49 protein-coding genes (1 of these 49 only partly in view) are annotated in these 56,829 nt (G+C 62.3%); 29 read left to right on the top strand and 20 right to left on the bottom strand.

The window, feature by feature from the left end:
- On the top strand, positions 1-431 hold a 431-nt coding region (locus tag AC07W0_RS14595; RefSeq protein WP_256580845.1), incomplete at its 5' end, for a hypothetical protein.
- Between the two features lie 14 nt (positions 432-445).
- Here the strand turns inward: AC07W0_RS14595 and AC07W0_RS14600 are convergent.
- From AC07W0_RS14600 to tpx, 7 genes are all read right to left on the bottom strand, one after another.
- Positions 446-1,192, bottom strand: a complete 747-nt coding sequence (locus tag AC07W0_RS14600; protein WP_046383198.1) for an SDR family oxidoreductase — start codon at positions 1,190-1,192, stop codon at positions 446-448.
- Between the two features lie 54 nt (positions 1,193-1,246).
- Entirely contained in the window at positions 1,247-3,343 is a 2,097-nt protein-coding gene (locus tag AC07W0_RS14605; RefSeq protein ID WP_017848440.1) for a putative bifunctional diguanylate cyclase/phosphodiesterase, read from the bottom strand.
- Positions 3,344-3,495: 152 nt separating this feature from the next.
- Positions 3,496-4,965, bottom strand: a complete 1,470-nt coding sequence (locus tag AC07W0_RS14610; protein ID WP_017848439.1) for an efflux transporter outer membrane subunit — start codon at positions 4,963-4,965, stop codon at positions 3,496-3,498.
- Positions 4,962-8,069, bottom strand: a complete 3,108-nt coding sequence (locus tag AC07W0_RS14615) for an efflux RND transporter permease subunit (RefSeq protein ID WP_102618159.1) — start codon at positions 8,067-8,069, stop codon at positions 4,962-4,964. Before AC07W0_RS14615 ends, AC07W0_RS14610 begins: the two co-directional genes overlap by 4 nt.
- On the bottom strand, positions 8,066-11,167 hold the full coding sequence (locus AC07W0_RS14620) for an MdtB/MuxB family multidrug efflux RND transporter permease subunit (RefSeq protein WP_102618160.1): 3,102 nt from the start codon (positions 11,165-11,167) through the stop codon (positions 8,066-8,068). The genes AC07W0_RS14615 and AC07W0_RS14620 overlap by 4 nt, the downstream gene beginning before the upstream one ends.
- On the bottom strand, positions 11,164-12,462 hold the full coding sequence (locus AC07W0_RS14625; protein ID WP_026140210.1) for an MdtA/MuxA family multidrug efflux RND transporter periplasmic adaptor subunit: 1,299 nt from the start codon (positions 12,460-12,462) through the stop codon (positions 11,164-11,166). Before AC07W0_RS14625 ends, AC07W0_RS14620 begins: the two co-directional genes overlap by 4 nt.
- Positions 12,463-12,694: 232 nt before the next feature.
- Positions 12,695-13,195: a thiol peroxidase gene (tpx, locus tag AC07W0_RS14630; RefSeq protein ID WP_017848435.1), complete on the bottom strand. Its 501-nt coding sequence runs from the start codon at positions 13,193-13,195 to the stop codon at positions 12,695-12,697.
- A 170-nt stretch (positions 13,196-13,365) separates the two neighbouring features.
- On the opposite strand from tpx, the gene AC07W0_RS14635 reads away from it, so the two are divergent.
- Positions 13,366-14,655 (top strand): glycosyltransferase, encoded by a 1,290-nt coding sequence (locus tag AC07W0_RS14635; protein WP_102618161.1) that lies wholly within the window; start codon positions 13,366-13,368, stop codon positions 14,653-14,655.
- A gap of 76 nt (positions 14,656-14,731) precedes the next feature.
- On the opposite strand, the gene AC07W0_RS14640 is transcribed toward AC07W0_RS14635, so the two are convergent.
- Positions 14,732-15,244, bottom strand: a complete 513-nt coding sequence (locus tag AC07W0_RS14640; RefSeq protein WP_046385261.1) for a GNAT family N-acetyltransferase — start codon at positions 15,242-15,244, stop codon at positions 14,732-14,734.
- A gap of 245 nt (positions 15,245-15,489) precedes the next feature.
- Here AC07W0_RS14640 and AC07W0_RS14645 point away from each other — a divergent pair, with 245 nt between their 5' ends.
- From AC07W0_RS14645 to AC07W0_RS14680, 8 genes are all read left to right on the top strand, one after another.
- Positions 15,490-16,395: an AraC family transcriptional regulator gene (locus tag AC07W0_RS14645; protein WP_017848432.1), complete on the top strand. Its 906-nt coding sequence runs from the start codon at positions 15,490-15,492 to the stop codon at positions 16,393-16,395.
- Positions 16,396-16,573: 178 nt separating this feature from the next.
- Positions 16,574-17,896, top strand: coding sequence for an ABC transporter substrate-binding protein (locus AC07W0_RS14650; RefSeq protein WP_102618162.1), 1,323 nt, complete (start codon positions 16,574-16,576; stop codon positions 17,894-17,896).
- Between the two features lie 134 nt (positions 17,897-18,030).
- A complete protein-coding gene (locus AC07W0_RS14655; RefSeq protein WP_046385260.1) occupies positions 18,031-18,921 on the top strand; it encodes a carbohydrate ABC transporter permease in 891 nt (296 codons plus the stop codon).
- 10 nt (positions 18,922-18,931) lie between these two features.
- Positions 18,932-19,762 (top strand): carbohydrate ABC transporter permease, encoded by an 831-nt coding sequence (locus tag AC07W0_RS14660; protein ID WP_017848429.1) that lies wholly within the window; start codon positions 18,932-18,934, stop codon positions 19,760-19,762.
- 46 nt (positions 19,763-19,808) lie between these two features.
- Complete coding sequence (locus AC07W0_RS14665; protein WP_046483657.1) at positions 19,809-20,912, top strand: ABC transporter ATP-binding protein; 1,104 nt, start codon at positions 19,809-19,811, stop codon at positions 20,910-20,912.
- Between the two features lie 16 nt (positions 20,913-20,928).
- Positions 20,929-22,410: a mannitol dehydrogenase family protein gene (locus tag AC07W0_RS14670; protein ID WP_102618163.1), complete on the top strand. Its 1,482-nt coding sequence runs from the start codon at positions 20,929-20,931 to the stop codon at positions 22,408-22,410.
- 137 nt (positions 22,411-22,547) lie between these two features.
- On the top strand, positions 22,548-24,029 hold the full coding sequence (gene xylB / locus AC07W0_RS14675) for a xylulokinase (protein ID WP_046383189.1): 1,482 nt from the start codon (positions 22,548-22,550) through the stop codon (positions 24,027-24,029).
- 12 nt (positions 24,030-24,041) lie between these two features.
- Positions 24,042-24,980 carry a carbohydrate kinase family protein gene (locus tag AC07W0_RS14680; RefSeq protein WP_102618164.1) on the top strand — a complete coding sequence of 313 codons (939 nt, stop codon included), beginning with the start codon at positions 24,042-24,044 and terminating at the stop codon, positions 24,978-24,980.
- A gap of 105 nt (positions 24,981-25,085) precedes the next feature.
- On the opposite strand, the gene AC07W0_RS14685 is transcribed toward AC07W0_RS14680, so the two are convergent.
- Together AC07W0_RS14685 and ilvA are read right to left on the bottom strand one after the other, a co-directional pair.
- Positions 25,086-25,355, bottom strand: a complete 270-nt coding sequence (locus tag AC07W0_RS14685; protein WP_017848424.1) for a DUF1652 domain-containing protein — start codon at positions 25,353-25,355, stop codon at positions 25,086-25,088.
- A gap of 245 nt (positions 25,356-25,600) precedes the next feature.
- Positions 25,601-26,623: a threonine ammonia-lyase, biosynthetic gene (gene ilvA, locus AC07W0_RS14690; protein ID WP_102618165.1), complete on the bottom strand. Its 1,023-nt coding sequence runs from the start codon at positions 26,621-26,623 to the stop codon at positions 25,601-25,603.
- Positions 26,624-26,895: 272 nt separating this feature from the next.
- On the opposite strand from ilvA, the gene AC07W0_RS14695 reads away from it, so the two are divergent.
- Together AC07W0_RS14695 and map are read left to right on the top strand one after the other, a co-directional pair.
- Positions 26,896-27,096, top strand: coding sequence for a ParD-like family protein (locus AC07W0_RS14695; protein WP_003190946.1), 201 nt, complete (start codon positions 26,896-26,898; stop codon positions 27,094-27,096).
- Entirely contained in the window at positions 27,096-27,851 is a 756-nt protein-coding gene (gene map, locus AC07W0_RS14700; RefSeq protein WP_017848422.1) for a type I methionyl aminopeptidase, read from the top strand. The genes AC07W0_RS14695 and map overlap by 1 nt, the downstream gene beginning before the upstream one ends.
- Before the next feature lie 24 nt (positions 27,852-27,875).
- On the opposite strand, the gene AC07W0_RS14705 is transcribed toward map, so the two are convergent.
- Both AC07W0_RS14705 and AC07W0_RS14710 read right to left on the bottom strand, forming a co-directional pair.
- The gene (locus AC07W0_RS14705) at positions 27,876-28,814 is read right to left on the bottom strand and encodes a magnesium transporter CorA family protein (RefSeq protein ID WP_017848421.1); all 939 of its coding nucleotides are present in this window, start codon (positions 28,812-28,814) and stop codon (positions 27,876-27,878) included.
- A gap of 6 nt (positions 28,815-28,820) precedes the next feature.
- On the bottom strand, positions 28,821-30,407 hold the full coding sequence (locus tag AC07W0_RS14710) for a RimK family ATP-grasp domain-containing protein (RefSeq protein WP_102618166.1): 1,587 nt from the start codon (positions 30,405-30,407) through the stop codon (positions 28,821-28,823).
- Between the two features lie 94 nt (positions 30,408-30,501).
- On the opposite strand from AC07W0_RS14710, the gene AC07W0_RS14715 reads away from it, so the two are divergent.
- On the top strand, positions 30,502-31,602 hold the full coding sequence (locus tag AC07W0_RS14715; RefSeq protein ID WP_102618167.1) for a GNAT family N-acetyltransferase/peptidase C39 family protein: 1,101 nt from the start codon (positions 30,502-30,504) through the stop codon (positions 31,600-31,602).
- Positions 31,603-31,640: 38 nt separating this feature from the next.
- Here AC07W0_RS14715 and AC07W0_RS14720 read toward each other — a convergent pair whose 3' ends face one another.
- The 4 genes from AC07W0_RS14720 to AC07W0_RS14735 form a co-directional block, all read right to left on the bottom strand.
- Positions 31,641-32,426: a sulfite exporter TauE/SafE family protein gene (locus AC07W0_RS14720; RefSeq protein WP_017848418.1), complete on the bottom strand. Its 786-nt coding sequence runs from the start codon at positions 32,424-32,426 to the stop codon at positions 31,641-31,643.
- A gap of 91 nt (positions 32,427-32,517) precedes the next feature.
- A complete protein-coding gene (locus AC07W0_RS14725; protein WP_102618168.1) occupies positions 32,518-33,288 on the bottom strand; it encodes a class I SAM-dependent methyltransferase in 771 nt (256 codons plus the stop codon).
- A 58-nt stretch (positions 33,289-33,346) separates the two neighbouring features.
- Positions 33,347-34,651 (bottom strand): ATP-binding protein, encoded by a 1,305-nt coding sequence (locus tag AC07W0_RS14730; RefSeq protein ID WP_017848416.1) that lies wholly within the window; start codon positions 34,649-34,651, stop codon positions 33,347-33,349.
- A 3-nt stretch (positions 34,652-34,654) separates the two neighbouring features.
- Complete coding sequence (locus AC07W0_RS14735; RefSeq protein ID WP_017848415.1) at positions 34,655-35,356, bottom strand: response regulator; 702 nt, start codon at positions 35,354-35,356, stop codon at positions 34,655-34,657.
- A 225-nt stretch (positions 35,357-35,581) separates the two neighbouring features.
- Between AC07W0_RS14735 and AC07W0_RS14740 the strand changes: the two genes are divergently transcribed.
- The 10 genes from AC07W0_RS14740 to AC07W0_RS14785 all read left to right on the top strand — a co-directional run bounded on the left by AC07W0_RS14740 (position 35,582) and on the right by AC07W0_RS14785 (position 47,341).
- Entirely contained in the window at positions 35,582-36,739 is a 1,158-nt protein-coding gene (locus AC07W0_RS14740) for an efflux RND transporter periplasmic adaptor subunit (RefSeq protein ID WP_046483679.1), read from the top strand.
- A gap of 12 nt (positions 36,740-36,751) precedes the next feature.
- On the top strand, positions 36,752-39,841 hold the full coding sequence (locus AC07W0_RS14745; RefSeq protein WP_102618169.1) for a multidrug efflux RND transporter permease subunit: 3,090 nt from the start codon (positions 36,752-36,754) through the stop codon (positions 39,839-39,841).
- Positions 39,842-39,893: 52 nt separating this feature from the next.
- Positions 39,894-40,535 carry a DUF1345 domain-containing protein gene (locus tag AC07W0_RS14750; protein ID WP_017848412.1) on the top strand — a complete coding sequence of 214 codons (642 nt, stop codon included), beginning with the start codon at positions 39,894-39,896 and terminating at the stop codon, positions 40,533-40,535.
- A gap of 75 nt (positions 40,536-40,610) precedes the next feature.
- On the top strand, positions 40,611-41,450 hold the full coding sequence (locus tag AC07W0_RS14755) for an AraC family transcriptional regulator (RefSeq protein ID WP_017848411.1): 840 nt from the start codon (positions 40,611-40,613) through the stop codon (positions 41,448-41,450).
- A gap of 54 nt (positions 41,451-41,504) precedes the next feature.
- Positions 41,505-42,104, top strand: coding sequence for a LysE family translocator (locus tag AC07W0_RS14760; protein ID WP_017848410.1), 600 nt, complete (start codon positions 41,505-41,507; stop codon positions 42,102-42,104).
- A gap of 109 nt (positions 42,105-42,213) precedes the next feature.
- Positions 42,214-43,230, top strand: a complete 1,017-nt coding sequence (locus tag AC07W0_RS14765; protein WP_102618181.1) for a LacI family DNA-binding transcriptional regulator — start codon at positions 42,214-42,216, stop codon at positions 43,228-43,230.
- 76 nt (positions 43,231-43,306) lie between these two features.
- The gene (locus AC07W0_RS14770; protein ID WP_102618170.1) at positions 43,307-44,089 is read left to right on the top strand and encodes a sugar phosphate isomerase/epimerase family protein; all 783 of its coding nucleotides are present in this window, start codon (positions 43,307-43,309) and stop codon (positions 44,087-44,089) included.
- On the top strand, positions 44,082-45,023 hold the full coding sequence (locus AC07W0_RS14775) for a sugar kinase (protein ID WP_046483689.1): 942 nt from the start codon (positions 44,082-44,084) through the stop codon (positions 45,021-45,023). The genes AC07W0_RS14770 and AC07W0_RS14775 overlap by 8 nt, the downstream gene beginning before the upstream one ends.
- A gap of 45 nt (positions 45,024-45,068) precedes the next feature.
- Entirely contained in the window at positions 45,069-46,364 is a 1,296-nt protein-coding gene (locus tag AC07W0_RS14780) for an MFS transporter (protein ID WP_102618171.1), read from the top strand.
- The gene (locus AC07W0_RS14785) at positions 46,364-47,341 is read left to right on the top strand and encodes an NAD(P)-dependent oxidoreductase (RefSeq protein ID WP_046383170.1); all 978 of its coding nucleotides are present in this window, start codon (positions 46,364-46,366) and stop codon (positions 47,339-47,341) included. Before AC07W0_RS14780 ends, AC07W0_RS14785 begins: the two co-directional genes overlap by 1 nt.
- Before the next feature lie 136 nt (positions 47,342-47,477).
- On the opposite strand, the gene AC07W0_RS14790 is transcribed toward AC07W0_RS14785, so the two are convergent.
- Complete coding sequence (locus AC07W0_RS14790) at positions 47,478-49,103, bottom strand: methyl-accepting chemotaxis protein (protein WP_102618172.1); 1,626 nt, start codon at positions 49,101-49,103, stop codon at positions 47,478-47,480.
- Between the two features lie 234 nt (positions 49,104-49,337).
- Here AC07W0_RS14790 and AC07W0_RS14795 point away from each other — a divergent pair, with 234 nt between their 5' ends.
- Genes AC07W0_RS14795 through AC07W0_RS14805 form a run of 3 tightly spaced genes read left to right on the top strand, consistent with a single transcriptional unit; the run spans position 49,338 to position 51,797 of the window.
- Positions 49,338-50,765, top strand: coding sequence for a nucleobase:cation symporter-2 family protein (locus tag AC07W0_RS14795; RefSeq protein WP_046383168.1), 1,428 nt, complete (start codon positions 49,338-49,340; stop codon positions 50,763-50,765).
- Positions 50,766-50,777: 12 nt separating this feature from the next.
- Complete coding sequence (locus AC07W0_RS14800; protein ID WP_017848402.1) at positions 50,778-51,239, top strand: LEA/WHy family protein; 462 nt, start codon at positions 50,778-50,780, stop codon at positions 51,237-51,239.
- Between the two features lie 6 nt (positions 51,240-51,245).
- Entirely contained in the window at positions 51,246-51,797 is a 552-nt protein-coding gene (locus AC07W0_RS14805; RefSeq protein ID WP_102618173.1) for a GNAT family N-acetyltransferase, read from the top strand.
- A gap of 46 nt (positions 51,798-51,843) precedes the next feature.
- Here the strand turns inward: AC07W0_RS14805 and AC07W0_RS14810 are convergent, their stop codons facing one another.
- On the bottom strand, positions 51,844-52,770 hold the full coding sequence (locus AC07W0_RS14810; protein ID WP_026140204.1) for a carbon-nitrogen hydrolase family protein: 927 nt from the start codon (positions 52,768-52,770) through the stop codon (positions 51,844-51,846).
- 83 nt (positions 52,771-52,853) lie between these two features.
- Here AC07W0_RS14810 and AC07W0_RS14815 point away from each other — a divergent pair, with 83 nt between their 5' ends.
- Positions 52,854-53,783 carry a LysR family transcriptional regulator gene (locus AC07W0_RS14815; RefSeq protein WP_079443641.1) on the top strand — a complete coding sequence of 310 codons (930 nt, stop codon included), beginning with the start codon at positions 52,854-52,856 and terminating at the stop codon, positions 53,781-53,783.
- Here the strand turns inward: AC07W0_RS14815 and AC07W0_RS14820 are convergent.
- Positions 53,755-54,009, bottom strand: a complete 255-nt coding sequence (locus AC07W0_RS14820; protein WP_017848398.1) for a hypothetical protein — start codon at positions 54,007-54,009, stop codon at positions 53,755-53,757. The two genes, AC07W0_RS14815 and AC07W0_RS14820, sit on opposite strands and share 29 nt — an antisense overlap.
- Positions 54,010-54,171: 162 nt before the next feature.
- On the opposite strand from AC07W0_RS14820, the gene AC07W0_RS14825 reads away from it, so the two are divergent.
- Positions 54,172-54,492 carry an ElaB/YgaM/YqjD family protein gene (locus AC07W0_RS14825; RefSeq protein WP_017848397.1) on the top strand — a complete coding sequence of 107 codons (321 nt, stop codon included), beginning with the start codon at positions 54,172-54,174 and terminating at the stop codon, positions 54,490-54,492.
- 60 nt (positions 54,493-54,552) lie between these two features.
- Here AC07W0_RS14825 and AC07W0_RS14830 read toward each other — a convergent pair whose 3' ends face one another.
- Positions 54,553-55,587: an Ldh family oxidoreductase gene (locus AC07W0_RS14830; protein ID WP_017848396.1), complete on the bottom strand. Its 1,035-nt coding sequence runs from the start codon at positions 55,585-55,587 to the stop codon at positions 54,553-54,555.
- Positions 55,588-55,854: 267 nt separating this feature from the next.
- Here AC07W0_RS14830 and AC07W0_RS14835 point away from each other — a divergent pair, with 267 nt between their 5' ends.
- Positions 55,855-56,829 carry the 5' portion of a FecR family protein gene (locus tag AC07W0_RS14835; protein WP_102618174.1) on the top strand. 15 nt of this gene lie beyond the right edge of the window, so only the first 975 of its 990 coding nucleotides appear in the window; the start codon lies at positions 55,855-55,857; the stop codon falls past the right edge of the window.

The raw sequence follows: 56,829 nt of genomic DNA on the forward strand, positions 1-56,829 counted from the left end.
TGCCCATCCCGCCCAACTACATGCGTGCCGTCGAACAAAAGCAGGTTCGCGAGATGTACGCTCCGCTGGACCGACCGGCCGGCGACCTGCGTTCGGCACAGCAGATCATCGACCAGAGCCCGGTCATGAGGCACTTCCTGCAAGGCCGCGACAGTTACGCGATCGCTGATGATCTTAAGCAGCAGGTCGGTGACTGGACCCCATCCAACGCAGACCCGGATGCGCGTGCTGACGCGGCTTACAACCTGGAAAAAGTGCTGCAGTTTCTCGACAACCTTGACGACCGCACCTTGAATGGCAGCCATGCCCGCAACGGGCGTATCGATGGGTTCTTCAACGACGGCTACAGCACCCTGGATAACTCCGAAGCCAGCCGGCTCAAGGCGTTTTCCTTTAAAGGCTATGAAGTGCTGCGCCATCTGCCGGCTTGATGGCCGGGCGGGGCTTAACGACCGCCGCCCAGGTCGACGAACGTCCCGGTGGCATAGGACGCCTTGTCCGACAACAACCAGACAATCGCCTCCGCCACCTCGTCCGGCCGGCCGCCACGGGCCATGGGAATCCCGGACTCCAGCTTGCTGACCCGGTCCGGATCACCGCTCAGGGCATGGAAGTCGGTGTAGATATAGCCGGGGCGCACCGCGTTGACACGAATGCCCTCGCCCGCCACTTCCTTCGACAGCCCGATGGTAAAGCTGTCCAGCGCGCCCTTGGAGGCGGCGTAGTCGACATATTCACCCGGCGAACCGAGGCGCGCCGCCACCGACGACACATTGACGATGCTGCCGCCCTGCCCACCATGCCGGGGCGACATACGCAGCACCGCGTGCTTGGCGCACAGAATCGGGCCGAGCACGTTGGTCTTCATGATCTTCAGGATGCGGAACTCGGACATTTCATCAACACGGGATTTATGCCCCACGGTGCCGGCATTGTTGACCAGTGCCGTCACCCGCCCCAGCTCGTTGTCAACACGATGGAACAGCGCGATCACCTCATCCTCGATGCTCACATCGGCGCGCACCGCAATGGCCTGGGCGCCCAGCGCACGGACCTGGTCGAGCACGCGATGAGCGGCCTCTTCGTCCGACTGGAAGTTGATGCAAATGCGATAGCCCTGGCGAGCCGCCAGCAATGCCGTCGCGGCGCCAATCCCACGACCGCCCCCGGTGATGATGAGGACTTTGTCCATGCCTACGCTCTCCTGAATCAACCAAATGTTTAGAGTTGGCCCCAAGAATACCCGTCAAGCACGCTGCTTGTCAGGCGCCAGCGCTGCTTGTGCCCGCAGGATGTCGGCCATGAAGCCATCCGCCGGTAACGGATGCCCGAGCAAGTAGCCCTGCAACGCGTTGCACCCCAGGCGTGTGAGGAAGCTCTGCTGGACATCGGTTTCCACCCCTTCGGCGACAATCCGCAACCCAAGGGCCTGGCCCAGGGCGACGATGGCCGAGACGATGGCGGCGTCGTCGCCGTCGTGTTCCAGGTCTCGCACAAAGCCACGGTCGATCTTCAGTTCGTTGGCCGGCAGGCGCTTGAGGTACATCAGGCTGGAATAGCCGGTGCCGAAGTCATCAATGGACAGATCGACCCCCATTTCCGACAGCTGCTGCAACACCGTCATGCTTGCATCGGCATCGCTCATGGCGGTGGTTTCGGTAATCTCCAGCGTCAGGCTGTTGGCCGGCAACTGGTGGCGATCCAACGCGGCGGCGACACTCTTGACCAAGCCGGCGTGGCAAAACTGCAACGCCGACAGGTTCACCGCGATTCGCCAGCCTTCATAACCCTGGGCGTACCACACGCGCATCTGACGGCAGGCTTCGTCGAGCACCCACTCGCCAATCGGAATGATCAGCCCGGTCTTTTCCGCCAGCTCGATAAAGGCCGCCGGCAGCAACAAGCCCTCTTGCGGATGCTCCCAGCGCAGCAAGGCTTCGGCGCCTATCGGGGCACCGCTGACAGCGTCGAACTTGGGCTGGTAGTACAAGCGGAACTGCTGCTGCTCGACTGCGTTGCGCAAGTCCTGCAACAATTGCAGTTGCTTGCGCGCGTTAGAGTTCATCGACACATCGAAGAAGCTGTAGCCATTCTTGCCCATGCCCTTGGCGTGGTACATCGCGGCGTCGGCGTTCATCAGCAGTTCCTGGGGCGTACTGCCGTTGCCCGGGAACATCGCGATACCGACGCTGGCTGAAATTTTCAGCACGTGTTCGGCCACCTGGAACGCGCGATTGATCAGCACCACCTGGCGTTCGGCAAGGCCCAGGGCATCATTGGGCTGCGTCAGTTGCACCAACAGCACAAACTCATCACCGCCGATGCGCGCCAGGGTGTCCTGGCTGCGCAGATCTTCACGCAGGCGCTGGCTGACTTCGCGCAACAACTGGTCGCCCATGTGATGGCCGAAGGCATCGTTGACCGGCTTGAAGCCGTCCAGATCGATAAACATCAGGGCCAGGCAACCGCCCTGCTCTTTCACCGCCTGCATGGCTTGCTGAATCCGGTCGGCGAGCAGGGTGCGATTGGGCAGGCCGGTCAGGGTGTCGTGCAGGGCCAGGTGGGTCAGTTCCTGATTGGCCAACGTCAGCGAGTCGGCCAGCACCGCGGTACGCGCCTCCAGGCGCGCGTCGAGCAACGACGTGAGCAGCGCGATAACCAGCACGGCCAGGCTGGTGACCAACACCAGGTTATCCAGGCCCTTGCCGCTCAAGCCGGTCAGCGCGGCGCCGCAGAAACTGTCGTCGGCAAAACGCGCCGCCGCCATGCCGGTGTAGTGCATGCCGACGATGGCCACGCCCATCACCACGGCGGCGCCACCGCGCGCCAGACGCACATAAGGCGTGTTGCGCCGCAGATTGAAGGCGATCCACAGTGCCGCGCCAGACGCCGCCACCGCGATCAGCAACGAGGCGCCAAACAACGCGGGGTCGTAATCGATGCCCGGCAGCATCCGCATCGCGGCCATGCCGGTGTAATGCATGCTGCTGATGCCGGCGCCCATGACCAGCGCGCCAAACCCCAGTTGCCACATAGGCAGGCGCTGCTGGCTGACCAGCCACAAGGCAAAGCCGCAGGACAACACCGCGATCAACAGCGACAACGCGGTAATGTCCAGGTCAAAACCCAGGGCAAACGGCAGCCTGAGCGCCAACATGCCGATAAAGTGCATGGACCACACGCCCACGCCCATGGCCAATGCCCCGCCCAGCATCCACAAGTAGATGGCGCGACCCTTGGCCGTGGCGATGCGACCGGAGAGGTCGAGCGCGGTGTAGGAAGCAAGCACCGCGACGAACAGGGAGATCACGACCAGAGAGGGAGAATAACTACCGATGAGCATGGAACTTCTCGAGAGCGACGGGTTGTAAACACCCGCCCCGGGTGGCAAAGCCGCGGATTGTAGCGAGAATAATTATTGAACAGGTGATTAATTATCATAGGGCCAACATCGGCAATTTGACGTCAATCGGCCCATTCAAAAAGGCCCGGACTTCACTCCTTTTCCGCCACTTGAGTCTGCCCATCCCAACCACCGCCCAACGCGGCGATCAGTTGCACACTGGCCACCAATCGCGTCTGCAGCAAGGTCAGCACGGTGCGTTCGTTACTCAGCGCCGTTGCCTGCACGGTGACCACATCCAGGTAAGCGATCAGCCCCGCTTTGTATTGGTTCTGGGTCAGGCGCAGCGATTCGCGAGCGGCCTCCAGGGCTTCGTTGCTGACCACGGCTTCGTCTTCCAGCACCTTGAGCTGGACCATGTAGTTTTCCACTTCGCGAAAACCATCCAGCACGGTCTGGCGATACTTGGCCACGGTCTCGTCGTAACTGGCCACGGTGCGGTCGACTTCCGCCGAGCGCTGGCCGCCGTCGAACAGGGTCATCGCCAGTTTCGGCCCGACCGACCAGAAGCGGTTCGGCAGGCTGATCCAGTCTGAATAGGTGCTGCTGGAATAACCGCCAGCCAGGCTCAGGCTCAGGTCCGGGTAATAGGCGGCCTTGGCCACGCCGATATTGGCGTTGGCGGCGATCACCGAGCGTTCGGCCGAGGCGATGTCCGGGCGCCGTTCGAGCAATTGCGACGGCAGGCTCACCGGAATCTGCGGCAAGGCCGGAATGTCCTTGCTCACGGCCAGGTTGAAGTTGGCCGGCGCCTCGCCGATCAACACGGCGATGGCGTTTTCCAGCTGGGCACGCTGCCAGATCAGGTCGATCAGGCTGGCCTGGGTGGACTTGAGCTGGGTTTGCGCCTGGGCCACGGCTTCCTTGCCGGAGACGCCGGCGCGGTATTGGTTTTCGGTCATTTGCAGGGAGCGCTGGTAGGTGTCCAGCGTGGCCTGCAGCAGCCGGGTCTGCTCATCCATGACGCGCAGTTGCAGGTAGCTTTGCACCAACTCCGACTGCTGGCTCAAGCGCATCGCGGCCAGGTCCGCCGAGCTGGCTTCGGCGCTGGCCTCTTTGGCTTCCAGGCCCCGGCGCAACTTGCCCCAGACATCGGCTTCCCAGCTCACGCCCAACTGCGCGTTGAGGGTGTCGCGGATGCCGCTGCTGGAACTGCTGAGGCTGGCGTTGCTGCTGCCGGTGCCCTGGCTGGCGCGGGTTTTCCCGACGCTCAGGTCCACCGTCGGGTAAAACGCCCCACGGGAACTGCGCACCAGCGCCTGGGCCTGGCGGAAGCGCGCTTCGGCCTGGGCGACGGTCTGGTTGGCATTGTTCAGCCGGACCACGAGGTCATTGAGCTGACGGTCGCCGTACAGCTCCCACCAGGCGCCACGGGCCAGCGCATCGCTCGGCGTGGCCTGGCGCCAGCCCTGGGCTTGCTTGAACTGCGCCGGCTCGATGACCTCCGGACGCGTGTAGTCGGGGCCGACGGCGCAAGCGCTGAGCAACACCCCGCAGAGCACCAGGCTGGCGACGCGGGAACCACGGGGCATGGCCAATGTGGCGAAAATTGAATCGGTCATAGCGCAGTGTCCAGGGCAGCATCGGTACGCACGCCGCGCCAAGCGTTGAAACGATGGCGCGCGCGGTCGAGATAAAGGTAAACCACCGGGGTGGTGTAAAGGGTCAGGATCTGGCTGAAGACCAGCCCGCCGATAATGGTCAGGCCCAGGGGCTGGCGCATTTCCGCACCTTCGGCCCTGCCGAGCAACAACGGCAAGGCACCGAGAATCGCCGCCAGCGTGGTCATCAGGATCGGCCGCAGACGCAACAGGCAGGCGCTGCGAATCGAATCCAGCGGGCTCAGGCCATCATTGCGCTCCAGTTGCAGCGCCAGGTCGATCATCAGGATCGCGTTTTTCTTCACCACCCCGATCAACAGGAACAAGCCGAGCAAGGAGATCAGGCTGAACTCGCCGCCCAGCAGGTAGATGGAGAGCAAGGCTCCGACGCCGGCCGACGGCAAGGTCGAGAGGATCGTCAGCGGGTGGATATAACTTTCATACAGAATACCCAACACCAGGTACACCGCCACCAGCGCGCCGAGGATCATGAACGGCTGGCCCTTCTGGGTCGCCGCAAAGGCATCGGCGGTGCCGGCCATCTTGGCGATGACGTCCTCCGGCAAGCCCACCTTGGCAATCGCCCGCTCGATGGCCGCAGTGCCCTGCTCCACCGTCACGCCGGGGGCTATGTCGAAGGCGATGTTTTCCGAGGCGAACTGGCCTTCGTGACTGACCCGGTCGTCCGCCAGGCTGTTCTCATAATGGGCAATGGTCGACAACGGCACCCGCGCGCCCGTGGAGGTGATCACCTGCATCTGGTTCAGGGTGATCGGGTCCTGGGCGTATTTCGGGTTGACCTCCATCACCACCTGATACTGGTTGAGGCTGTCATAGATCGTGGAGATCTGCCGCTGGCTGTAGGCGTTGTTCAGCACCGCGGTGACCATGTTCATGTCGATACCCAGGCGCTTGGCCTGGTCGCGGTCGACGACCAGCGTCACCTGGGCCGCGCCCCGGCCTTCGCGGGCGTCGATGGCGGTGAGTTCGGGTAACGCACGCAGTGCGGCCACGACCTTCGGGTACCACAGGCGCAGTGCAGACAGATCACCGCTTTGCAGGATGTAGGAATACTGCGCACTGGTCTGGTCACGCCCGCCACCGAATTGCAGGTCCTGGTCAGCCATCAGGAACAGCCGCCCGCCCGGCACCAGGGGCACGTTCTTGCGCAGACGCTCGATCACCGCCTGGGCGGAGACCTTGCGCTCGCTGATGGGTTTGAGTCGAACCAGCATCACCGCGTTGTTGGTGCCGCTGTTGCCGCCGATGAAGCCGGCCACGCTGAGCACCGCAGGGTCTTGCAACACGGCCTTGCGGAAAATCTCCATCTTCGGCTGCATCACGCTGAACGACAGCCCATCGTCGCCGCGCACAAAGCCGATCAATTGCCCGGTGTCCTGCTGGGGCATGAAGGTTTTCGGCACCACCACATACAGCGCGATATTCACCCCCACCGTGATCAACAGGCTGAGCAAGGTCAGGCGCCGATGGCGCAGCACCCAGTCCAGGCTGGTGGCGTAGGCCGAGACCATGCGGTCGTTGACCTTCTGGCTCCAACGCTGCAAACCGGTCAGTTGGCCTTTGATATGAGGCTTGAGCCAACGCGCGCAGAGCATCGGCGTGAGGGTCAGCGAGACCACCAGCGACACGATGATCGCCGCCGACAAGGTGATGGAGAACTCGCGGAACAGGCTGGTGACGATCCCGCCCATGAACAGGATGGACAGGAACACCGCCACCAGCGACACGTTCATCGACAGCAAGGTAAAGCCGACTTCCTTGGCCCCCAGGTACGCCGCCTTCATCGGCGGCACGCCCTCGTCGATATGCCGGGAAATGTTCTCCAGCACCACGATGGCATCGTCCACCACCAGGCCGGTGGCGAGGATCAGCGCCATCAGCGAGAAGTTGTTCAGCGAGAAACCGAACAGGTACATCACCGCGAAGGTGCCGACCAGCGACACCGGCACCGCCAGGGTTGGAATCAGCGACGCACGGAAGTTACCGAGGAACAGGTAGACCACCAGGATCACCAGCCCTACGGCAATCAGCAAGGTCATCTCGGCCTCGTGCAGGGTGGCGGTGATCACCGGCGAGCGATCCATCGCCAGGCTCAGCTTGACGCTGGACGGCAGCACCGCCTGCAATGCCGGCAACTGCGCCTTGATCTGCCGGACGGTCTCGATGATGTTGGCACCGGACTGGCGGTTGATCACCAGCAGCACCGCCGAATCGTTGTTGAAGAAGCCGCTGTTGTAGCGGTCTTCCACACCGTCGCTGATCTTCGCCACATCGCCCAGGCGCAGGGCCGCGCCGTTCTGGTAGCGGATCAGCAGCGGTTCATAGTCCTTGGCTTTTTCCAACTGGTCGTTGGCCTGGATCTGCCAGTTGCGCTCGGCGTCTTCCAGGGAGCCCTTGGGCCGACGCTGGTTGGCGTTGGCGATGGTGTTGCGCACATCGTCGAGGGCCACGCCGTACTGGTCGAGGGCCTTGGGTTCGAGTTCGATCCGCACCGCCGGCAGGGAACTGCCGCCGATCTGCACTTCACCCACGCCCGGCACCTGGGACAGGCTTTGCGACAGGATGGTCGACGCCAGGTCGTACAGCTGGCCCTTCTGCAATACGTCCGAGGTCAGCGACAGCACCATGATCGGCGCCTGCGACGGGTTGATCTTCTTGTAGGTCGGCATGCTGCGCATGCCGCTGGGCAGCAGGTTGCGCGAAGCATTGATCGCCGCCTGCACTTCGCGCGCCGCGCCGTTGATATCACGGTTGGAATCGAACGCCAGGATCACCCGCGTCGAACCCTGGCTCGACGAACTGCTCATGGTGGTAATGCCGGCAATCGCGCCGAACGAGCGCTCCAGCGGCGTGGCCACGGTGGACGCCATCACCTCGGGGCTGGCGCCGGGCAGGCTGGCCGACACCACGATCACCGGGAAGTCGATCTGCGGCAGCGGCGACACCGGCAGCAAATTGAAGCTGACACCGCCCAGCAACATGATCGCCAGGCTCAACAGCATGGTCGCGACCGGGCGGCGAATGAAAGGTCCGGACAGGTTCATGACTCAACCGGCTCCAGGCGTTGCGGCTCTTTGCGCCAGCGCCGCCCCAGGCGATCGAAGTACAGGTAGATCACCGGCGTGGTGAACAGGGTCAATACCTGGCTCACCAGCAAACCGCCGACCATCACCAGGCCCAGGGGTTGACGCAGCTCAGCACCGGAACCGGTGGCCAGCATCAACGGCACCGCGCCGAACAGCGCGGCCAGGGTGGTCATCAGGATCGGCCGGAAGCGCAACAGCGCCGCCTGGTAGATCGCGGTCTGCGGGTCAAGGCCCTGGTTGCGTTCGGCGTCGAGGGCGAAGTCGATCATCATGATCGCGTTCTTCTTGACGATACCGATCAGCAAAATGATGCCAATGATCGCGATCATGCCCAGGTCATTGCCGCTGAGCAGCAACGCCAGCAACGCCCCCACCGCCGCCGAAGGCAGGGTCGAGAGGATGGTGACCGGGTGGATGTAGCTCTCGTAGAGCACGCCGAGCACGATGTACATGGTGACCACCGCCGCCAGGATCAGCAGCAAGGTGCTCGACAGCGAGGCTTCGAACGCCTGGGCCGCGCCCTGGAACTGGGTCTGCACGCCCACCGGCATGCCGATGTCTTTCTGGGTCTGGTTGATCAACTCCACGCCCTTGCCCAGTGCGACGCCAGGGGCCAGGTTGAACGACATCATCACCGCCGGGAACTGACCGATATGGGCAATCGCCAACTGCGCCTGGCGCTGTTCCACATGGGCCAGGCTCGACAGCCGCACCTGGCCGCCGTCGGTGGTCTTGACGTGGATCTGATTCAGCGCATCCGGCCCCAGGGTCTCGCCCGACTGGGCCTGCAACACCACGCGGTATTGGCTGGCCTGGGTGTAGATGGTGGAAATCTGCCGCTGACCGAAGGCGTCGTACAGCGCATCGGTGATGGTCGACACGTTGACGCCCAGACGCGAGGCCGCATCGCGGTCGATCACCAGGTACACCTGCAGGCCCTTGTCCTGCAGGTCGCTGGCGACGTCGGTGAGCTGCGGCAATTGGCTCAAGGCATGGACCAGCTTTTCGCTCCACAACGCCAGCAGTTCGGCATCGGGTGACGACATGCTGAACTGGTACTGGGTGCGGCTGACGCGGTCTTCGATGGTCAGGTCCTGCACCGGCTGCATGTACAGGCGGATGCCCACCAGTTTGTCGATTTGCGGCTGCAGGCGGGTGATCACCTGGGCCGCGCTCAAGTTCCGCTGCCCATGGGCCTTGAGGTTGATCAGCAAGCGACCGCTGTTGAGGGTGGCGTTGTCGCCATCCACACCGATGTAGGACGACAGGCTTTCCACCGCCGGGTCGGCCAGGATGATCTTCGCCAGCTCCTGCTGGCGCTGGCTCATGGCCGCGAAGGAAATCGACTGCGGCGCCTCGGAAATGCCCTGGATCACCCCGGTGTCCTGCACCGGGAAAAAGCCCTTGGGCACCACCAGGTACAGCACCACGGTGAGGCCCAGGGTGGCGATGGCCACCAGCAACGTCAGCGGCTGGTGCTTGAGCACCCACTGCAACTTGCGCCCGTAGGCCGCGATCAACCAATCGATCCAGGCGCCGCTGGCCTTGTAGAAACGGCTCTGTTCTGCTTCCTCGGGCTCACGCTTGAGCAGGCGCGCGCACATCATCGGCGTCAGGGTCAGGGACACCACCAGGGAAATCAGGATCGCCACCGCCAGGGTGATGGCGAACTCGCGGAACAGGCGCCCGACCACATCGCCCATGAACAGCAACGGAATCAATACGGCGATCAGCGACAGGGTCAGGGAAATCAGGGTGAAGCCGATCTGTTTGGCGCCCTTGAGCGCGGCGGCCAGCGGGGTTTCACCTTCCTCGATATAACGCGAGATGTTCTCCAGCATCACGATCGCATCGTCGACCACGAAGCCGGTGGCGATGGTCAGGGCCATCAGCGTCAGGTTGTTGATCGAGAAACCCGCCAGGTACATCACGCCAAAGGTGCCCACCAGTGACAGTGGCACGGCGATCGACGGGATGATCGTCGCGCTGACGCGGCGCAGGAACAGGAAGGTCACCATCACCACCAGGGCAATCGCGATCAGCAATTCGTGCTGCACGTCGGTGACCGAGGCGCGGATGGTCTGGGTACGGTCGGTCAGCACCGTCACATCCAGGCCGGCCGGCAGGTTATCGGTGATGCTCGGCAGCAGGGCCTTGATACGGTCGACTACCTCGATCACGTTGGCGCCGGGTTGGCGCTGGATATTCAGCAGCACGGCCTGGTTTTCGTTGGCCCAGGCGGCGAGGCGTTCGTTTTCGGCGCCGTCGACGATCTGCGCGACGTCCTTCAGACGCAGCGGCGCGCCATTTTTGTAGGCCAGGATCAATTCGGCGTATTGCTGCGGCGACACCAGTTGGTCGTTGGCGTCGAGCATCGACACGCGGGTCGGCCCGTCGAAGTTGCCCTTGGGCTGGTTGACGTTGGACGCGGTAATCAGCGTGCGTACATCCGACAGGTTCAAGCCGTTGGCCGCCAGGGCCTCGGGGTTGACCTTGATACGCACGGCCTGGCGCTGGCCACCGGCAATGCTGACCATGCCGACACCGCTGATCTGCGCGATCTTTTGCGCCATGCGTGTGTCGACCAGGTCATTGAGCTTGGGCAGCAGCATGGTCTTGGAGGTAATCGCCAAGGTCAGCACCGGGGTATCCGCCGGGTTGACCTTGTTGTACACCGGCGGTGCCGGCAAGTCCTTGGGCAGCAGGTTGGTCGCGGCGTTGATCGCGGCCTGCACCTGTTGCTCGGCGACATCCATATTGATATCGAGGTTGAAGCGCAGGGTCAGCACCGAGGCCCCGCCGGAGCTGGTGGAGGCCATCTGGGTCAAGCCGGGCATTTGTCCGAACTGGCGCTCCAGGGGCGCGGTGACTGCGCTGGTCATCACATCCGGGCTGGCGCCGGGGTACAGGGTCATCACCCGGATGGTCGGGTAGTCCACCTGGGGCAAGGCCGAGACCGGCAACAAGCGGTACGAGATGATCCCTGCCAGGACAATCGCCAGCATGCTCAGCGTGGTAGCGACCGGACGAAGGATAAACAGCCGCGACAGGTTCATGAACCGACCTTTTGCGCCTTGCCGGCGTCAGCGCCGGTCTCCCCTTTGGCCGCGGGCTTGCCTTGCAGGTGCTCGGTCGGCGTGGTCGGGACTTGACTGCTGTCGTTGACCACTTCGACTTCACTGCCGTCCTTCAGGCGGTCGGTGCCTTCCAGCACCACGCGGTCGCCGGCGACCAGGCCTTGCTTGATCACGGTGTTGTCGCCGTCGCTATCGCCGACCACCAGGGGCTGAACCTTGACCTTCTTGTCGCCGTCGAGCTTGTAGACAAAGGTGCCGGCGTTGCCGAACTGGATGGCGGCGGACGGTGCCAGCACAACGTTGTGCAGGGTGTCGGCGAGCAGATGCACGTTGACGAACTGATTGGGGAACAGCGCCTGGTCTTTGTTATCGAAGCGCGCCTTGAACTTCAAGGTGCCGGTGGTGACGTCGATCTGGTTATCCAGGCTCTGCAGCACGCCGGTGGCTTGGCGCTTGGCGTCGCCGCGGTCCCAGGCTTCCACCGGCAGCTTGTTGCCGGCGTGGTAACGGGCGAGCACGGTTTCCAGGCTGTTCTCCGGCAGAGTGAAGGCCACGCTGATCGGCTGGGTCTGAGTGATCACCGCCAGCGCCGTGGTGTCGTTGGCGGCCACCAGGTTACCGACGTCAAGCTGACGCAGGCCGACGCGCCCGGTGATCGGCGCGCGGATCTTGGTGAATTCGAGGTTGAGCTTGGCGTCGTCGACCGCGCCCTGGTTGGTCTTGACCGTGCCTTGGTATTGCAGGACCAGCGCTTCGGCGGTGTCCAGGGTTTGCTTGGCGATACTGTCCTGGGCATACAAGCCGCGATAACGCTCGACATCGACCTGGGCGTTTTTCAACTGGGCCTGGCTCTGCATCAGCGTGCCCTGGGCCTGGAGCAAGGCGTTCTGGTAACTGCGCGGGTCGATTTCCGCCAGCAGGTCGCCGGCCTTGACCATCTGCCCTTCTTCAAAGGCGATCTTCACCAACTCGCCGCCCACCCGGCTGCGTACATTAATAGTGTTGAGCGCGGTGACCGTCCCCAATGCCTTGTAGTACACCGGGAACTCCCCCAGCACCGCCGGCGCCACGCGCACCGGCACCGGACCGGTGGAGCCGCCGAAACCAGGGCGCGCCATGCCCGTTTTACCGGTGCGGCCAGCTGGCGCTTCTGGATGGGGCGCGCCGGTGGGCCAGAATTTCCAGCACAGGCCGGCGATAACCAGCAGCACGAGCAGGCCGAACAGCCAGCGACGGGAGTTGCGGGGGGAGGATTGCATGGAGTGATCAACCATTGGGCGCGAGGGCTTCTTCTTTGGGAGGCTGAAAGATAAGCACTGGGGCGCGTTAAGAAAAGCGCCTTTACCGGCTATTTACCTTGGGCTTACAACTTTTAACTTTTGAGCTTAGTCCACCGGCTATTTCGCTAAACATCTGACCAGCAAATAAAAACGGCCTGGACTAGGCCAGGCCGCAATTATGTACCGCGCAGTGTTACTGCATAACGACAGTAATGCGCAGAAACAGTTACTTCAAAACAGCCAGGGCTGCTTCGTAGTTTGGCTCTTGGCCGATTTCAGGGACCAGTTCGCTGTGCAGTACATTGTCGTTTTCATCCAGCACAACGACGGCACGGGCGGTCAGAGCCCGAAGCGGGCCGTCAGCAATCGAAACGCCGTAGTCAACGGCGAAATCAGCGTTGCGGAAGTCCGACAGGCTCTGCACGTTGTCCAGGCCTTCGGTGCCGCAAAAACGCTTCTGGGCAAACGGCAGGTCAGAGGAGATGCACAGCACCACGGTGTTGGCCACTTTGTCGGCCTGGGCGTTGAACGTGCGTACCGACGTGGCACAGGTCGGGGTGTCGACGCTTGGGAAGATGTTCAGCACTTTGCGCTTGCCGGCGAAGGTGGCCAGGGTCACGTCCGACAGATCGCCGGCGGTCAGGGTGAAGTCTGGCGCCTTGGAGCCGGTTTGCGGCAGTTCGCCTTCAACTTGGACGGGGTTACCACGAAGGGTGACTTGAGCCATGAACGGAATCCTTATGCTGGGTTTGGTTAAACGAATTCGAGAGGCGGAAGTTAACCACAAAGTGCCGTGGCGACCTACCGCCAGACACAAATTGTCATGTCTCGCCGGGCACGCGGGCGGTTGTGGTTTAATTGCGCGGTTTTCGTCCCCGCTCAAGGAATCTGTTGTTGATGAATCAGCCCGCCACCAAAGTCCTGGTCATTGGTTATGTCTGGCCGGAACCGCGCTCCTCGGCCGCCGGCGGGCATATGATGCAGATTCTCGAAACTTTTCTTACACAAGGATGGGATATTACCTTCAGCAGCCCGGCGACCATCGGCGAGCACAAAGCCGACCTGCCGGCACTCGGTATCACCGAGTGCGCCATCGAACTCAATAACAGCAGTTTCGACGACTTTATCCGCGAACTGGCCCCGGACATCGTGCTGTTCGACCGCTTCATGATGGAAGAACAGTTCGGCTGGCGCGTCGAGAAGCACTGCCCCGCGGCCTTGCGGGTGCTGGAAACCTCCGACCTGCAAAGCCTGCGCGACGCACGCCAGCAGCGGCTCAAGGACGACCTCAAGGCGCAACCGGGCAACGATGACTTCAGCGCCTTGTTCGCACCGGGCCTGGAAGACGAGTTCCAGCGCATGGCCGACACCGACCTGGCCAAGCGCGAGATCGCGGCCATCTATCGCTGCGACATCAGCCTGATGATCTCCGACGTGGAAATCCGTCTGCTCACCGAGCACTTCAAGGTGCCCGCCGCCCTGCTCCACTGGTGCCCATTGATGCTCGAGCCGCCAACCGAAGCATTCGCCCCCTTTGACGAGCGCGCGCACTTCCTCAGCATCGGCAACTTCCGTCACGCGCCGAACTGGGATGCCGTGCTCTGGATGAAGAACAGTGTGTGGCCGTTGATCCGCCAGCAACTACCAGGTGCCCAGTTGCATATCTATGGTGCCTACACCCCGCCCAAGGCGACGGCCCTGCACAACGCGGCCCAGGGGTTTCATGTGATGAACTGGGCCGAGGATGCCCTGCAAGTGATGACAGCGGCGCGCATCTGCCTGGCGCCGTTGCGCTTCGGTGCTGGCATCAAGGGCAAGCTGGCGGATGCCATACTCTGCGGCACGCCGAATATCACCACACCGGTCGGCGCCGAAGCCATGGGCGACGAGCAGCCGTGGCCGGGGGCAATCGCCCACAGCGCCACGGCGTTGGCCGATGCCGCCGTGAGCCTTTACCAGGACCGCGAACGCTGGACCCAGGCCCAGGAACACGGGCGCCAACTCCTGGCCCGCCGGTATGACCAAAACATCCACGGCCCCGCGTTGGTGGAATGCCTGGAGCAGTGCCGCAACGACCTCGCCGCCCATCGCCGAAATAATTTCACCGGTAGCATGCTGCGCCACCATGCCCACAAAAGTACGCAATACATGTCGCAGTGGATCGAGGCAAAAAACCGTAACCTTTAGCGCATCGGGAAGCGTGAATATCGTAACTTCGACGTGCCGCCGCTGCGCGGCACGTCACTCGGGGCATCCCTAAACCTTAACGTCCCCAAACATACCTCACCTCATCCAGCGACACGCCACCACGGACCAGCGTGCGACGGCTGCCAGGCTCTTCTCTTCCGCCGAGCCCCTGATAAAAGCGAACAGCTCTTTCGTTTGCCGATAAAACCCATAAGGTAATATTTTTATAACCTTGATCAAACAAACGGTTTAAACCTGACTCCCACAATTTGGCACCGATTCCTTTACCCCAATACTCTGCCAAAATATAGATAGCCATGACCTCTCCCGACTCCGCTGCGGGCTTGTCTTCATCACGGCAACGGCCCACTGAAATCCAACCGACAACGTTTCCATCCACCTCTGAAACTAAAACGTCAGAGTCTTTGCTTTCGATTGCCTGAGCCCAATAAGCCTCCCTTTTTGGCAATGTCGCAGTCAGCGAGGCCAAAAAATCAGCCGGCATCAGATTCGCATAAGCGTGTTGCCAGCTACTGACATGAACATCAGCAATGCTCTTCGCGTCCTTGGGCAGTGCATCACGAATCATAACCAACTCCTTGTTCGTGTTCTGTTTCAGATAAAACGCTTCTTTGCTCCTAGCGACCATGCCCTCTCGATTAGCACGACGCCTGCTCGTAAACGCTTTTGTTAATAGCACAGGCCAGTGAAATATATTAAGTCGCCGATAACCCAAAACGGCCTTCAGGGATGCTCCAACCAACTTGCCGCTGGCAGCGACAGCACACAAGGGGGCATTATTGCGGAGCGCAACCACAATAAAGCGACGGCAGCATGACCCGAGCAACGCGAATCACCGACCCTTCCTACGAGCTGATGGACGATCACAACGGTCTGTCCATCATCTATCGCCAGCACGGTTTCCCTTGCCCGTTGGTGCGCTGGCATTTCCATAAGGAATACGAGCTGCACCTGATCGTCGCCAGTTCCGGCAAGGTGTTCATCGGCGACTACATCGGCAACTTCTACCCGGAAAGCCTGTTCCTTACCGGCCCCAACCTGCCTCACAACTGGATCAGCCAGGTCGAGGAAGACGAAGTGGTGCCCAAGCGCGACATGCTGGTGAATTTCACCGATGAGCTGCTTGAGAACGGCAGTCACATTTTTACTGAGCTCAAGACCCTCGCGCCGCTACTGGAGCGGGCGCAGTCCGGCATCGAGTTTCGCTGCAAGAAGACCATCGCCCAGGCCATGACACTCATGCAACGCATCGAGGACGCCCAGGGCATGGCGCGCCTGGGGCACTTCTTTATCCTGCTGGACGTGTTGAGCGCGTGTGAGGACTACCAACTGCTGTCCGGCGTGACCACGCCGCAACTGGCCGACGAACACAGCATCGACCGCACCAACCGGGCGGTGGACTACATCTTTGCGCATTACGCACGGGAGTTGTCACTGGAGGAAGTGGCGGATTACCTGGGGATGAAACCGACGTATTTCTCGCGGGTGTTCAAGCAGGCCACCGGGCGCACGTTTATCGAATTCGTCAATCGCCTGCGCATCAGCAAGTCCTGCGAACTGCTGGCCGATGGCGACAAAGCCGTCACCGATGTGTGCTTCGAGTCGGGGTTCAACAACATTTCCAACTTCAATCGCCGCTTCCAGCAACTTAAAGGCATGACCCCTTCCCACTACCGGCGCCTGGCGGTGCAGCGGCTCACCGAACAGAACCTGGCTTAATCGATTCGGCTTTTGGTGAGCGAGTACAAAAAAGTATCAGTCCCAGTGCGCCCAAGGATTTGTCACACCCCCCATTTGAGGGCTGTAATCAACGCACACTCTTCCTGGCTCCGCGTGGGAAGACACAACAACAATAACTGTCCTTCTGCAGCCCCTGGGCGCAGAAAAGGAGTGCGCGATGAAGTTCACAGTAAAAACACTGCTTGCCTGTTCTTGCATGACGGCATGCATGACCCTCAGCGCCGTCAGCCTTGGCGCGCAAACCCTGACCATTGCCACCGTCAACAACAGCGACATGATCCGCATGCAAAAGCTCTCGAAGACCTTCGAGGCCGAGCACCCGGACATCAAGTTGAATTGGGTGGTGCTCGAAGAAAACGTCCTGCGCCAACGCCTGACCACCGACATCGCCACCCAGGGCGGGCAGTTCGACGTGTTGACCATCGGCATGTACGAAGCCGCACTCTGGGGCGCCAAGGGCTGGCTGGAACCGATGAAGGACCTGCCGGCGTCCTACGACCTCGACGATGTGTTCCCTTCCGTGCGTGACGGTTTGTCCGTCAAGGGTTCGCTGTACGCCCTACCGTTCTATGCCGAAAGTTCGATCACCTATTACCGCACCGACCTGTTCAAAGACGCGGGGCTGAGCATGCCCGAGCACCCGACTTGGACGCAGATCGGTGAATACGCGGCAAAGCTCACCGACAGAAACAAAGAACAATACGGCCTGTGCCTGCGCGGCAAAGCCGGTTGGGGTGAAAACATGGCGCTGATCACCACCCTGGCCAACGGCTATGGCGCGCGCTGGTTCGACGAAAAATGGCAGCCTGAATTCAATGGCCCAGAATGGAAGGACGCGCTGAACTTCTACGTCGACAACATGAAGAAATCCGGCCCGCCGGGCGCTTCGAGCAACGGTTTCAACGAAAACCTCGCGCTGTTCAACAGCGGCAAGTGCGCGATCTGGGTCGACGCCAGCGTGGCCGGCTCGTTCGTCACCGACAAGACCCAAAGCAAGGTGGCAGACCACGTCGGCTTCACCTTCGCCCCCCACGAGAAGACCGACAAAGGCACCTCGTGGCTGTACTCCTGGAGCCTGGCGATCCCGACCAGCTCCAAAGCCAAGGACGCCGCCAAGCTGTTCACCAGTTGGGCGACTTCCAAGGAATACGGCGCCCTGGTTGCCAAGACCGACGGCATCGCCAACGTCCCACCAGGGACGCGCAAGTCGACCTACAGCGACGCGTACATGCAGGCCGCGCCGTTCGCCAAGGTCACCCTGGAATCGCTGAAAGTCGCCAACCCGACCCAACCGACGCTCAAGCCGGTGCCGTATATCGGTATCCAACTGGTGACCATTCCTGAGTTCCAGGCGATCGGTACCCAGGTCGGCAAGTTCTTCTCGGGTGCGCTGACCGGTCAGCAAACCGTGGATCAAGCCTTGAGCGCCGCGCAGACCACCACCGAGCGTGAAATGAAGCGGGCCGGTTATCCCAAGTAACCCCCGATTCTGTAGGAGCGAGCTTGCTCGCGAAGGTATTTCAGGCGCATGTCGGCGTCGGATGTACCTTTTTCGCGAGCAAGCTCGCTCCTACAGGAGTTTTGCGCACCTGCCTCTAATCGGTCTTGATCACCATGAATACAACACGCAAAAGCCGCCTGGCCAACCCCGGCTGGTTTCTCGTCAGCCCCTCGGTAGCCTTGCTGCTACTGTGGATGATCGTGCCGCTGGGCATGACCCTGTACTTTTCGCTGATCCGCTACAACCTGCTCTACCCCGGCGAAAACCAGTTCGTGGGGCTGGAGAACTTCACCTACTTCATCACCGATTCGGGCTTCCTGCCCGGCGCCACCAATACCCTGTTGCTGGTGGGCAGCGTGTTGCTGATCAGCGTGGTGTTCGGCGTATTGATCAGCGCCCTGCTGGAGGCCAGTGAGTTCTTCGGCCGCGGCCTGGTGCGGGTGTTGTTGATCTCGCCGTTCTTCATCATGCCCACCGTCGGTGCGCTGATCTGGAAGAACCTGATTTTCCACCCGGTGTCGGGGATTCTCGCCGCCGTGTGGAAGCTGTTCGGCGCGCAGCCGGTGGATTGGCTGGCGCATTACCCACTGCTGTCGATCATCATCATCGTCTCGTGGCAATGGCTACCCTTCGCGATCCTGCTGCTGATGACCGCCATGCAGTCCCTCGACCAGGAACAAAAGGAAGCCGCACGCCTGGACGGTGCCGGCGCCATCGCGATCTTCTGGCACCTGACCCTGCCCCACCTGGCGCGCCCGATTGCCGTGGTGGTGATGATCGAAACGATCTTCCTGCTCTCGGTGTTCGCCGAAATCTTCACCACCACCAACGGCGGCCCCGGCTACGCCTCGACCAACCTCGCCTACCTGATCTACAACCAGGCGCTGGTGCAGTTCGATGTGGGCATGGCCTCGGCCGGCGGCTTGATTGCGGTGGTCATCGCCAACATCGCGGCGATCATCCTGGTGCGGATGATCGGCAAAAACCTGACTGACAAGCCTTGAGGGCCGCGCCATGACGCTTCAACAATCCCGCCGCCTGCAAAGCCTGCTGCTCGGCACCCTGGCCTGGGCCATCGCGATCCTGATCTTCTTCCCGATCTTCTGGATGGTGCTGACCAGCTTCAAGACCGAGATCGATGCGTTCGCCACGCCGCCGCAGTTCATCTTCACGCCGACGCTGGAGAACTACCTGCACATCAACGAACGCAGCAATTACTTCAGCTACGCGTGGAACTCGGTGCTGATTTCGTTCAGCGCCACCGCCTTGTGCCTGCTGATCTCGGTGCCTGCGGCCTACTCCATGGCGTTCTACGAGACCCAACGCACCAAGGGCACCCTGCTATGGATGCTGTCGACCAAGATGCTGCCACCGGTGGGCGTATTGATGCCGATCTACCTGCTGGCCAAGAGCTTTGGCCTGCTGGATACGCGTATCGCGCTGATCATCATCTACACCCTGATCAACCTGCCGATCGTGGTGTGGATGGTTTACACCTACTTCAAGGACATCCCCAAAGACATCCTCGAAGCCGCCCGCCTGGACGGCGCCACCCTGTGGCAGGAGATGGTCCGCGTGCTGCTGCCGATCGCCAAGGGCGGGCTGGCGTCCACGGTGCTGCTGTCGCTGATCCTGTGCTGGAACGAGGCGTTCTGGTCGCTGAACCTGACCTCGTCGAATGCCGCGCCGCTGACCGCGCTGATCGCCTCCTACTCCAGTCCCGAAGGCTTGTTCTGGGCCAAATTGTCGGCCGTGTCGACCCTGGCCTGCGCGCCGATCCTGATTTTTGGCTGGATCAGCCAGAAACAGCTGGTGCGCGGGTTGTCCTTCGGCGCCGTGAAATAACGGCTTCTCTCTAACAAAAACGAATTCAGAAGCGGAGGCCCATCCCATGGCCAACCTGAAAATCAAGAATCTGCAAAAAGGCTTCGAAGGCTTTTCCATCATCAAGGGCATCGACCTGGAAGTGAACGACAAGGAGTTCGTGGTCTTCGTCGGCCCGTCGGGTTGCGGTAAATCCACGCTGCTGCGGCTGATCGCCGGCCTGGAAGAAGTCAGCGAAGGCACCATCGAGCTCGATGGCCGCGACATCACCGAAGTCACCCCGGCCAAGCGCGACCTGGCGATGGTGTTCCAGACCTACGCGCTGTACCCGCACATGAGCGTGCGCAAGAACATGTCGTTTGCCCTCGACCTGGCCGGCGTCGACAAAAAGCTGGTGGAGAGCAAAGTCAGCGAAGCGGCGCGCATCCTCGAACTGGGCCCACTGCTGGAGCGCAAGCCCAAGCAGCTGTCCGGCGGCCAACGCCAGCGCGTGGCGATCGGCCGGGCGATTGTGCGCAACCCGAAGATTTTCCTGTTCGACGAACCGCTGTCCAACCTCGACGCCGCGCTGCGTGTGCAGATGCGCCTGGAACTGGCGCGCCTGCATAAAGAGCTGCAAGCAACCATGATCTATGTGACCCACGACCAGGTCGAAGCCATGACCCTGGCCGACAAAGTGGTGGTGCTCAACAGCGGCCGCATCGAGCAGGTCGGTTCGCCACTGGAGCTGTATCACCAGCCGGCCAACCTGTTTGTCGCGGGCTTTCTCGGCACGCCGAAAATGGGCTTCCTCAAGGGCAAGGTCACGCGGCTCGAGGGCCAGGGCTGCGACGTGCAACTGGACGCCGGCAGCCTGATCAGCCTGCCGCTGAGCAGCGCCACCTTGAGCGTGGGCAGCGCGGTGACCCTGGGCATTCGCCCGGAACACCTGGAGATTGCCGCACCGGGCCAGGCCGGCCTGACCGTCACCGCCGACGTCGGCGAGCGCCTGGGCAGCGACACCTTCTGCCACGTCATCACCGCCAACGGCGAGCCGCTGACCATGCGGATTCGCGGCGACATGGCGAGCCAGTATGGCGAGACGCTGCACCTGCACCTGGACCCGGCGCACTGCCATCTGTTCGACACCGACGGCGTGGCCGTCACCCGCCCACTGCGCGCCGCCGCCTGATTTCGCGAGAGTTATGATGAAACTGAATAAACACAACCTCACCCAATTGGCGCCGGAAGTGAAAATCCCGACTTACGCCATTGCCGATACCCGCCAGGGCATCGCCCATATCGGCGTCGGCGGTTTCCACCGCGCGCATCAGGCGTATTACACCGATGCGCTGATGAATACCGGCGAGGGTCTGGACTGGAGCATTTGCGGCATCGGCCTGCGCAGCGAGGACCGCAAGGCCCGCGACGACCTGGCCGGCCAGGACTACCTGTTCACCCTGTATGAACTGGGCGACAGCGACGACACCGAAGTGCGCGTGATCGGCTCGATCAGCGACATGCTGCTGGCCGAGGACGGCGCCCAGGGGCTGATCGACAAACTGGCCAGCCCGCACATCCGCATCGTCTCACTGACCATCACCGAAGGCGGCTACTGCATCGACGACAGCAATGGCGAGTTCATGGCCCACCTGCCGCAGATCCAGCACGACCTGGCACACCCGAAGGCGCCGAAAACCGTGTTCGGCTTTATCTGCGCCGCGCTGACCCAACGTCGCGCCGCCGGCACGCCGGCGTTTACCGTGATGTCCTGCGATAACCTGCCGCACAACGGCGCCGTCACGCGCAAGGCCCTGCTGGCCTTCGCCGCCCTGCACGACGCCGAACTGCATGACTGGATCCAGGCCAACGTGACGTTCCCCAACGCCATGGTCGACCGCATCACGCCGATGACCAGTACCGCGCATCGCCTGCAATTGCACGATGAGCACGGCATCGACGATGCCTGGCCGGTGGTGTGCGAGCCGTTTGTGCAATGGGTGCTGGAAGACCGCTTCGTCAACGGCCGCCCGGCCTGGGAAAAGGTCGGCGTGCAGTTCACCGACGACGTGACGCCCTATGAGGAAATGAAGATCGGCCTGCTCAACGGCAGCCACCTGGCCCTGACTTACCTGGGGTTTCTCAAGGGGTATCGGTTCGTTCACGAGACCATGAATGACCCGTTGTTCGTCGCGTACATGCGCGCCTACATGGACCTGGACGTCACGCCGAACCTGGCGCCGGTGCCGGGCATCGACCTCACGCAGTACAAGCAGACCCTGGTCGATCGCTTCTCCAACCAGGCGATTGCCGACCAGTTGGAGCGCGTGTGTTCCGATGGCTCGTCGAAGTTTCCCAAGTTCACCGTGCCGACGATCAACCGCCTGATTGCCGATGGGCGCGAGACCGAGCGCGCAGCGTTGGTGGTGGCCGCGTGGGCGCTGTACCTCAAGGGTGTCGACGAGACTGGCGCGGCCTACAAAATTCCCGACCCGCGCGCCGAGTTTTGCCAGGGCCTGGTGAGTGACGATGCGCGAATCAGTCAGCGCCTGCTCGGCGTGGAGGAGATTTTCGGCACAGCTATTCCCAAGTCGGCTGAGTTTGTGGCAGCGTTCGAGCGGTGCTATGCGAGCCTGCGCGACAACGGCGTCACAAAAACACTGCAGCAACTCCTGAAGAAACCAGCTTAAACCTGTGGGAGGGGGCTTGCCCCCGATAGCGGTGGGTCAGTAAAGAACATTTACACTGAAACACCGCCATCAGGGGCAAGCCCCCTCCCACATTTGACGCGCATTTACAATCCAACAACAATGCTGAGCAAACCCTCATGACCCAGCAAAACCTGTTCCTCGGCATCGACTGCGGCACCCAAGGCACCAAAGCCATCGTCCTCGACGCCTCCAGCGGCAAGGTGCTGGGCCTGGGCGCCGCGGCACACACACTGATCAGCGGCGCCAACGGCCGGCGCGAGCAGCACACCCAGGAGTGGCTGGACGCCTTTACCGAAGCCACCCACCGCGCCCTGCAACAGGCCGGCGTGGACGGCCAGGATATCCTCGGCATCGGCGTGTCCGGCCAGCAACACGGCCTGGTGTTGCTCGATGACAGCGGCCAGGTGCTGCGCCCGGCCAAGCTGTGGTGCGACACCGAAACCGCCGCCGAAAACGAGCGCCTGTTGCAATACCTGGGGGGCGAAAGCGCTTCGCTGGAGCGTCTCGGCGTCGCGATCGCGCCGGGCTACACCGTGTCCAAACTGCTGTGGACCCGCGAGCAGCACCCCGAGGTGTTCGCGCGCATCGCGCATATCCTGCTGCCCCACGACTACCTCAACTACTGGCTCACCGGCCGCGCCGTCGCGGAATACGGCGATGCCTCGGGCACCGGCTACTTCAACGTGCGCAGCCGTACCTGGGACGTGGCGCTGCTCCAGCACATCGACCCCAGCGGCCGCCTGCAGGCAGCCTTGCCGACGCTGATCGAAGCCGACCAAGCCGTCGGCACGATCCTGCCGGCCATCGCCGAACGCCTGGGCATCAACCCCGACGCCATCGTGTCCAGCGGCGGCGGCGACAACATGATGGGCGCCATCGGCACCGGCAACATCGCCCCCGGCGTGATCACCATGAGCCTGGGTTCATCGGGCACCGTGTATGCCTTCGCCGACCAGCCCAACGTCAGCCCCCAGGCGTCGGTCGCGACCTTCTGTTCCTCCAGCGGCGGCTGGTTGCCGTTGATCTGCACGATGAACCTGACCAACGCCACCGGGGTGATTCGCGAACTGTTCGACCTCGACCTCGACGCCTTCAACGCCCTGGTCGAGCAGGCGCCGATCGGTGCCGACGGCGTGAGCATGCTGCCGTTCCTCAATGGCGAACGCGTGCCCGCCCTGCCCCACGCCACCGGCAGCCTGCATGGCTTGACCATGACCAACCTGACCCGCGCCAACCTGTGTCGCGCGGTGGTCGAGGGCACCACCTTCGGCTTGCGTTACGGCCTTGATCTGTTGCGCCAGACCGGCCTGCACAGCCAGAGCATCCGCCTGATCGGCGGCGGCTCGAAAAGCCCGGTGTGGCGGCAGATGGTTGCCGATATCATGCACACCGAAGTGATCTGCACCGAACAAAGCGAAGCGGCGGCCCTGGGCGCGGCGATCCAGGCGGCGTGGAGCCAGTCCGGCGAGTCCCTGGCCAGCCTGTGCGAAAAATGCGTGAGCGTCGACCCGGCCAGCCGGACCCTGCCGGTGGCCGACAATGTCAGCGCCTATCAACACGCCTACGAGCGCTATCAGCAACACGTGGCAACCCTTTAAGAGCGAACGACTATGTATCTGGTGTGCGGTGAAGCGCTGTTTGATTTTTTCAGCGAGGACGATCCCAGCGGGCAAGCCTCCAAACTCAATTACAAGGCGATTGCCGGTGGTTCGCCGTTCAACGTCGCTGTCGGTTTACGCCGGCTCGGCATCGAGGCCGCGCTGTTCGGCGGCGTGTCCACCGACTTCCTCGGGCAGCGCTTGTTGCAGGTGCTCAGGGACGAAGGCGTCAACCCGCAGTTCCTGGTGGAATTCGCCGCGCCGACCACCCTGGCGATGGTCGCCGTGGGCGCCGATGGCTCGCCGCAATACAGCTTTCGCGGCGAAGGCTGCGCCGACCGCCAATTGACGCGCGCACACCTGCCAACCCTGGGCGATGAGGTTCGCGGGCTGCATGTAGGTTCGTTCTCCCTGGTGGTGCAACCGATTGGCGACACCCTGCTGGCCCTGGTCCAGCGCGAAAGCGGCAAGCGCTTGATCAGCCTCGACCCCAACGTGCGGCTCAACCCGCAACCGGATATCCAGCTGTGGCGCGAGCGCGTGACCGAACTGGTCAAGTACGCCGACCTGATCAAGGTCAGCGACGAAGACCTGCACCTGCTCTACCCCGACCAATCGCCGGAAAGCGTGCTTGAGGGCTGGTTGCAACACCGCTGCCAGTTGGTCTTCCTCACTCGCGGCGGTAACGGCGCCAGCGTGTTCAGCCGCCAGCACGGGCACTGGTCGCAACCGGCGGTGAAGGTGGTGATGGCCGATACCGTGGGTGCCGGGGACACCTTCCAGGCGGCGTTGATTGCGTGGCTGACCGAGCAGCAACTGGATTCGGTAGAGGGCCTGCAGCAACTGACCCGCGCCCAGATCGACGCGATGCTGGGCTTTGCGATCCGTGCGGCCGCCATGACCTGCGGCAAAACGGGCCCGGACCTGCCCTATCGGCAACAGTTGGGGTGAACAAACGATCACAGGCTGCGGCGTTCAGCACGGATTGACGGGTAGCAACAGCATCGGGCCTGGTATTTACCAGGCCCGCAGATCGGTGAAAGCAACGCTCGCTATCTAGTAGTGGCCGCGCCCTGCTGCTCTTTGCAGTGCAGGCCCCTGCGATTGCTTGAGGTCTTCGCGCAACCCGGTGATCAGGTTGCAAATGGCTCGACTGCTGTCGAGTTTGTCAGCATTGATGCCTTTGACTTCCAGATCCACCCGGTCACGGTCGCGATCGTCATAGACCTTGATCGTCAACGAGGCATCTTCAGCTTTGGTGCATTCACACCGTTTAGGCAGGAAACTTCCTTCAATGATACTGCGAAGTTCTAATTCCGAAAGCATGGTCAACCTCTCCTTTCTTGAGACGGCCAATCGATTGTTATAAGTCTTGCAGGCACTTACCCGCCACGTCCTGCCAACCCTGGAAGACGTTTACAATCAATAAGCCTACTCGGCAAAATCCGTTCTCGTTGTAACCTTTCCTCATAAGCAGTACCCAGTCTTGTATAACTTTGTTCAACTCAAATTCACTCGACGAACATCATCGCCGAACAGCTTCGATTAAACGTTTAACCCTGGGCTTTGCGTTAACTGGCACTGTGTGCTGCGGCTCTTTCAGCAACATGTCGCAAACTATCAAAGTTGATATTGGCCCCTGAGTTGACCGCCACCAGCGTCTGCCCGCGCACGCGGTGTTGCCCCACATAGCGGCGAATGCCCGCCACGGCCAAGGCGCCGGACGGCTCGACGATGGAACGCGTATCGTCGTAGATCAGCTTGATGGCACTGCACAGTTCATCGTTGCTGACCGTGATGACGTCATCCACCCAATCCCGGCAGATCTCAAAGCCATAGGCGCCGATCTGTGCCACCGCCGTGCCATCGGCAAACCCGTCCACACTGGGCAGCACCACGCGCTCACCGGCGCGCAAGGCTGCCAACAGACAACTCGAGCCTTCGGCTTCGACGCCAACGATGCGTACCTCGGGCCGCAGGTATTTGACGTAGGCGGCGATCCCGGCGATCAGGCCGCCACCGCCCACCGGCACGAAGATCGCGTCCAGCGCGCCCTGCTGCTGGCGCAGGATTTCCATGCCCACCGTGCCTTGGCCGGCGATCACGTCCGGATCGTCGAACGGCGAGACAAACGTACAACCGCAGGCTTCGGCCAGTTGCAAAGCGTGGGCCAGGGCAAACGGAAAGCTCTCACCGTGCAGCACCGCTTGCGCCCCTCGCGAGCGCACACCCAGCACCTTCAACTCCGGCGTGCTGCACGGCATGACGATCATGGCCTTGATCCCCAATTCCCGCGCCGCCAGCGCTACGCCTTGCGCATGGTTGCCGGCCGACGCGGTGATCACGCCGCAGGCCTTCTGCTCGGCGCTGAGTTGCATCAGCTTGTTGTAGGCGCCACGGATCTTGAAGGAAAAGGTCGGCTGCAGATCTTCGCGCTTGAGCAACACCTGGTTGTCGAGCAACAGCGACAGCGCCGGGGCGACCTGCAAGGGGGTTCGCACGGCCAAATCGTAGACCGGCGCGGCGAGGATCTTTTTGACGTAGTGCTCAAGCAGTCCCGAGACAGCGGTAGATGGGACGGGGCAAGTGCTCATGGGAGTCTCCTGGCTTGGGTAAGGGCACCTGGAGACGGAAAAACAAAACCCGCCTCTAGGGCGGGTTTGGGTGCAGCCGAGCGCTATCCCGCCAAATGAGGAATGGCGGTAATAATAATTGGCTGGCAACGCAGGGTTTGAAATGTCATGTCACGAAATTACCCGGCGGTGGCCGGTCAAGTCAATGGCAAGGGGCCATTTCGCTGACGGGGCTTTACGATGGACATACGAAACGTATACGATCCGTATATTCATCTGACACAGTGAAGCACATGGGCATCGTCAAGATCACCGACCAACTGCACGAACAACTACGCCTGGCCAGTGCGGCCATGGACCGTTCCATCAACGCCCAGGCCGAGTTCTGGATCAAGATCGGCCTGCTCGCCGAACTCAACCCGCATTTGCCCTACAACGAGCTGATCAACAAGCTGTTGCTGGACAAGCCGGACCTGATCCGGGGGCGCAGCTGATGATCAAAACCGCCGCACAACTCGCCGTGATGCGCGAATCCGGGCGCCTGCTGGCCCAGGTGTTCAGCATGCTCGACGGTTTTGTCGCCGCCGGACGCTCCACCCTGGAGCTGGACAGCGCCGTCGAAGCCTTCATCCGCCACGAGCTCAAAGCCCGCCCGGCGAGCCTCGGGCAATACGACTACCCCTTCTCCATCAACACCTCGGTCAACGAAGTGGTGTGCCACGGCATGCCCAGCGCCACGCAAGTCCTCAAGGACGGCGACATCGTCAACATCGACATCACCCTGGAAAAAGGCGGCTTTATCGCCGACTCCAGCAAGATGTACATGATCGGTGCCGTCTCGCCGAAGGCACGCCGCCTGGTGGAGATGACCTTCGAGGCGATGTGGGCCGGAATCCGCCAGGTCAAGCCCGGCGCTCGCCTGGGCGACATCGGCCATGCGATCCAGCACCATGCACAGGCCAATGGTTACAGTGTGGTACGCGAATACTGCGGCCACGGCATCGGCCGGCAGATGCATGAAGACCCCCAGATCCTGCACTTCGGTCGCCCCGGCACCGGGCTGGAGCTGCGCGAAGGCATGGTGTTTACCATCGAGCCAATGCTGAACCAGGGCAGCGCCAAGGTGCGCAGCCTGAAGGACGGCTGGACGGTGGTGACCAAGGACAACAGCCTGTCGGCCCAGTGGGAACACACCGTGGCGGTGACGGCGGACGGGTTCGAGGTGCTGACCCTGCAACCCGCGTCCTGAGCCAGCGCCCACAGGCGTGGGGGTTCACATCACATTCGCACCGCCTGCCATCCGCTTGAGCCCGAGCACCATCAACCCGGCGCCCAGGCCCATCGCTAACAGAAACAGCGGGTACGACACCCACCACGGCGTACCCGCCGTCATCATGCTGAACTCCGACATGCCGCCAATGCTGGCGATCAGGTTGAGCGGCAGAAACACCACGTTGATCAACGTCAGCTTGCGCAACAGGTTGTTCATGCTGTTGTTCATCAGGTTGCCCCGCGCGTCGATCAGCCCGGAGAACACGTTGGAATAAATCTCCGCCTGTTTGTAGCACTGGTGGTTCTCGATGATCAGGTCGTCGATCAGGCCGAGAATCTCGGCGCTGAAATGCTCCTTCTCGCCGTGGTTGCGCAGCCGCGACAGCACGGCGCCATTGCTGTGCAGCGCGTTGATGTAATAGATCAGGCTTTCGCTGAGGTTGAACATCTGCATCAGATGATGGTTGCTCATGGACGCGTTGAACTGTTGCTGCAACTCCCGCGCGACCAGCTTGATCACCTTGAGGTGGCCGAGGTAGTGGTGAATGTTGTTGAGCAGCAGATCGAGCAGCACATCCAGCGGTGTGTGCAATGGGCGACGGGCGCCGAGCCCGGACAGCGGGGTTTCATCGGTGGCAATCACCAACAGCCGGCCAGGTGAAAACAGCAGGCCGCAGGACGACACCTCAAACACCAGGGTGCCCCCGCCGGAGTAGTTCTCCGGGCGCTTCCAGATCAGAAACAGGTTGTCTGGGTGAAATTCGATGCGCGAGACTTCATCCGGGTCGAGCGCCGAGGCCAGGGCATGCTCGTCCAGTTTGTGCTGCTCAAGCAGCCAGTTGCGCTCGGCATGGTCAGGGTTGCTGAACAACATGATCGGGGCCTCGTCACTGTCCCCGCTGCGCAACTTTCCATCGATCAATTCAAAGCGCTGGATCATCGCGACTCACCAGACCTGGCCCTGACGCTTCAACTCCAGGCGTCGGACGAATTCCTCCAGTACCAGGCCATACAAGTCGTCCTGCAAGTAGGCATCTTCGATACCGGCATCCAGGTTGGGGTTGTCGTTGACCTCGATCACCACCACCTTGTCGCCCGATTGCTTGAGGTCCACGCCGTAAAGGCCGTCGCCGATCAGATTGGCAGTCTTCACGGCCAACTCCACCACGGCCTTGGGGGCTTCGTGGACCGCCAGGGTGCGGCATTCGCCGTTGATGTCCTGGCCGATGGCCTTGTGGTTGTAGATCTGCCAATGGCCCTTGGACATGAAGTATTGGCAGGCAAAGATCGGCTTGCGGTTGAGTACGCCAATGCGCCAGTCGTACTCGGTGTAGAAAAACTCCTGGGCCAGCAGCAACACCGAATGCTCGAACAGTTCGGCGGTGGCCGTGAGCAAGGCCTCCTGGCTTTCGACCTTGATCACCCCGCGGGAGAAACAGCCGTCGGGGATTTTCAGCACCAACGGGAAGCCGAGGCGCTCGCCGACCCGTTCGAAGTCTTCCGGTCGCTCCTTGTAGAGAATCTCGGTGGCCGGCATGCCCAGTTGATGGCTGTTGAGCAGGTCGGTGAGGTAGACCTTGTTGGTACAGCGCAGGATCGATGCGGGGTCGTCCATCACCACCAGGCCTTCGCTTTCGGCTTTCTTGGCGAAACGGTAGGTATGGTTGTCGACGCTGGTGGTCTCGCGGATCAACAAGGCGTCGTATTCGGCCAGACGTGCGTAGTCCTTGCGCTCGATCAGTTCCACATCGATGCCCAAACCTTTACCGACCCGGACGAAGTTTTCCAGGGCCTTGGCGTTGGAGGGCGGCAATTGCTCCTGGGGATCATGCAGGATCGCCAGGTCATAGCGGGCCAATCGGCGCGAGCGCGGCTGACGCCAGATCTTGCGGCTGAAGTTGTCGAGGGCGTGGGCGAATTGGTCTTCCTGGTCATCGCGCAACTTGTGCAAGATGCCAGACTTGACCCCTTCGATATGCCAGCCGTTATTCTTTTTGAACTCAACTAACAAGATCGGGCACGGGAACGCTTCAAACAGTTGACGGGCCAACTCCTGCAACGGCTCTATATTGGTTCGGCCAAAATAAAGTGTCAGCGTAAAGCCTTCGGTATTGCTGTAAAGATGATGACTCAAGGCTTTATCGAGGGTTTTATCCAGGTCGTCCAGGGCCAGCCCGTACAGTGACTTCTTGGTCAGTTCACTGATGGTCCGCACCGATGGAATCACCTTGTGCCCACGAGCCTCGGCCAACAGTGAGCAGTAGTAACCGTGCCCCAGGTACTTGTAGCCGCGACACAGGTTGATCACCTGCACACGCTTGCCGGTCTCGCTTTCGCGGGTTTGTTCGAGATATTCCTGGGCCGTGACGATGTCTTCGCTGGGGAAGTAGGAGGCCCAGTCTTCCTTGCGTTCGACAATGATCACCACTTGGCTCGTGCCTCTGGGCGGAGCAGAAAAATAACCTTTGGAAGTTATTGTCGCCGCGACTGTTTGCTCGGATACTTCACGCCAATGACTTTGTACCGCCGACATAATATTTGATCCGCTTTAGAGAACTCGACCTTTTCTATTAAGCACGATCTTTTAGAGAAGTCCCGTTTCGTTACGTAACTTTTACGGCGGTCATATGGCTCTTTTCTTTCGCGTTGCAAGCCCCAGCGATGTGCCGACATTGGTGGCACTGGAACAGCACTGTTTCACCACCGATCGACTGTCGCCGCGCAGTTTTCACTGGATGATCAGCCGCGCCCATGGCGAGTTGCTGGTGGCCGAACAGGACGGCCAATTGCTCGGGTATGCGCTGGTGTTGTTCCATCGCGGCACGTCCCTGGCGCGGCTGTACTCGATTGCCATCGCCGAACACGCGCGCGGCCTGGGCCTGGGCAAGCAGTTGCTGAGTCGCATCGAGGCCTGCGCGGTGGAGCATGACTGTGCGTACCTGCGCCTCGAAGTGCGCAGCGACAACCCCGGCGCCCTCGCCCTGTATGAACGCAACGGCTACCGGCGCTTTGCGCTGATCAACGATTACTACGAAGACCACGCCCCGGCCCTGCGCCTGGAGAAACGCATCGTCCAGCACCAGGACGCGCGCGTGGAGCGTGTGCCGTATTACCCGCAAACCACCGACTTCACCTGTGGCGCCGCCTGCCTGCTGATGGCCATGGGCGCGTTGCTGCCGGAGCGCGTCGCCACACGCCGCGAAGAACTGCAAATCTGGCGTGAAGCGACCACCGTGTTCATGACCGCCGGCCATGGCGGTTGCAGCCCTCAAGGCCTGGCGCTGGCCGCCTGGCGTCGGGGCTTTCGTGTGCGGATGCAGGTGAATGTACGCGGGCCGTTGTTTCTCGACGGCGTGCGCGATCAGCATAAAAAGGACGTCATGCGTTTAGTGCATGACGCCTTCGAGGAAGAGTTGGCCGGCAGCACGGTCGAACAGGTACTCGGCGGCGCGCTGGATCTGCCCAAGGTACTGTGCGACGGCGGGCAGCCGTTGGTGCTGATCAGCAGCTATCGGCTGACCCGCTCCAAGTCGCCGCATTGGGTGATGGTCACCGACTGCGACGACGACTTTGTCTACCTGCACGACCCGGATGTGGACCACAGCCAGCACCGCCAGCCCCTGGACTGCCAGCACCTGCCGGTCAGCCACGCGGAGTTCGAGCGCATGTGCCGGTTCGGCAACAACAAACTGCGCGCGGCGGTGGTATTGTTCAAGCCGCCGGCTTGATCGAGGCGGTGAGCAGCGGCAATACGCGACCGCGTACCTTAGAAAGCCAGCTTATAACCGATGGTCATCAACATGATCGCCAGGCACGGGCGCAGCACGCCGTCCGGGACTTTACCCGCCATGTGGCTACCGATGTAGATACCCGGCAGCGACCCCATCAGCAAAAAGCCCAGCAGGTGCCAATCCATATTGCCCATGCCGGCGTGGCCCAGGCCCGCTACCAGCGTCAGGGGTACGGCGTGGGCGATCTCGGTGCCGACCAGGCGCCGCGTGGCGAGGAATGGGTAAAGGATAAACAATGCGACGGTGCCGAGGGCACCGGCGCCGATGGAGGTCAGTGCCACCATGGCGCCGAGGACCGCCCCCGTGACCACCGTCAGCGCGTTCAGGTTGCGCGGGTGCATGTGGTAATCGTCGCCGGCATGGCGCTGGGCGAAGGCCAACAGGCGATGCTTGAACAGAATCGCCAGGGCGGTCAGCAGCAACACCACGCCGAGCGCCTGTTTGATCACGGCGTTCATCGCGCTGGGGTCGGTGTGCAGGCTGGCGAGGAACCACAGGGTCAGCAGCACCGCGGGCACGCTGCCCAAGGTGAGCCAGCCGGTGATGGTCCAGTCGATGTTCTTGTTTTTGCCATGCACCAGCACCCCACCGGACTTGGTGATGGCGGCGTACAACAAGTCGGTGCCCACGGCGGTGGCCGGGTTAATGCCGAACCACAGCAGGATCGGGGTCATCAAGGAGCCCCCGCCGACACCGGTCATGCCGACGATAAAACCAACGATCAGGCCTGCAACTACGAAACCAACGTTACCCACATCCATCACAGCTACCTGCGGCCTTGTAAAATTCTGGCCGCAGGATAGCGATTTTTCTTATAACCACTTATATCAATATGATCTGACTTTATGCCTTTTACGTCAGTCGCTGGCAAACGTAGGCCTGGGTCTGATAGGGAAAGGCCACCGTATCGCGGCCTTTCAACGCCGGGTGAGTGGCGATCAGGTTGCGTAATTGCGCGGTGACCTCGGTTTTTTCAGCGGCGGGCAGTGCCGCGATAAAGCTGACGGAGAGGAAGCGATCCATGATCACTTCCTGCGGACTGCCGACGTGGTTGTAGGGAAAACAGGTCATCTCGGGGGCGGAAAAATACTCGCCGGTGAACGCCTCGCGCCATTTTCCGCTGTGAAAGCGCGGCGTATCGCCCTCGTAAGGCGTGATGATCGCGGTGATCGCTGCCACCCAGTCCACCGATTCATCCCGCACATTCCACACCAGCCCCAGACGCCCGTCGGGCTTGAGCACGCGGTGAATTTCGGCCAACGCGGCCTGGGTGGAGAACCAGTGGAAGGACTGGGCGCAGACCAGCGCATCGGCGCAGGCGGACGCCAGGGGGATGGATTCAGCGGTGCCGTTGACCAAGCGCACATCCGGCAACAACCTGGCCAATTGCGCAGCCATCGCCTGCACGGGTTCGACGGCAATCAGCGTCGGCGCCAGGGCGTTCAGCAGGCGCGTGAACTTGCCGGTGCCGGCGCCCAGGTCGATCACCGTCGACTGCGCGTCGATGCGCAGTACGTCAGCCAGCCAGCCCGTGAGTTGCCGCGGATAGTTCGGTCGGCCCTGGGCGTAAGTGACGGCCTGGGTCGAAAAACCCTGTTGCGCAGACGTGTGAACACCGGTCATTGCCAATCTCTCCTCGGGTAAAGCGGGGACACAGTGTGCGCCTTCCCACCCGGTTTTTCTAATCCGTCACACTCGGCAACCACACACGAAACCGCGCACCGCCGAGCGGTGAAGCCTGCGCGGTCAGGGTGCCGCCCTGGGCTTCGAGGGCGCGCCGACTGATCGCCAGGCCCAGGCCAAACCCGCCGGTGGAGCGGTCGCGGCTGCGGTCCAGGCGATAGAACGGCTCGAAGATGCGTTCGCGCTGGTCCGGCGGAATACCGATGCCATCATCGTCCACGCAGATTTCGCAGCCCGTGGGACATACCTTGACCCCCACCTGGATGCGTTTGTCGCAGTAACGCGTGGCATTGCGCAGCAGGTTTTGCAGGGCGCGGGCGGTCAGGCGCGGGTCGAGGTTGAAGCGCTCGACGCTGCAGTCGAGCACCACGTCGATCACAATCTCGGGGTTCTCCAGTTCGTCGTCGACGCTGCCCAGCACGCTGTCGATAAATTCATCGAGCACCACCTCGACCCGCTCCGGTAACTGCGCAGGGTTTTGCAGGCGGCTGTAGGAAAGCAACTCCAGCACCAGCTCATCCAGCTCACGGATATGCGCCACCAGGCTTTGCAGGCGCTCGCGGCTGGCCTGGGGCAGGTCTTCGGACAACGCCAGGGCCAGGCCGAAATCCAGGCGTGTCAGGGGGGTGCGCAGTTCGTGGGAGACCGCGTTGAGCAAGTCACGCTGCTGGTTCAGCAGGTGTTCGATGTCATCGGCCATGGTGTCGAACACCGTCGCCAGGCTGCCAATATTGGAACTTGGCGGAATGCGCGTGCGTTCGCCAAAATTCCCCTTGCCCAACTGCGTGGCAGTGCTTTTCAGGCGCTCCAGGTCGCGCCAGTGCGGGCGCAGCCATACCAGCAGGCAGGCGAGCAGCGCGGCACCGATCAGTACGTTCATCGACCAGTACAACAGGTTCATGTCCAGCGGGTCCGGCGGGATCGTCAGCTTGACCGCGAACTGCGGGTTGATCGGTGCGCTGACCTCGGCCATCCACCCCCACTCGCCCAGGCGGATCACCGGTTTGCCTTGCGCCAGCAACTGCTCTTCTTCGGGGGTGTAACGGGCGTCCTGGTGCAGCAGCAGTTCGACCTTGAGCGGCGCGAAGTCACGGCCCAGTTGCTCGGTGACCTGGGACCAGTGCTCCACCGGCGCCCGCTGGTATTGCTTGACGATGAGTTTCTGCAGGCCGCGGGACTGTTCGACGTTGTAGTCCACGTAGCGGTGCTCGAACACCTGGATCACCAACTTGGGAATCAGGAAGATCGCCGCGCTGTAGGTGACGATCGTGATCAGATAGAGGCGCAGCAGCACACGGAACATGGCTCAGCATTCCCACTCGGATCGGCTGAACAGATAGCCTTTGCCCCACACCGTCTTGATCTTGCGCGCTTCCCCGGCGTGGTCGTCGAACTTGCGGCGCAGCTTGGAGATGGCCACGTCCACCGAGCGGTCGGTGCCGTTGAACTCGATCCCGCGCAGGCGTTGCAGGATCTGGTCGCGGCTGAGCACTTCACCGGCATGCCGCGCCAGCACCACCAGCAGGTTGTATTCGCCGCTGGACAACTCCACCGCCTGTTCGCGCCAGGTCGCGGTGCGTTCCGACAGGTCGATACACAGGTTGCCGATGACGATCTGGTCGTTGGCCACCTGCGGTTCGGACAAGCTGCTGCGGCGCAACAGCGTGCGGACCCGGGCCAGCAGCACGCGGGGCTCGCAGGGTTTGGTGACGTAGTCGTCGGCGCCCATTTCCAGGCCCAGCACCTGGTCGTGGCTGTCATCGCGGGCGGTCAGCATCAGGATCGGCAGGCCCGCCGAATCGGCGCGCAGCAAACGGCACACTTGCAGGCCGTCGAGGCCAGGCAGCATCAGGTCGAGGATCACCAGGTCCGGCGGGTTGAGCCGCGCGCGTTCGCGAACATGGTCACCCCGGCTGAGCACGCTGACGTGGTAGCCATTGCGCTCCAGGTAACTGGCAATCAGTTCGGAGAGCGCGGCGTCGTCTTCGACCAGGAGGATGTTGGGCATGGTGTTTCCAAATAATGCGGTTATGGGTCTTACACAAATCCCATGTGGGAGGGGACTTGCGCCCTGCCACATTTGATCTTCAGTGTTTGCAAGGTTGTGCAAGGATATACGCCCGCGGCCGAACGTGGGCTGCACCTTACATTTCTTCACAGACGACCTACACAGCTTCACAGCACTGCGGCGCGGACGGCATTAGGATGCGCCAGTCAATATTGGGATAAGAGCATGTCGAAGAATCTGTTTGCGCCGTTTTGCTTGCTGGCCCTGACACTCGCCCTGAGTGCGTGTGACAAGTCGTCCGCCGAAGCACCGGCAACGCCCCTGGCCACAGTCCGCATCGAAACCCTCGAGGCCAAACCCCTGTCCATCAGCAGTGAACTGAGCGGGCGCATTGCCGCGCCGCGCATTGCCGAAGTGCGCGCGCGGGTCGCCGGGGTGGTGATGCAGCGGGTGTTCAAGGAAGGCCATGACGTGAAACAGGGCGACGTGCTGTTTCGCATCGACCCAGCCCCGTTCAAGGCCGATCTGGACAGCGCTCAGGCCAACCTGAGCAAGGCCGAGGCCAATGCGTTCCAGGCGCGCCTGCAAGAACAGCGCTACAGCCAGTTGGTCGAAGGCAACGCCATCAGCGGCCAGGACTACGACAACGCCCGCGCCGCCCTGCGCCAGACCAACGCCGAGGTCGCCGCGAACAAGGCCGCCGTCGAACGGGCCAAACTGAACCTGGGCTACGCCACCGTCACCGCGCCGATTTCCGGGCGCATCGGGCGTGCGCTGGTGACCGAAGGCGCGCTGGTCGGCCAGAACGAGGCCACGCCGCTGGCGATCATCCAGCAATTGGACCCGATCCACGCCGACCTGACCCAGTCCACCCGTGAGTTGAACGAGCTGCGCCGCGCCTTCCGCGCCGGCAGCCTGAAACAGGTCGGCCAGGACCAGGCCAAGGCCACGCTGATCCAGGACGACGGCAGCCTGTATCCGCTGCCGGGCAAATTGCTCTTCGCCGAGATCAGCGTCGACCCCGGCACCGGGCAGATCATCGTGCGCAGCGAGTTCCCCAACCCGGACCTCGACCTGCTGCCCGGCAGTTTTGTGCGCGTGCGCCTGGAGCAGGCGGTCGACCGCCAAGGCATCAGCGTGCCGCAACGTGCGATCACCCGTGACAGCGCCGGCATCCCGATGGTGCTGTTGTTGGACGCCGAACAAACCGTGAGCCTGCAACCGGTGGAATTGGGCGCGGTGATCGATGACCGCTGGATCGTCAGCGCCGGCCTCAAGGCCGGTGACCGCATCGTCGTCGAGGGTGTGCAACACGTGCGTCCCGGTGAAAAAGTTCAAGTGGATGACAGCACGCCGCCGCCCGCCCAGGCTTCCGGCCAATAAGGATCTTTGACCATGCCGCAGTTCTTTATTGACCGCCCGATCTTCGCCTGGGTGGTCGCCCTGTTTATCCTGCTGGCTGGCGCGCTCGCCATCCCGCAGTTGCCGGTGGCCCAGTACCCCAACGTCGCACCGCCGAAAGTCGAGATCTACGCGGTGTACCCCGGCGCTTCGGCGCAGACCCTGGATGAAAGCGTGGTCAGCCTGATCGAGCAAGAGCTCAATGGCGCCGATCACCTGCTGTATTTCGAATCCCAGAGCAGCCTCGGCTCGGCCACCATCACCGCGACTTTCCAGCCGGGCACCAACCCGGAGATGGCCCAGGTCGATGTGCAGAACCGCCTCAAGGCCGTGGAATCGCGCTTGCCCCAGGCGGTGACCCAGCAGGGTTTGCAGGTGGAGAAAGTCTCCGCCGGCTTCCTGCTGCTGGTGACCCTGACCTCCAGCGACGGCAAGCTCGATGACGTGGCGCTCAGCGACTACCTGGCGCGCAACGTGATGAACGAGCTCAAGCGCCTCGACGGGGTGGGCAAGGCCCAGCTGTATGGCGCCGAGCGGGCCATGCGGGTGTGGATCGACCCGCAGAAGCTGATCGCTTTCAACCTGACCCCGGCCGACGTGAATGCCGCGATCAGCGCGCAGAACGCCCAGGTTTCCGCCGGCAGCATCGGCGACTTGCCGGGCACCAAGACCCAGGAAATCACCGCGGCAATCCTGGTCAAGGGCCAGTTGTCCACGCCGGCCGAGTTCGCCGACATCGTGCTCAAGGCCAACCCCGACGGTTCCACCGTACGTATCGGCGATGTGGCACGGGTGGAAGTCGGCAGCCAGGAATACCAGTTCTCCACACGCCTGAACGGCAAGCCGTCCACCGCCGTCAGTGTGCAACTGTCGCCGGGCGCCAATGCGCTGAGCACCGCGAACATGGTGCGGGCGAAGATGGATGAGCTGTCGCGCTACTTCCCGGCCAATGTCGAATACAAGATCCCGTATGACACCTCGCCGTTCGTCAAAGTCTCAATCACCAAGGTGGTCTACACCCTGCTCGAAGCGATGGCGCTGGTGTTCGCGGTGATGTTCCTGTTCCTGCAGAACGTGCGCTACACGCTGATCCCGACCCTGGTGGTGCCGATTGCGTTGATGGGCACCTTCGCCACCATGCTGTTGCTCGGGTTCTCGATCAACGTGCTGACCATGTTCGGTATGGTGCTGGCCATCGGTATCCTGGTGGACGATGCGATCGTGGTGGTGGAGAACGTCGAGCGGATCATGGTCAGCGAGGGCCTGTCGCCCAAAGAGGCCACGCGTAAGGCCATGGGCCAGATCACCGGGGCCATCATCGGCATTACGTTGGTGCTGGTGGCGGTGTTTCTGCCGATGGCATTCATGCCAGGCTCGGTGGGGGTGATCTACCAGCAGTTTTCGCTGTCGATGGCCACCTCGATCCTGTTCTCGGCGTTCCTCGCCCTGACCTTGACGCCGGCACTTTGCGCGACCCTGCTCAAGCCGATCGCCAAGGATGAGCACCACACCAAGGGCGGGTTCTTCGGCTGGTTCAACCGGCGTTTCGAACGGCTCACCGACCGCTACGAAGGCTGGGTGGCGTATGCCCTCAAGCGCAGCGGCCGTTACCTGCTGATCTACCTGGTGCTGCTGGTGGGCCTGGGGCTGATGTTCAGTCGCCTGCCCTCCTCGTTCCTGCCGGTGGAGGACCAGGGTTACACCATCACCGATATCCAGTTGCCGCCGGGCGCGAGCAAGAACCGCACGGTGCAGGTGGCCGAACAGATCGAAGCGCACAACGCCAAAGAGCCCGGGGTTGGTGACACCACCATGATCATGGGCTTCAGTTTCTCCGGCTCCGGGCAGAACGCGGCGCTGGCGTTCACCACGCTCAAGGATTGGTCGCAACGCAGCAGCGACGACTCGGCCGCCGCGATTGCCGACCGCGCCAACATGGCGTTCACCGAACTGAAGGACGCGATTGCCTATGCGATCCTGCCTCCACCGGTGGACGGCCTCGGCACCAGCAGCGGTTTCGAGTTCCGCCTGCAGGACCGTGGCGGCGTCGGCCACGCGGCGTTGATGGCGGCGCGTACCGAACTGCTGGACGCTGCGGGAAAAAGCCCGATCCTGGCCAACGTGCGTGAAAGCGCCCTGGCCGAAGCGCCGCAAGTGCAGCTGCAGGTCGACCGCAAGCAGGCCAACGCGCTGGGTGTGTCCTTCGCCGATGTGGGCAATGTACTGTCGTCGGCCATCGGTTCGACCTACGTCAATGACTTCCCCAACCAGGGGCGCATGCAGCGCGTGGTGGTGCAGGCCGAAGGCGACCAACGCAGCCAGGTCGCGGATCTGTTGAAGATCAACGTGCGCAACAAGGCCGGCGAGATGGTGCCGCTGTCCGCGTTCGTCGTAGCCAAGTGGACCCAGGGGCCGACGCAGTTGACCCGTTACAACGGCTACCCGGCCATCGCCATTTCCGGTGAAGCGGCACCGGGGCACAGCACGGGCGAGGCGATGGAAGAAATCCAGCGCCTGGTCAACCAACTGCCGGCGGGCCTGGGCCAGGAATGGACCGGCCTGTCGTTGCAGGAACGCCTGTCCGGCTCCCAAGCGCCGCTGTTGCTGGGCCTGTCGCTGCTGATCGTGTTCCTGTGCCTGGCCGCCCTGTATGAAAGCTGGTCGATCCCGACGTCGGTGCTGCTGGTGGTGCCGCTGGGCGTGCTCGGCGCGGTGTTGGCCGTGACCTTGCGCGGCATGCCCAACGATGTGTTCTTCAAGGTCGGGCTGATCACCATCATCGGCCTGTCGGCGAAGAACGCGATCCTGATCATCGAGTTCGCCAAGGACCTGTACGAGCAGGGCGAAGACTTGCTCGACGCAACCTTGAAGGCCGCGCGGCTGCGCTTGCGGCCGATCATCATGACCTCGCTGGCGTTCATCCTCGGCGTGGTGCCCCTGGCGATTGCCACCGGCGCCAGTTCGGCGAGCCAGCAAGCGATCGGTACGGGGGTGATCGGCGGGATGATCACCGCGACGCTGGCGGTGGTGTTTGTGCCGGTGTTCTTTGTGGTCGTCATGAAGCTGGTGCGCAAGCGTCCATAACCCGCGCAAAAATGCGCTATGGTGCTCACAACCGCCCTTGTTGTGAGCACCCATGCCCTTCCTCGCCCGCACCCACCCTCGCCTCTCTTGCGCCGCCGTCCTGGGCCTTGCCGTTGGCATCCTGGTACCCGCCGATACACTCGTGAGCAAAATCCTGATCGGCTGGAATGCCGGCGTCTGGATCTACCTGGTGCTGATGCTGTGGCTGACCATCCGCGCCAAGGCCGAAGACGTCAAACGCATCGCCGAGATCGAGGATGAGAACGCCGGCCTGGTGCTGTTCACGGTGTGCATCGCGGCCATCGCCAGCCTGGCCACCATCACCTTCGAACTGGTCGGCAGCAAGGACCTGAGCACCGCCGAGCGGCTGTTGCACTACGGTTTTACCGGCCTGACGGTCATCGGCTCATGGTTGTTGATCGGGGTGATCTTCAGCGTTCACTACGCCCGGCTCTATTACACCTGGGCCGGCAAAGAGCCGGCGCTGCGCTTTGCCGAGGGGTTGTTGACCCCCAACTATTGGGACTTCCTGTACTTTTCCTTCACCATCGGCGTCGCCGTGCAAACGTCGGACGTGGGCGTTGCCACCCGCAGCATGCGCAAGGTGGTACTGGGACAATCGCTGATCGGGTTTCTGTTCAACACGGCAATCCTCGGCTTTTCGATCAATATTGCCGCAGGACTGTTCAATTGACGCTGCACAAACCTTCTAGACGCCCACGGCTCGATGGGCGCTAGATAACATCGTCTATTCCGCCTCGGTGTTGTGATGGCCGCGCACAATTGGATCGATCTGTCCCAGGACGCCGACACCGGCATCGAGACCCTGCGCGCGCATTTCGAGGGGCACGCCTATGATCCCCATTGGCACGACAGCTACCTGATCGGCGTGACCGAACAAGGCGTGCAGCAATTCAACTGCCGCCGCACGCGCCACAACAGCGTGCCCGGCCAGGTGTTCCTGGTGGAACCCGGCGAGTTGCATGACGGCGATGCGCCCACGGCCGACGGCTTTACCTACCACATGCTCTACCTGGACCCGCAGTGGTTGACGCGGGAAGTTAGCGCGGTCTTCGAAGAGGCTCCCGTCAACAGCCAGCTGAGTTTTGCCGCGACCTTGACCAACGACCCGCGCCTGGCCCTCGCCACCAGCCAAGCCTTTCGCACCCTGCACAGTGGCGAATTGCGCATCGTGCGACAACGGGCCATGGACCAGTTGCTCGAACGCCTCACCGGCCAGCTCCACTGGCGCAGCCGTTACCGTGACGACCCACGCCTGCCGCTGGTCGCCCACAAAGCCCGGGAATACCTGCATGCCCACCTGCATCACGATGTAGGCATGGACGCGCTGGCGCTGGCCTGCGGCGTCGACCGCTTCCGCCTGACCCGTGCGTTCAGGAGCGCGTTTGGCCTGCCGCCCCATGCTTATCTGGTGCAACTGCGCCTGGCCCGCGCGCGGCACTTGCTGGCCAAAGGTGAACAACCGGCCGATGTGGCGATCGCCCTGGGTTTTGCCGACCAGAGCCACCTGGGCCGCTGGTTCGTGCGCGCTTATGGCCTGACGCCGGCGGCCTACCGCAAGCGCTGCTCAAACCTTCCAGACAGGTGATACGCGGGCTTGTGAAGATCGACGCCATCAATGGGTCTATCGGAGTCGTCCACCATGCTGTCCACACTGCTGCCTTTCATGCTGTTTGCCTTCGTCGCCTCAATTACCCCCGGCCCGACCAATATCCTGGTACTGAGCAACAGCGCCCGTTTCGGTTTCAGGGCCACGCTGCCAATCATCCTGGGCGCCTGCGCCGGCGCGGCGCTGCTCGTGCTGGTGGTGGGCTCGGGGTTTGGCCAGTCCTTGGTGCAGCTACCCAAGCTGCAAACTGCCATGCAATGGATCGGCATTGCCTGGCTGAATTACCTGGCCTGGCAGATTTTCAGCGCCCCCACCCGGGCCATCGAAGCGGATACACGCCAAAAACCCCTGAGCCTGATCGGCGCCGCCAGCCTGCAATTGATCAACCCGAAAAGCTGGATGATGGCACTGGCGGTAGTCAGCGTTTTTACCGGCAATGGTGCGGAGCGCCAAAGCCAGGTGGTGTACCTCTCCCTGGCGTTTTTCCTGATATCGATCCCCTGCCTGGGCACCTGGGCGCTGTTGGGTGCCGGGTCCGCACGGGTGTTGCGTTCGACCAGCGCCATGCAGCGTTTCAACCGCGGTATGGCCGTGCTGCTGTTGGCGGCGGCTTGGTTAAGTGTGCTGGCCTGAACACACCGGCTATCTGGCTTTGTCCTACAACTTCTTGACGGCTTTCGTACTTTAGTGGTTTCCTGAAACCGGTTTCAGTCATTCCAATAAAAATAGAAGGTCGATGACCGTGAACAGTTTCTCTGCCGCCCAGCGCAGCCGCGTGACCATGCTCGACGTCGCCCAGCGCGCCGGCGTGTCCAAAGCCAGCGTGTCGCGCTTCATCGGCGACGACCGCGCCCTGCTCTCCGACGCCATCGCCCTGCGCATCGAGCACGCCATCGCCGAACTCGGCTACCGCCCCAACCAGATGGCCCGTGGCTTGAAACGCGGGCGCACGCGCCTGATCGGTATGCTGGTGGCCGATATCCGCAACCCCTATTCCATTGCCGTGATGCACGGTGTCGAAACCGCCTGCCGCCAGCACGGCTACAGCCTGGTGGTGTGCAACACCGACCGCGATGACGAGCAGGAACGCCAGCACCTGGCGGCGCTGCGTTCGTACAACATCGAAGGGCTGATCGTGAACACCCTCGGCCACCACCTCGAACAACTGCTGGAACTGCAACGGGAAATGCCCCTGGTGCTGGTGGACCGCAAGGTCGCACCGTTGCGCAGCGACCTGGTGGGTTTGAATAACCCGGCCGCGGTACGCATGGCGCTGGAACACCTTGAGCAACAGGGCTACTGCGAGATAGTGCTGGTCAGCGAGGCCACCGATGGCACCAGTTCGCGCCTGGAGCGCCTTGACAGTTTCACCGCCGAGATTGCCCGCCGCCCGGCGTTGAGCGGCATGGTGCTGGAACTGGACGGCGCGCTGGAAAAGCGCCTGCGCAGCTTCCTGGCCAAGCCCGGCGCCAAAGCCGTGTTCTGCGCCAACGGCATTGCCGCCCTCGCCTGTACCCGCGCGCTCAAGGCGCTGGAGTGCGACCTGTTCGCGGACGTCGGCCTGATCGCCCTGGATGACCTGGACTGGTACCCGCTGGTGGGCACCGGCATCACCGCCCTAGCCCAACCGACGCAGGCGATTGGCGCGAGTGCCTTCGACTGCCTGCTCAAGCGCCTGCGCGGCGATACGGCGCCGGCCCGCACCCTGGATTTCCTGCCCGAACTGATCGTTCGCGGTTCCACCCAACCCACCTCGTAGCCGCTGTCGAGCCCTCGCGGACGTCAATTCAATAGGTTGCGCATAAAAATGAAACCGGTTTCAGAGGTACACAATCATGCATGAATACCCCGTCTCCATCAGCCTTTCCAGCTACGGCGCCGACCTCGTCCGCCAGCAGGGCCAATTGAGTTTTGTCGCCCTGCTGGCGGCGGCCGGTGCCCGGCGCATCGAGTGGCGCGAAGAGCTGCTGACCATTGAACAACCGGCACAACTGGCCCGGGCGGCTGCCGAACAAGGCCTGGAGTGCGTGTTCTCTTCCCCGCTGGAACTGTGGGTCGCCGGCCGCGCCCAGCCGAATGCCGAGCTCGCCGCCACCCTTGATCGCGCCCAGGCCTTTGGTGCGCGCTGGCTGAAAGTCTCCCTCGGCTACTTCACCGACACCAACGACCTGCACAGCCTGCACGCCCTGCTCAACCGCCACCCGGTCAAGTTGCTGGTGGAAAACGACCAGACCCTGCATGGCGGCCGCATCGAACCGCTGCAACGTTTCTTCAGCGAAGTCGAGCGCCTTGGCCTGCCGGTGAAGATGACGTTCGATATCGGTAACTGGCACTGGCAGGACCAGTCCGCGCTCACCGCCGCGCGCCTGCTCGGCCGGCATGTCGACTACCTGCACTGCAAGGCCGTGGCGCGTCGTGCGGACGGCAAGCTGGTGGCGCTGCCGCCCGGCGCCACCGACCTGCATCTGTGGGAACAACTGCTGGGCCACATGACTCAAGGTATTACCCGGGCGGTGGAATTCCCGCTGCAAGGCGATGACCTGATCGAAGTCACCGCCCGGCAGGTCGCCACCCTCGCCCTGCTTGGCCAACCCCGTGCGGAGTACGCCCATGTCTGAGATCGATATCCTGTCGTTCGGCGAAACCATGGCGATGTTTGTCGCCGAACAAAGCGGCGACCTGGCCCAGGTGGGCCACTTCCACAAACGCATCGCCGGGGCCGACAGCAATGTCGCCATCGGCCTGTCGCGCCTGGGCTTCAACGTCGCCTGGCTGAGCCGGGTGGGCAACGACTCCCTGGGCCGCTTTGTGCTCGACACACTCAAGCAACAAGGCCTGGATTGCCGGCACGTGGCGGTCGACCCGCTGCACCCCACCGGTTTTCAGCTCAAGTCCCGCGAAGAAGCCGGCGATGATCCCCAGGTCGAGTACTTCCGCAAGGGCTCGGCGGCCAGCCACTTATCCATCGCGGCCATCAGCCCGGCTCTGCTGCAGGCGCGCCACCTGCACGCCACCGGCATCCCGCCGGCCTTGTCCGAGGCCACCGGCGAGTTGTCCCGCGAGCTGATGACGCAAATGCGCAAGGCCGGGCGCAGCGTGTCGTTCGACCCGAACCTGCGCCCGGCGCTGTGGCCCAGCCAGCAGCAGATGATCCGCGAGATCAACGCCCTCGCAGGCTTGGCCGATTGGGTCTTGCCGGGCTTGAACGAAGGTCGCTTGCTTACCGGTTTCGACGACCCGGCGGACATCGCCGCGTTTTACCTGGACCAGGGCGCCGAAGCCGTGGCCATCAAGCTCGGCCCGGACGGCGCGTATTACCGCACCCAACTGGACCAAGGCTTTGTCGCCGCCGTGAGCGTGGACAAAGTGGTCGACACCGTCGGCGCCGGTGATGGCTTTGCCGTCGGCATGATCAGCGCCCTGCTGGAAAACCTCAGCTTCCCCGAGGCGGTACACCGCGGCAACTGGATCGGCAGCCGTGCCGTGCAGAGCCGCGGCGATATGGAAGGCTTACCCACACGCACGGAGCTGCCGACCCGATCCGTTGCTTGACCCACTCCCTGTTGCCACAACTACAACAAGCTCAGGAGCAACCCCATGGATACCTTGAAACTCGCCACCCGCCGTTGGTGGTACATCATGCCCATCGTCTTTATCACCTACAGCCTGGCGTACCTGGACCGCGCCAACTACGGTTTCGCCGCCGCCAGCGGCATGGCTGAAGACCTGATGATCACACCCGGCATGTCGTCCCTGCTCGGCGCACTGTTCTTCCTCGGTTACTTTTTCTTCCAAGTGCCGGGCGCGATCTACGCGCAAAAGCGCAGCGTGAAGAAGTTGATTTTCGTCAGCCTGATCCTCTGGGGCGGCCTGGCCACCCTGACCGGCGTGGTGTCCAACGCCTACATGCTGGTCGCCATTCGCTTCATGCTCGGCGTGGTCGAAGCGGCGGTGATGCCGGCGATGCTGGTGTACCTGTGCCACTGGTTCACCCGTGCCGAACGCTCGCGGGCCAATACGTTCCTGATCCTCGGCAACCCGGTGACCATGCTGTGGATGTCGGTGGTGTCCGGCTACCTGGTGCAGCATTTCAGCTGGCGTTGGATGTTCATCGTCGAAGGCCTGCCGGCGGTGCTGTGGGCGTTTATCTGGTGGCGCCTGGCCGATGAGCGGCCCAAGGATGCCCGGTGGCTGAGCGACAGCGAAAAGCACCAGTTGGAAACCGCCCTCGCCGCCGAACAGGTGGGGATCAAAGCGGTGAAGAACTACGCCGAAGCGTTTCGCTCGCCCAAGGTGATCATCCTCGCGCTGCAGTTCTTCTGCTGGAGCATCGGCGTGTACGGCTTTGTGCTGTGGCTGCCGTCGATCCTCAAGGCCGGCTTGCAGATGGACATGGTCGAGGCCGGCTGGTTGTCGGCGCTGCCGTACCTCGCGGCGGTGATCGGCATGCTGGTGGTGTCGTGGGGTTCGGACAAGCTGCAAAAACGTAAGCGGTTTGTGTGGCCGCCGTTGTTGATCGCCTCTATCGCTTTCTATGCGTCCTACGTGCTCGGCGCCGAACATTTCTGGTGGTCCTACACCCTGCTGGTGATTGCCGGCGCGTGCATGTATGCGCCCTATGGACCGTTTTTCGCGATTGTCCCGGAGATCCTGCCGGCCAACGTCGCCGGCGGCGCCATGGCGTTGATCAACAGCATGGGCGCGCTCGGTTCGTTCGGCGGTTCGTACCTGGTGGGTTACCTCAATAGCAGCACCGGTTCCCCCGGCGCCTCTTACCTGCTGATGAGCGGCGCGTTGATGGTCTCGGTGGTGCTGACGATGTTCCTCAAGCCCGGCGCCAGCGACCGCGAGCGCGCGCCGTTGCAGTCCCTCGAATTAAAGGTGAAGACCTGATGAAAAAGTCTGTCGTTCTGTACAAAAAACTCTCCGCGCCGCTGATGGCCCGGCTGCATGAGCACGCCGAGGTCACGCTGATCGACGCGCTCGACCCGCCCGGCCTGGCCAAACTGCGCGACGCCCTCCCCGGCGCCCATGGGTTGCTGGGCGCGAGCCTGCGCCTGGACGCCGCGTTGCTGGACCTGGCACCGCAACTGGAGGCGGTGGCCAGCGTGTCCGTCGGCGTCGACAACTACGACATCGAGTACCTGACCCGGCGCGGCATCCTGCTCAGCAACACGCCCGATGTGCTGACCGAAACCACCGCCGACACCGGCTTCGCGCTGATCCTCGCCACCGCACGCCGGGTGGTCGAACTGGCCGATATGGTGCGTGCCGGCCAGTGGCACAAGAACATCGGCCCGGCGCATTTCGGCAGCGACGTGCATGGCAAGACCCTGGGCATCATCGGCATGGGCCGCATTGGTGAAGCGCTGGCCCAGCGCGGGCATTTCGGCTTCGGTATGCCGGTGCTCTACCACAGTCACTCGCCCAAGCCACAGGTGGAAGAACGGTTCGGCGCGCAGTACCGTCGCCTGAACGACTTGCTGCAACAAGCAGACTTCGTCTGCCTGACACTGCCGCTCACCGCCGAAACCGAGCGGTTGATCGGCGCGCAAGAATTCGCCCTGATGGGCCCGGAGACGATCTTTATCAATATCTCCCGCGGCAAGGTGGTGGATGAAGCCGCGCTGGTCGAGGCCTTGCAGCAGCGCACGATTCGCGCGGCGGGGCTGGATGTGTTCGAGCGCGAGCCGCTGCCCCACGACTCGCCGTTGCTGCGCTTGAACAATGTGGTGGCCACGCCGCATATCGGCTCGGCGACCCATGAGACGCGGGAAGCGATGGCCGAGTGCGCGGTGGATAATCTGCTCGCGGCGCTCGCCGGTCAGAAGCCGAAAAACCTGGTGAATCCAGGCGCCTGGATGCAATAGCTTCTGACACCACACAGAGCAAATGTGGGAGGGAGCTTGCTCCCGATGGTGCTGGATCAGTCAGTAGATGAGTTGACTGACCCATTGCTATCGGGGGCAAGCCCCCTCCCACATTGGGATTGCATTGCAAAGTGGCTCAGATAACGAACCTGGCCACCATCGCATTCAAATCCACCGCCAGGCGCGACAGCTCATGGCTGGCCGCGCTGGTCTGGTTGGCGCCCGCCGCCGACTGGGTCGCCAGGTCGCGGATGTTGACCAGGTTGCGGTCTACTTCACGGGACACCTGGGCCTGTTCTTCCGAGGCGCTGGCGATCACCAGGTTGCGCTCGTTGATCAGGCTGATCGACTGGGTGATCTGCTCCAGTGCCACGCCGGCCGCGCGGGCCATTTCCAGGGTGTTATGGGTGCGCTGGTTGCTCTGTTGCATGGATTGCACGGCTTCACCGGTGCCGTTCTGGATACCGGCGACCATTTTCTCGATTTCCTGGGTCGACTGCGCGGTGCGATGGGCCAGGGCCCGCACCTCGTCGGCCACCACCGCGAAGCCGCGTCCGGCTTCACCGGCGCGGGCGGCTTCGATCGCCGCGTTGAGCGCCAGCAGGTTGGTCTGCTCGGCAATCGCCCGGATCACGTCGAGGACCTTGCCGATGTCGCGCCCCTGAGTGGCCAGACCTTCGATCAGCAGCGAGGTGTTTTGCACATCCTGGGTCATGGTCTGGATCGCGCCGACGGTCTCAACCACCCGATCGCGGCCTTCCCGTGCGGCCTGGTTGGACTGCGTGGAGGCTTCGGAGGTGGACACGGCGTTCCGCGCCACCTCTTCCACGGCAGCGGTCATCTCATTGACGGCCGTGGCGGCCTGGTCGATTTCGTTGTTTTGTTGCTGCAAGCCTTTGGAGGCTTCTTCGGTGACGGCGCTCAACTCTTCCGCCGCCGAGGCCAATTGCGTGGCCGAACCGGCGATGTGCTGGATGGTCTGGCGCAAGTTGGTTTGCATGGCCGACAACGCACTGATCAAACGCGCCGGTTCATCCTTGCCATCGTCTTCAATGACTTTGCTCAGGTCGCCGCCGGCAATGGTTTGCGCCACTTCCACGGCTTTGCGCAGCGGCGTGACGATGCTGCGGGTCAGCAACCAGGCCAACAGTACCGTGAGCAAGGCGGCGGCCACGGCCACCACGACGATCCCGCTGATCGCGCTGTCATAGCTGCGTCCGGCCTGCTCGCTGGCCTGCTTGGCGCCAGCGGAGTTGAGGGCGATCAGCTTGTTCAACTGCTCGCCCATCTGATCGGTGCCGTTCTTGATCCGGGTATTGATCAAGGCGCGCATCTCATCGACCTTGTTTTGCTGGGACAGGGCCAGCATCTCGGCCTGGGCCGTCAGGTAGTTGTCCAAGGTGCCGACAAACGTCTTGTACAGGGCCGCTTCCTCAGGCACGGAAGGTAACGCTGAGTAACCGGCCTGGGCGGCTCTGACCTTGTCGATCAGTACGGCGATACGCGTTTGCGCCTCTTGCAACGCGGCCGGTTCACGGTTGACCAATACGCGGAACGACAAGATACGCATGCGCAACACGTTTTCCGTGAGGCTGCCCAAGTAGGCCACGCTGGGCAGTTGGTTGCTGCTCATATCCACCGACGCCTGACGGATCAGCGTCATGCGGTTGACTGCAAACACTCCCAATACAACCACCAACAACGCAATGAATGCGAAACCGAGAGACGCTCGAGGGGCAATATTCAGATGACGAAGAGACATAGAGGTATTCTCAAGAAGGAGTGTCTGCGCGCATCCCTGCAGCGGAATGATCAGCTGGCGTCAACACGCTGCTCTGACCTTGGTCACCACTTGTTGTCATTGTTGGGTGGGCCTATGAAAGATATCGGCAGGCCCAGCGGTTTTCGCAGGGCCTCCATAAATATTTTTTTACACTTCTGACGATCTCCGGTTTCTGGCATCCTGCGCCTCCATTTTCTGTCCAGAGCCCGCATTTTGTCTGACGCTCAAGCCCCGCGCCCGCGCTATAAATCCGACCTGATCTACGGCCTGGAAGACCGTCCGCACTTCTCTGCCGCAATGTTTGCCGCCTTGCAGCATGTGTTGGCGAGCTTTGTCGGCATCATCACCCCTACGCTGATCGTCGGCGGCGTGCTGGGCCTGGAAAGCGAGGTGCCGTACCTGGTGAGCATGGCCTTGTTCGTGTCGGGGCTCGGCACTTTTGTGCAGGCGCGCACGTTCGGCCCGATCGGTTCGGGGTTGTTGTGCCTGCAGGGCACCAGTTTTTCGTTTATCAGCGTGATTCTCAGTGCCGGGTTCATGGTCAAGGCCCGGGGTGGCGGCACCGATGAGATTCTCTCGACGATCTTCGGCATCTGTTTTTTCGCGGCGTTTATCGAAGTCGTGCTCAGCCAGTTCATCGGCAAGTTGCGCAAGCTGATCACCCCGGTGGTGACCGGCACCATCATCACCCTGATGGGCCTGTCGCTGATCAAGGTGGCGGTCACCGACATGGCCGGTGGCTTCGGCGCCGACAACCTCGGCGCCGCGAGCAATATGGGGCTGGCCGCGCTGGTGCTGCTCACCATCGTGGTACTCAACCGCTTCAACAACCCGTTCCTGCGCCTGGGTTCGATCGTGATCGGCCTGACCCTGGGCTTCATCGTGGCCTGGTGGCTGGGCCGTGTGGATATGGCGGCCTTGCCCCAGGTACCGTTGATCAGCGTGCCGGTGCCGTTCAAGTACGGCTTCTCGTTCGACTGGGTGGCGTTTATCCCGGTGGCGGTGATCTTCCTGATTTCGCCCCTGGAGGCCGCCGGTGATCTGACGGCCAACTCGATGATTTCCCAACAGCCGGTCAAGGGCCCGCTGTACATCAAGCGCATCAAGTCCGGCCTGCTGGCGGACGGCCTCAACTCGGCGATGGCCGCGACCTTCAACAGCCTGCCGATGGTGACGTTCGCCCAGAACAACGGCGTGATCCAACTCACCGGCGTAGCCAGCCGTTATGTGGCGTACTTCATTGCCGGGCTGCTGGTGCTGCTGGGGCTGTTCCCGATGATCGGCGCGGTGCTGCAACTGATGCCCAAGCCGGTATTGGGCGGCGCGACGCTGATCATGTTCGGCACCGTCGCCGTGGCGGGGATCAAGATCCTCGCTGAAGCCGGCCTGCACCGCCGCAATATGCTGATCGTGGCGATCTCCCTGGGCATGGGCCTGGGTGTCGCCGCCGTGCCGGAAGTGTTGCGCGACCTGCCCAAGGCGCTGCACAACATCTTCGAATCGCCGATCACCGTAGGCGCGTTCTGTGCAATCCTGCTGAACATTTTCCTGCCAGAAGAGTTCTTAGAGCTGGAAGAAGATGAATTTGATCCGGAGTCCTCAACCCTCAAAGTGATGCAAGACCCGGACGTCACGCACTAGGAGCACCTTCGTATGCGCAAGCTCATGGTTCTATCGATACTGCTGCTGACCTTGAGCGCTTGCGCCCTGTTCCCCAATCGCGACCCGGTCACTATCAACGTGGTGGGCATCGAGCCGCTGCAAAGCCAGGACCTGGAAGTGCGTTTCGCCGTGAAACTGCGGGTGCAGAACCCCAATGAAACGGCGATCGACTACAACGGCGTGGCCCTGGACCTGGAGGTCAATGGCCGGCCGCTGGCGTCGGGGGTGAGTGATCAGCGCGGAAGCATCCCACGCTTTTCCGAGACAGTTCTGATGGTGCCGGTCAGCGTTTCAGCATTTTCCGTGTTACGGCAAACCCTCGGCCTGAGCCAGACCCAGAGTTTGAACAACCTGCCCTACGTATTGCGCGGCAAATTGGCCGGCGGGCTGTTCGGCACCATGCGGTTTGTCGATCGTGGGACACTGGACCTGCCGAATACCGCCACTTGGTAACCCCCCATGCAACCGACCTTGGTCACCCAACGCCTGATTCTGCGCCCACTGACACTCGACGATGCCAAGGGCATCCAGCAACAGTTCCCCCATTGGGAAGTGGTGCGTTATCTCAATGCGCTGGTGCCGTGGCCCTACCCGGCTGACGGCGCGCGTCACTACCTGGAACACATCGCGTTGCCCGCCATGGCCCGGGGCGAGGAATGGCATTGGGCGATCCGCCTGCAAAGCGCGCCGGAGCAATTGATCGGCAATATCAGCCTGATGGACGAACCCGATAATAACCGTGGGTTCTGGTTGGGGCCGCGATGGCAGGGCCAGGGGTTGATGTCCGAAGCGAGCGAGGCGGTGACCGCCTATTGGTTCGAGGTGCTTGAGCGGCCCGTGCTGCGCGTGCCGAAAGCTGCGCCCAACCTGAAGTCGCGGCGAATTTCAGAACGCACGGGCATGCGTCTGATCAGGACAGACGAAGGTGAGTTTGTCGAAGGCATTTTTCCACGGGACATCTGGGAAATGACCCGTGAAGAGTGGCTGGATCACCGCTCTTTCAAGCGATAGACATCAACCGGTGGGAGTGGGCTGACTCCCACCGGTTTTACCGCGCTCAGTCCGTGATATAGCGCACGCCCGGCTTTGCCCGCTCATCGACCACCAGCTCGAAAACATCCGGCCGGGCGTAATGCCCCACCACGTCATAGTCATACCGTGCGCGCACCAGATCGTCGGTATTGATCTGCGCGCTCAAGAGCCCGGCCTCACCCAGCAGCGGCCCAGCCAGGATGTCGCCCATGGGGCCGACAATCACACTGCCGCCTGCAATCAACGGACGATCTGAAGGCCAGTTGGCCACCTCAACGCCCAGCGCCGCGGGCGATGCCTGCACCTGGCACGCACTGACCACAAAACAGCGGCTCTCGTGGGCAATGTGGCGCATGCTCACCTGCCACATCTCGCGCTCATCCACCGTGGGCGCACACCATACCTGCACACCCTTGGCGTACATCGCCGTTCGCAGCAGGGGCATCATGTTTTCCCAGCACACCGCGCCGCCGATGCGCCCGACCGCCGCGTCGATCACCGGCAGTGTGGAACCATCGCCCTTGCCCCAGATCAGCCGCTCGGTGCCGGTGGGCATCAGCTTGCGGTGCTTGGCCACCAGGCCGTGCGCCGGCTCGAAGTACAGCATGGTGCAATACAAGGTGCTGGCGCTGCGCTCGATCACGCCCAGGACCAGGCTGGCACCGGTGCGCGCCGACAAACCGGCCAACGCTTCGGTTTCGGCGCCGGGCACGTCGATGGCGTTGGCAAAATATCGCGCAAAGGCTTCGCGACCTTCGGGCAGGCGATAACCGAGTTGCGTGCCGAAGCCTTCGCCTTTGGGATAACCGCCCAGCAGCGCCTCGGGCATCACCACCAATTGCGCGCCACTGCGCAGGATCGGCTCTTCATACGCCAGGATTTGCGCCAGGGTGTCGGCCTTGCCGCCGGGCAAGGAACCGATTTGCAAGGCGGCCACAATAGAAACAGGCATCAGGATCACTCCGAACAATGAGGGGTTGCCCATTCTCCAGCCAGCCCGGATCATGAATAAAGCCCACCTCAGTGCTGAATGATATGAGCCAGATAAATATCACCCAAGTCGACCTCAACCTGCTGAAAACCTTCGAAGCCCTGCACGACGAATCCAGCGCCAGCCGCGCAGCGTTGCGCCTGGGCGTCACCCAATCGGCGATCAGCGCGGGCCTGCGGCGTTTGCGCGAGGTGTATGGCGACCAACTGTTCGTGCGAACCGGCCGTGGCCTGGCGCCGACCTTGCGGGCCAACCAGTTGAAGCCGGTGATCAGTGAGGCGTTGGACCGCTGCCGACAGAGCCTGGCAATGACCCACCCGGACACCCAGCAGTATCAGGGACGCTCCGTGGTGCTGGGTTTATCCGACGACTTCGAGATTGCCTACGGCCGCCGCCTGATGGCGGAAATTGCCCAGCGGTTGCCGAAATTGCGTGTGATTTTCCGTCAGACCCACAGCCAGATCGTCGCCGCCGCCCTGCTCGACCGCAGCCTCGACCTGGCGATTACCGCCGGCGGCTTTGCCGAACGCCGCCTAAGCCGGCAGGTGCTGGGAGAAGGTGATTACCGCTGCCTGGTCGACCCGCACAGCCTGGCGCCAGGCCAGCAATGCATCGACCTGCACGCGTTCGTTAGCCGCGAGCATGTGCTGGTGTCATCCGGCGGGTTTATCGGGATCACCGATGAAGGGCTGGCGGCACAAGGGCTGAGCCGCCAGGTGTGTGCCTCCACCAGCCACTTCGCCGCGTTGCCGTTTCTGCTCAAGGGCAGCCAGGCGGTGGCGACCATTCCCGGGCACGCCGCCGAAGCCATCGCCGGCATGACCGGCTTGCAGGTTCTGCCGTGCCCGCTGGCGCTGCCGCGCTACCCGGTGGAACTGGGCTGGCGCACCCAGGCTCAGCTTGATCCGATGTTGCTGAAAGTGCGCGAGGCGATTGTCGCCAGCTTTACTTCGCCGCCGCCATCAGCTTGTTGACTTCGCTGCGCACCATGTTGGAGAACTCCGGCGGCGACATGCCGTCGAGTTCCGCGCGAACCCATTCGGCCCACTTGCCCTTGCGTTTGGCGCGCTCGCCGAACAGGCGCGCGGCTTCGCCCTTGGCCTTGCCCAGGTTGCTTTGCCACAGGTCGTAGAGACGGGACTTTTCATCTTCCAGCTCGGCGCGTTCGGCGAGGGTCTTGTTGGCGAGATTGAAGCTCATGTTGAATTTCCTGCTGCACAAATAGGTGACATCTTACACTGTAGGTCTAAGTTTCCTGATTCGGATTTCGCATACCCACGCCGGCCGGCAAAAAACTGCAACTTTTGCCGCCGCCCGACACTCCATTGTTCACTGTCACATTTACCTGCAAGGAGTCACACAATGGCCCGTAAATCTGCCGCCCAAGTCGTCGAAGATCAAATCAAGGATCAAGCGTTCAGCGAACTGACTGCACTGATCGAAGAGTCGGACAAACTGCTCAAAAACAGTGCTTCCCTGGTCGGCGAAGAAGGTGAAACGCTGCGCGAGCAGGTCGCTATCAAGCTCAAGCAAGCGCTCGACTCGGTGTCCAATGTGCGCGAGCGCAGCAAGCCGGTGGTGGATGCCACCGAAACCTACATCGGCGGTCACCCGTGGCAGACCGTGGCGATCTCGGCAGGCTTTGGCCTGGTGGTCGGCCTGCTGCTCGGTCGTCGCAACTAATACTGTAGGCCTTGCGTAGCCACTGCCGAACCCTGGCGAGGTAAGCGGCTACGCGGGTTTTCAGACGGCCCACTCACGTAGTTGATTCAACGCCTGCGCGTCCACTTCAATGCCTGCCGCCAACGACTTCGCCCGCGTGCGATGACGTCGATCCCCCGGCAACCGCCGCAACCCCACCGCGTGCATCTGCCGCACCAGTTCCTGGCTGCGCTCGGCGAAGTTTTGCCCGGCGGTTTTGCTCGGGTCGATCAGGATCAACAACTGGCCGGTCCACGGCGTGCGGGCGCCAGGGTGATCGGCCCAGTTGAACTCAAACGAGAAGTTGCCGCCGGTCAAGGCCGCGGCCAGTAACTCGACCATCATCGACAGCGCCGAGCCCTTGTGCCCGCCGAACGGCAACAACGCACCGCCTTCGAGGATGGCCTTGGGGTCCTGGGTCGGCTGGCCCAGGCTGTCGACGCCCATGCCCGGCGGCAGGCGCTCGCCGTTGCGCGCAGCAATCTGCACGTCACCATGGGCGATGGCGCTGGTGGCCAGGTCGAACACAATCGGCGCGCCGTCCGCCCGTGGCGCGGCAAACGCGATCGGGTTGGTGCCGAACAGCGGGCGATCGGCGCCATGGGGCACCACGCAGGTCATGCTGTTGACCACGCTCAGCGCCACCAGGCCTTGCTCGGCGAAGGGTTCGACATCCGGCCACAGCGCGGCGAAGTGATGGGAGTTGTGTATCGCCAGCAACGCAATACCGGCGCTGCGGGCCTTGTCCACCAGCAACGCACGGGCCGCCGCCAACGCCGGTTGGGCGAAGCCATTCGCGGCGTCGACCCGCACGAAGCCGGAAGCGACATCCGTGACCACCGGCGTGGCCTTGCCATCGACCCAGCCGCTCTCCAGCGTGCTGATGTATCCGGGCATCCGAAAGATGCCATGGCTGTGGGCGCCGTCGCGCTCGGCGCTGGCGCAATTGTGCGCGAGGATCTGCGCCACTTGCGGCGACGTGCCGTGCTTCACAAACACCGCGTGCAGCAACCCCACCAGGTCGTTGAAACCGATGAACGCTGAAGAATTGTCAACTCTCGGGGACTGGGCAGACATCGGTAGCTCCGATTTTGTAATTGGAAGAGACAACAAGAATCCAGACCGACGATTAAACAACGCCTCCCGTGCCTGCTGTCAACGGGCGCTTGAGTTATCTACTGCCTGACGCGCTTCGCCGTCCATTACGGTGTGTCGCGACTCCATCACCAGCCTGTTTGGGCGTGCCCCAACGAGAATAAAAGTTCAATTGATGCGCAATTGCCATGAAGGCTGTTCTCGCCCCCGGTCTCGGGAGGTTAGAATGTGGGAAATCAGGATGAATTAATGACCGAAAAGTCTGCTTTAGAAGCCGAATATGACGCCATCACCGACGCCGCCGCGCATTGGTGCATGCGCTTGCATGCAAGTGATTGCACGGCGGACGAACGACAGGCCTTTCAACAATGGCACGATGCTCATCCGCTGCATGCCTTCGAATACGCGGCGATGCTGGAAATCTGGGACGTGGCCGATCACTTGCCACGCAATGCGCCACCCATAGCGCCGTTCAGACCGCGTCGCCGGCTGCGCGATTACGCGGTGGCTGCCGCAGTGTGCTTGGCCGCGCTGCCCCTGGCGGCGTTCACCGGCTGGGAAGCGGGCTGGTTGCCGACTGCCTATGAACGGTTCGAGGCCAGCAATGGCCTGCGCCAGGTCACCCTGGCCGATGGCAGCCAGGTTGAGCTCAACCTGGGCACCGAACTGGTCTACGCCGATTACAAGGACCAGCGCCGGGTCACACTGAGCAAGGGCGAGGCGTTTTTCAAGGTCAGCCATGACAGCACCCATCCGTTTGTCGTCAAGGCCGGTGAAGGACAGGTGCGCGTGACCGGCACCCAATTCAACGTGTGGAAATACGAAAATCAGGTGCGGGTGATGCTGCTCGAAGGCTCGGTGCAGATTTCCAGCGACCCGGCGCACGGCAGCGTGCCGCTGACCCCAGGCATGCAAGCCAGCTATCAACCAGGCGATGCCACCCCGCGCGTGCGCCCGATCAACCCCAACGACAGCGCCCTCGCCTGGCGCCAGGGCAAATTGGTCCTGGACAACCTGGCCCTGGCCGACGCGTTACCGTTGATCAACCGCTACCTGAACAAACCCGTGATGCTGGCCGATATCGGCACCGGAACGATCCGCATCGGCGGCATCTATAACATCAGCGAGGTCAACAACCTCGTTCCCTCCCTGCCCAAGGTTTTGCCGGTCTACCTGACCCAGAACCAGGATGGCAATCCCGTCCTCAACTCCATCCCACGTAAA

It is taken from the genome of Pseudomonas sp. GW704-F2, assembly GCF_059423025.1.

What these genes read in the sequence shown, in the direction of transcription:
- AC07W0_RS14600 (WP_046383198.1), bottom strand. Translation starts at nt 1,192, where the DNA reads ATGGACAAAGTCCTCATCATCACCGGGGGCGGTCGTGGGATTGGCGCC.
- AC07W0_RS14605 (WP_017848440.1), bottom strand. Translation starts at nt 3,343, where the DNA reads ATGCTCATCGGTAGTTATTCTCCCTCTCTGGTCGTGATCTCCCTGTTC.
- AC07W0_RS14610 (WP_017848439.1), bottom strand. Translation starts at nt 4,965, where the DNA reads ATGACCGATTCAATTTTCGCCACATTGGCCATGCCCCGTGGTTCCCGC.
- AC07W0_RS14615 (WP_102618159.1), bottom strand. Translation starts at nt 8,069, where the DNA reads ATGAACCTGTCCGGACCTTTCATTCGCCGCCCGGTCGCGACCATGCTG.
- AC07W0_RS14620 (WP_102618160.1), bottom strand. Translation starts at nt 11,167, where the DNA reads ATGAACCTGTCGCGGCTGTTTATCCTTCGTCCGGTCGCTACCACGCTG.
- AC07W0_RS14625 (WP_026140210.1), bottom strand. Translation starts at nt 12,462, where the DNA reads ATGGTTGATCACTCCATGCAATCCTCCCCCCGCAACTCCCGTCGCTGG.
- tpx (WP_017848435.1), bottom strand. Translation starts at nt 13,195, where the DNA reads ATGGCTCAAGTCACCCTTCGTGGTAACCCCGTCCAAGTTGAAGGCGAA.
- AC07W0_RS14635 (WP_102618161.1), top strand. Translation starts at nt 13,366, where the DNA reads ATGAATCAGCCCGCCACCAAAGTCCTGGTCATTGGTTATGTCTGGCCG.
- AC07W0_RS14640 (WP_046385261.1), bottom strand. Translation starts at nt 15,244, where the DNA reads ATGATTCGTGATGCACTGCCCAAGGACGCGAAGAGCATTGCTGATGTT.
- AC07W0_RS14645 (WP_017848432.1), top strand. Translation starts at nt 15,490, where the DNA reads ATGACCCGAGCAACGCGAATCACCGACCCTTCCTACGAGCTGATGGAC.
- AC07W0_RS14650 (WP_102618162.1), top strand. Translation starts at nt 16,574, where the DNA reads ATGAAGTTCACAGTAAAAACACTGCTTGCCTGTTCTTGCATGACGGCA.
- AC07W0_RS14655 (WP_046385260.1), top strand. Translation starts at nt 18,031, where the DNA reads ATGAATACAACACGCAAAAGCCGCCTGGCCAACCCCGGCTGGTTTCTC.
- AC07W0_RS14660 (WP_017848429.1), top strand. Translation starts at nt 18,932, where the DNA reads ATGACGCTTCAACAATCCCGCCGCCTGCAAAGCCTGCTGCTCGGCACC.
- AC07W0_RS14665 (WP_046483657.1), top strand. Translation starts at nt 19,809, where the DNA reads ATGGCCAACCTGAAAATCAAGAATCTGCAAAAAGGCTTCGAAGGCTTT.
- AC07W0_RS14670 (WP_102618163.1), top strand. Translation starts at nt 20,929, where the DNA reads ATGAAACTGAATAAACACAACCTCACCCAATTGGCGCCGGAAGTGAAA.
- xylB (WP_046383189.1), top strand. Translation starts at nt 22,548, where the DNA reads ATGACCCAGCAAAACCTGTTCCTCGGCATCGACTGCGGCACCCAAGGC.
- AC07W0_RS14680 (WP_102618164.1), top strand. Translation starts at nt 24,042, where the DNA reads ATGTATCTGGTGTGCGGTGAAGCGCTGTTTGATTTTTTCAGCGAGGAC.
- AC07W0_RS14685 (WP_017848424.1), bottom strand. Translation starts at nt 25,355, where the DNA reads ATGCTTTCGGAATTAGAACTTCGCAGTATCATTGAAGGAAGTTTCCTG.
- ilvA (WP_102618165.1), bottom strand. Translation starts at nt 26,623, where the DNA reads ATGAGCACTTGCCCCGTCCCATCTACCGCTGTCTCGGGACTGCTTGAG.
- AC07W0_RS14695 (WP_003190946.1), top strand. Translation starts at nt 26,896, where the DNA reads ATGGGCATCGTCAAGATCACCGACCAACTGCACGAACAACTACGCCTG.
- map (WP_017848422.1), top strand. Translation starts at nt 27,096, where the DNA reads ATGATCAAAACCGCCGCACAACTCGCCGTGATGCGCGAATCCGGGCGC.
- AC07W0_RS14705 (WP_017848421.1), bottom strand. Translation starts at nt 28,814, where the DNA reads ATGATCCAGCGCTTTGAATTGATCGATGGAAAGTTGCGCAGCGGGGAC.
- AC07W0_RS14710 (WP_102618166.1), bottom strand. Translation starts at nt 30,407, where the DNA reads ATGTCGGCGGTACAAAGTCATTGGCGTGAAGTATCCGAGCAAACAGTC.
- AC07W0_RS14715 (WP_102618167.1), top strand. Translation starts at nt 30,502, where the DNA reads ATGGCTCTTTTCTTTCGCGTTGCAAGCCCCAGCGATGTGCCGACATTG.
- AC07W0_RS14720 (WP_017848418.1), bottom strand. Translation starts at nt 32,426, where the DNA reads ATGGATGTGGGTAACGTTGGTTTCGTAGTTGCAGGCCTGATCGTTGGT.
- AC07W0_RS14725 (WP_102618168.1), bottom strand. Translation starts at nt 33,288, where the DNA reads ATGACCGGTGTTCACACGTCTGCGCAACAGGGTTTTTCGACCCAGGCC.
- AC07W0_RS14730 (WP_017848416.1), bottom strand. Translation starts at nt 34,651, where the DNA reads ATGTTCCGTGTGCTGCTGCGCCTCTATCTGATCACGATCGTCACCTAC.
- AC07W0_RS14735 (WP_017848415.1), bottom strand. Translation starts at nt 35,356, where the DNA reads ATGCCCAACATCCTCCTGGTCGAAGACGACGCCGCGCTCTCCGAACTG.
- AC07W0_RS14740 (WP_046483679.1), top strand. Translation starts at nt 35,582, where the DNA reads ATGTCGAAGAATCTGTTTGCGCCGTTTTGCTTGCTGGCCCTGACACTC.
- AC07W0_RS14745 (WP_102618169.1), top strand. Translation starts at nt 36,752, where the DNA reads ATGCCGCAGTTCTTTATTGACCGCCCGATCTTCGCCTGGGTGGTCGCC.
- AC07W0_RS14750 (WP_017848412.1), top strand. Translation starts at nt 39,894, where the DNA reads ATGCCCTTCCTCGCCCGCACCCACCCTCGCCTCTCTTGCGCCGCCGTC.
- AC07W0_RS14755 (WP_017848411.1), top strand. Translation starts at nt 40,611, where the DNA reads ATGGCCGCGCACAATTGGATCGATCTGTCCCAGGACGCCGACACCGGC.
- AC07W0_RS14760 (WP_017848410.1), top strand. Translation starts at nt 41,505, where the DNA reads ATGCTGTCCACACTGCTGCCTTTCATGCTGTTTGCCTTCGTCGCCTCA.
- AC07W0_RS14770 (WP_102618170.1), top strand. Translation starts at nt 43,307, where the DNA reads ATGCATGAATACCCCGTCTCCATCAGCCTTTCCAGCTACGGCGCCGAC.
- AC07W0_RS14775 (WP_046483689.1), top strand. Translation starts at nt 44,082, where the DNA reads ATGTCTGAGATCGATATCCTGTCGTTCGGCGAAACCATGGCGATGTTT.
- AC07W0_RS14780 (WP_102618171.1), top strand. Translation starts at nt 45,069, where the DNA reads ATGGATACCTTGAAACTCGCCACCCGCCGTTGGTGGTACATCATGCCC.
- AC07W0_RS14785 (WP_046383170.1), top strand. Translation starts at nt 46,364, where the DNA reads ATGAAAAAGTCTGTCGTTCTGTACAAAAAACTCTCCGCGCCGCTGATG.
- AC07W0_RS14790 (WP_102618172.1), bottom strand. Translation starts at nt 49,103, where the DNA reads ATGTCTCTTCGTCATCTGAATATTGCCCCTCGAGCGTCTCTCGGTTTC.
- AC07W0_RS14800 (WP_017848402.1), top strand. Translation starts at nt 50,778, where the DNA reads ATGCGCAAGCTCATGGTTCTATCGATACTGCTGCTGACCTTGAGCGCT.
- AC07W0_RS14805 (WP_102618173.1), top strand. Translation starts at nt 51,246, where the DNA reads ATGCAACCGACCTTGGTCACCCAACGCCTGATTCTGCGCCCACTGACA.
- AC07W0_RS14810 (WP_026140204.1), bottom strand. Translation starts at nt 52,770, where the DNA reads ATGCCTGTTTCTATTGTGGCCGCCTTGCAAATCGGTTCCTTGCCCGGC.
- AC07W0_RS14815 (WP_079443641.1), top strand. Translation starts at nt 52,854, where the DNA reads ATGAGCCAGATAAATATCACCCAAGTCGACCTCAACCTGCTGAAAACC.
- AC07W0_RS14820 (WP_017848398.1), bottom strand. Translation starts at nt 54,009, where the DNA reads ATGAGCTTCAATCTCGCCAACAAGACCCTCGCCGAACGCGCCGAGCTG.
- AC07W0_RS14825 (WP_017848397.1), top strand. Translation starts at nt 54,172, where the DNA reads ATGGCCCGTAAATCTGCCGCCCAAGTCGTCGAAGATCAAATCAAGGAT.
- AC07W0_RS14830 (WP_017848396.1), bottom strand. Translation starts at nt 55,587, where the DNA reads ATGTCTGCCCAGTCCCCGAGAGTTGACAATTCTTCAGCGTTCATCGGT.